Below are 54,409 nucleotides of genomic sequence, written 5' to 3' on the forward strand. Positions count from 1 at the left end.
ACGGAGGCACACACGATGACGACCTTCATCCTCACGATCCCTTCTCTCGCTTCCGAAAATGAAGACAGCGCAGCCGCGTCAAACGTGACACCCCCAGGTGTGAGGACAGGCCCACCACACGGCCGCTCTGATGGGCTGGGGCATGCCGCTGGTGGCGTAATGAAGAGGGGTGCCCGGTGCCGTGGGCGAGGCTGTGCCGGCTGCCCCGCCGTCGCGGCGAAAGAGGTTCCAGTGAATGACGCGACGAAAACGAGCGAGGACCTTCCCGACCTCTGCGACATGTGCGGGGCACGTCGGCCGGGGCCAGATCGGGGTCATCGAGCCGGACCCGGGTGAACAACGTGGAATGATCACGACATGACCGCAACGAGCAGTACGGACGGCCAGGTCCAAACCGAGCTGGTCGTCAACGAGATCGCCCAGGAGCTCCGAACCCTGGACGACGGGGTGGCCTGGTTCTCCGCTCTCTCCCCGGCAAGCCGGCGGGAAGTACTGCACCAAGTCGGCGGCTACGCGATGCAGGCACACATCAGGGCCGCGGACGGCCGCGCGGGCGTGGCACGGTCCGGGGTGAAAGCCACCGCCAACCCCTCGGTGATGATCTGCATGGACCCACCCCGCTACGGGTTCTCCGGCCTCCCCGCCGACGAACACGTCAAAGCATTCCGAGTCCTCGTCTCGGTATTCGCCATCGCCGACACCCGCCGCAGACAGGCCCGCTGCAAAAACGCCTGCGGACACCCATGGCACAACCTGCCATCCGCCAGGAGCAGTCGGCGACCGTCGTAAGCGAGCACGGTCACCCGCTGACAATCAGCGCTGGCACCACGCCACCCATTCACACCAGCTCCTGGACCGTCCTCGACCCCGATACCAAGCGCGCCCTGATCCGCGACGAGAACACCCCCGCCCACATCCCCTCCTCATCACGGCTCTCGGGCGGTCCGCGATGGTCACCCTCGGCCGCTCTTGGCAGCCGCCCCACGGGCCAGGGCCGACCCGTCGGCACCCGCCATCCTGAATCTCAGCAGCGCTTGACGATGACGACGTGGGATCTTGCTCGCATGAACGAGAAAGCCCCGGACCTCGGCACCCCAGCCGACGACGACATCCTGGCCGGCCGCATCCTGCCAGGCATCAAGGCGCTCCGAGCGCACCTCGACTGTTCGCTCCAAGAAGCGTTCCTCGCCGTCCACGCGCGATATGAAGCCCTCCAGCTTGAACGGCCAGACGCCTTCGACAAGCCGCCCAGTGAGTACTGGACAGGCTTCTACTCCTGAGGTGCAAAGCCCGCAGCACACCGGAGGCCGGTGAAGCGGCCTCGGCGACACCTCCTACACGCAGGTCCTTCGACGCCCCCAACGGCCCCACCACCGTGGCCGATGTGCGGAGGACCTTGAAGCCGAGCAGCACGAGCAGGAGCCGGGGTAGGAGGGGCGCGGCGACGAGGACTAGGCCGTGGTCACCGAAGGGGGCCGCCGCGGCCCGTGCCCGGCCGAACCAGGCCGTGAAACGCACACCGGCCGTCCGGCGGTACTCCCCGCCCGTACCCGGCACGCACGCCAGCCGCACATGATCCCTGTACGACGACGGGGCCGACGGCCCGCACCCCGGAAGGTGTGGCCAGTACCCGGACTCAGGACTGCACCGACCCACACGAGTACTCGCGCTGACGCCGCGCTTCATGAAAAGCAGAAGATCGCCGAACTCGTGCGGGCCCGCTGGCAAGCCGCTGATCCGTGCCCGCCGGCGGGCCGAGGCCGAGGGGGGCGGCGGCGTGGTCCGGCATGCGGCATGCGGCATGCCGCGAGGGGCGACAGTGTGTGTGGGCCGCATTAGGGGTACTCCAACGGCAGGCGCTCGGGTGTGAGCGCCGACACCGCAGATCGGTAGCGCCGGGAGGGGGAGCCATGGGGCGTGTGGCTGCTGCCGCCCGGGCGGCGGCCGTGGTCATCGCCACCTGGCTGGCTCTGTGCGTGCTGCTGATCCTGCTGGTACCGCTCCTGCCGGGCCCCCGGCCCCACGGCACCCTCTGGTCCACGGTCCTCACGCTGTGGCTACTCGCACTGCTCCTCGGGCCGCTGATCGCCTGCGCCGCGCTGCGCGGGTGGATCGCCGGCAACCGAGCCGCAAGTCCAGGCGAACCGTTTCCTCTCGGGCCGTACACGCGAGCCCAGCAGGAGATGCCGGGATCCGGCGGACAGACGTGGCGGACGGACACCTCGCCTCCCCCGCCCGACGAGGAGACCCACTCCCATGCCTCGCCTGCCGCGGAGGACCCGGACACCGAGGCCCAGCAACCAGCCCGAGCGGAGGCGGAGCGGAAACAGGCAGCGGCCGAGCACGCCCGCGCACAAGCCGAGCGGGCGCGCAAAGAGGAAGCCCGGCGACGAGCGGCCCGCAACCGCCGACTACGCGAACAGGGCCGACGGTACTGACACCCCGCGATCCGTGACGGTTACGACGACATGGACGACGGCCTCCACCACCGCCCGCGAAGGCGGCCCCTCGCACGCGCCTGCCGGCGACGCCCGCCGCCGTGAAGCGGTCAGCCGGCCGCCACCGTGGACCCCGCCCCGAACGGCGGTACGCCGCCTGCGGTCATGTCCAGGCGGATCGCTGGAACCGCAGCGGGCGAAGGACCGCCAGATATTGCCTGTTCAGGGGCTTGATGACCAGGCCCTCGACCCCGGACACGTCGGTCCAGGTCTCCACGGGGCCGTCAGGGCGTAGTGGGTGAGCAAACTTCTCCGGTTCAGTCCTGCGGTCCCTGTAAGGCCGTCACAGATCTCCTCGCAGCCCTGCTGTAAAGGTCGGAGGCAACGAAGTAGGCGGCCGGCCACCGGGCGGCGAGGGTCGAGGCACCGCGCGCCGGCCGCAGCACGGCGCCGCAACACCGTAGACGACAGCCGGCCCTCCTCGGTGTCCCGGACGACCAGCTCGCCATCGAGGACGCGTTGGCAGGGCGCCCGCTGCTCGGCCGGGGCCGCCACCAGGTCCGGCCACCGGTCCTGGACCAGCACCTCGCGACGGGTCCGGACCACCACCGTGCCGCCCGGGCCGACCGGGGTGAACAGCCCGCGCCCGGTGCCCGTTCAGGTTCTGCTCGTTGGTTGCGTTGTGGGGCGTCCGCGCGGCCGCTACCGGTCGGCGGTGAGCTTGCCCGCGGCCGCCCAGCTGTCGGCGGGGACCTCGTGGATCCAGACCTGGACGGTCTCGGCGGGCAGCTGCCAGGGTGTCCACGAAGGCATCGGTGATCCGCGCGACCAGCTCGCGCTTGAGCTCGATGCTGCGGGGGCCCTGCTGGACGGTGACGATCGGCATGGTCTGCTCCTCAAACTGGCTGCGCCATCCGGCTCCTGATGTCCGGTCCGCGCTCTGGGAACAGTCCACCGCAGAGCCCGGCGGCGAACCAGACGAGCTTCGCTCTGGCAGCGATCACGATTCGTGATCGTGCGCGGCCCGCCCCCGGCAGGCCGCGACCAGCAGCTCCGGGTGCGGCACGCTGCGGCGCACCCCGAGCGCCAGCGGCAGGGCCAGCACCCGGTCCCGCAGCGGCCGGAAGGCGATCCGCGGATGGCTGGTCAGGCGGGCGTTGGCCGCGTAGACCACCGTCCACATCGGGGTGCCGGTGCCGATCGCGGCGAGCGTGTCCTGCAGGGTGCTGGACGCAGGGCCGGGGACGGGCTGGAAGCCGGCCCGGTGGCAGGCGGTGAGCACCAGGTCGACCAGCGCCGGATGGTTGCGGCGCTCGGTGAGCCGCAGCGGCAGCTCGGCGAGGTCCCCAAGGTCGAGCTCGGCACGCTCCGCGAGCGGGTGGCGGGCGGGCAGCGCGACCATCAACTCGTCGGCCGGCAGCGGCAGGAAGCGCACGTCATCGGTGCCTGCGGGAATCTCGCCGCGGACGAAGGCCGCGTCGAGGCAACCGTCCGCGAGCCTGGCGAGCCGATCCTGCACCGGGGCCGAGTGCAGTTCCACGCGGACCTCGGGTGCGTGCCGTTGGTAGGCGTCGAGGATCCGGTCGAGCCGCTCGCCGAGCCCGGTGATGGTTCCGAGCCCGAACGTCCGGGCACCGGGAGCGGCCAGTTCGACGGCCAGCGCCACGGCGGCCCGCTCGGCGGCCAGCACCTCCCGGGCGGCCGGCAGGAACCGTTCGCCGGACGCGGTGAGCCGGACATACCGCGGCGAACGGTCGAACAGCTCCACCTTCAACTCCCGCTCCAGCCGGCGCACCTGCTGGCTCACCGCCGGCTGGCCGAGCATCAACCGGTCGGCGGCCCGTCCGAAGTGCAACTCCTCCGCGACGGCGACGAAGCACCGCAACTGGCGCAGCTCCACGTGATCCCCCGGTTCCGGTTCCTGTCCTGGTCTGCGGCGGCCCGCGAAGGCCCCCGGGCAGCCTACGACCGGGCCGGGCCGCAGCAGCGCGTCACGCACGGGACCCGGCCGGGTTTCCCCGGCGGTGTCCAGGCGAGCGACCATCCCCGCGCGGGCCCCGTCCGTCGCCGCCACCGCGGGCGCGGGGTGGCCGGAGGCGGTCGGCAAGGGGGGATCTGGGCACGGGCAGCTCCTGAGCTGGGCGAAGCGCGAAAGGTTGCGGGGTGGGTCAGGACCAGCCGAGCTCCGTGTACAGACGGCCTGCCCGGATGCCGGCGAGGGCGGCCGCGGTGTAGGGGACCAGTGGCTGTGGAGGGTTGTCGGCCGGCGCCCAGGTCCAGTACACGCAGCGGTCCGGCTCCCGCACGACGGGCGTACCCCGCCAGGTCCGGACGCGGAAGTAGAACCCCACCATCGGCTGGGACCCCGGGGCGTCCACCATGTGCAGGACGTGGACCAGCTCGACGTCCGCAGGGTCGATGAGCAGCCCGGCCTCCTCCTGCGCTTCCCGTACCGCGCAGGCGACCGCCGCCTCCTGCTCGCAGTGCCCGGAGAGCAGCTGGAACGTCGAGGGGGCGAACGCGCAGTCGGGGTGGCGCAGCCCGAACAGGACGGTGCCGTCCTCCCGTTGGAGGAAGAGGTGGACGCCGACCGTGTTCGGGCGGGGCCGGCCGCCCCCGGCCCCCGCAGACCGTTCTTCGGTCTGCGGGGTGGGGACGGGGGTGCTGCGCTGGTGGAGGGCGATGACCTCGGCGGTCCAGGGGCACATCGTCAGCCACCGGGTCTTCGCCGCGTCGAACCAGCGGAACATGATGCCTTCGTGGCACGGCAGGGCGTCGGCGTCACCGTCCCAGGCGCCCAGGTAGACCCGGATCCGCCCGGTGCCGCCGTCGGGGCCGTGGGCGTCGACCACGGTGAACGGTGTGAGCGGGACGGACAGCCCGGTCTCCTCCAGCAGCTCCCGTTCCACGGCCTCTTGGGAGGACTCCTGCCCCTCGCGGTTGCCGCCCGGGATCGACCAGGTCCCTGGGTCGCAGATCCACGGCTTGTTGGCGTCCCTGAGGTGGAGCAGGTACTGCCCGTCCGAGCTGACGAGTAACGCGGCCGTTCCCTGGGGCTCGGTGGAGAGGGTGTCGTGCATCTTGGGCTCCGGGTTCGGTACGGGTGGAGGGGTGTGGTGGTGTGGTGGCCTGGGGGCGGCGGTCACGGGGTCGCCTCACCGGCTTCGGCGGCGTCCGTCCGGTAGCCGCTGGCCTGGAGGGTGAACATCGCGGCGTAGTCACCGTCCAGGCACATCAGCTCGGCGTGGGATCCGGACTCGACGATGCGGCCGCCGTCGAAGACGAGGATCCGGTCGCAGGCGACGACACTGGCCAGCCGGTGGGAGACGAGCACCGTGATCTGGTCCGGGCGCAGCCGGCCGCGGAGCACCGCCTCGTACACGGCGTGCTCGGACGGCGGGTCCATGCTGGCGGTCGGCTCGTCCAGGAGGAGGAGCACCGCCTCCTGGTACAGGCCCCGGGCCACGGCGATCTTCGCCCACTGGCCGCCGGACAGCTGCTGTCCGTCCTTGAACCGCTTCGACAGCACCGCGTCCCACTGCCCCGGCAGCGCGGCGACGACCCGGTCCGCCCCGGCAGCGCGGGCCGCGGCCATCGCCCGCTCGGGGACGACGTCGGTGAGGGTGCCGGCGCCGGCGGTGACGTTCGCCAGCGCGCTGAAGGGGAACCGCACGGGATCCTGCAGCACGCAGGCAACCCGCCGGTGCACGGACTGCGCGTCCATGTCGCGGACGTCGACGCCGTCCCAGCGGACGCTGCCGTGCTGGGCTTCGTACAGGCCCGCCAGGAGTTTGGCGCACGTGGACTTCCCCGAGCCGTTCAGTCCTACGAACGCGACCGTCTCCCCGGCCCGGAGGGTGAAGGAGATCCCGTCCAGGGCGGGGACGTCCTTGCCGGGGTACGTGAAGCGGACGTCCTGGACGGCGATCTCCTCGACCCGCCCCGGCGCCTGCACCGCGGACGTCCGGGACAGCAGGCCGCGGCAGCGTTCCTGGACGGCGAGGAGGTCGTCGACCCACAGGGCGTGCTCGTAGACGAGGTGGCCGACTTCGACGAGCCGGGTGAGCGAGGCGCGGCCCGCCTGGATGGCCAGGACCGCGCCCGCTCCGGCTGCCAGGGGGAGCCAGCCGGCGATCAGCATGGCGGCCAGCGCCGCGTACGTGATGCCGGTGCCGATGCCGCCCACCGTCCGGCCGGCGAGGTCGAGCGCGGCGGAGCCGACACCGAGCCGGGTGTCCTCCTCGGCGATCCTGACGGTCAGGCGGTGGTGCTCGTCCAGCAGCGCGTCCTGGACGGCGTCAGAGCGCAGCTCGGCGGCCGCGTCCACGTCGAGCAGCAGCCAGGAGAACACCCGGACGCGGCGCTGCAGGGCGTTCCAGCGTTTGAAGGACCGGAACCGGGCCCGCGCGTTGCCCACGGCGGCCGCGCCGACCGGCAGGACGGAAAGCAGGAGGAGGGGCAGGAGGGCGGGGTGCAGGACGCTGACGACCCCGGCGCTGCCGATGAGGCCGAGGACGGCGGAGAGGAGCGAGACGACCTGCCCGACGATCATCCGGGCGTAGAAGAGCCCGCGGTCGTTCGCGCGGTACACCTCGTCGTGCCAGTCGGGGTCCTCCACGGCTTCGAGACGCACATGGGCGGTGAGGCGCAGGAACTCGCACTCGAGCTCGGTACGGATCTTGGGCGTGACGCGCGCCTGGGCCACCGCGACGGCCGCTTCGAGCAGGGCGCGAGCGGAGAGGAATCCCGCCACGAGCAGGATCTGAGGAAGAGCCGCGCGTACGCGGTCGGGGGTGGGGCCGGCGGCGAACAGGTGCTGGAGGACGTGCACCGAGGCGACCAGGCCGAAGGCGGCCATGGCCGCCGAGCCCAGCTGGCAGACGACGGCCGTGAGGGTGGAACGGCGGTCCGCCTGCCAGGCGAGCCGCCCGATCAGTAACGTGATCTTGGGCAGACGGGCCAGGACCTGGGGCACCGTGGCGCTCGCGGCGGCGCCGTCGTGCACCGACCAGTACGCCTCCTCCAGCCCCTCGGTCACGTCCGCGTCCTGCGACGCGGTGGGCCCTGCCGCAGGGGGAAGGAGCAGCGGCGCGGGCCGCGGCCCGGGCACGGAGCCCGACGCCGCCTCGGCGGACGCACTCATGCCGTCCACCTGGCTTCCCGTCGTGGCCCGACAGCGGCCAGCCCCTGATCCAGAGGCCGTTCGAATGCGAGGGGAGCGTGCATGGATACAGATCGGTGAAGCATGACGTCCTCCGTTTGGACCTTTGGTTAGCACGGGTGCTCTAGAAACGTCGCGGCTCGACTGCCGTCACGACCCCTGGAAAGATGAATCGATCGAACGTGACTGCGATGGCCGCGCGCGGTGCAACTGCTGCCTGAGATATGCGGTTTGAGCTCCTTCGTTCGAGGGATGGCCGCCGTGGTCCTACCCGAGCGCGGGCTTGCGGGGCCCTCTGCACCTGCTGCGCCCGCGAGACGCGCTGAGGCAGGGGCGAGGCCCTCTCCGAGTGACGCCGCCCGCCCTGTGGCATCTCCGGGCCGGGCCTCCGTATGTGGTGGCCGTGACTCACGGAGTGCGAGCAGGGAAGCGCGATGGCCGTCGTTCGCCTGGGGGTTGCATGACGCGTCGACAGAACCGTCTCCTTCCATGTGGTGTGGCTGTGCTCCGCGGACGGACCCTCGCCCACACCACTGACAGTCCGGGGCCGCCAGCACCGGGATCCGGTCATCCCCGGCCCGCCCTGCCGTCATCTGCCATCCACAACCGGGTGGCCCTGACCTGTGGTGATGCTGAGCGAAACGATTCTTGAACTCCCCCGGCCAGCCCGGAATTCAGCGCCTGGGAGAGTGGCTCGATCTGGTTCGCGGCCGGGTGAAATCCCGGAGCGTCACGCTCCCGGGCAGCTCCGGCGGCTAACATCGACGCGGTCGGCGCACGTCCGGTTGAGGCCGCGTTCCGTCCTGGCGCCGCGACGGCAGACAGGCCGCTGCATTCGAACGCGGGAACACCAACGACCGCACCCAGTTAACCGCCGTGTTGGACGCGATACGGGTGCCCCGAACGGGACCGGGCCGACCGCGCAAGCGGCACGGCCACGTCATCGGCGACAAGGGCTACCGCTCGAAGGCGATCCGGACCCGGATTCGACGCCGGGGCATCGCCCACACCATCCCGGAGCGGCCCGATCAGGTCCGCTACCGGCCCCGGCGCGGCACCCGAGGCGGCCGCCCGCCGGTCTTCGACCAGCAGGTCTACGAGCGCCGCAACGTCCTGGAACGGTGCTTCAACCGCCTCAAGCAATGGCGCGGCATCACCACCGGATACGACACGTTGGTACTCTCACGACGACGATCCGGAGGACCGGCCGAGTCCCGGACCCGCAACGTGCTCTGCCGCTGCGAGCCGGAGGAACTGCGTATGGGCAAGTTGGGCTCCGACGTCTCCGCGCCCGTGAGCGTCGCCGTCACACTCGCCCGTGCCCCGGGTCCACGAAGCGGACCACTCCCTGGCCGGCACCGCCACCCAGCGCCCGAGGTCTACCAGGCCTGCGCCCGGTACATCCCGGACATCACCGTCCTGGCCACGGCCCGTTCGTCCGCAGGTCAGATCACCGGGGGCCGAAGGCGGGGGGCCTCTGATTGTCACCTGGAGTGCCAGCATCGCCGTGCTTCCACTCCGGGTCGTACGCGCAGGGCACGGAGGCACTGCCGGTGAAGTACTCGCGGTCCGGGTACCACGTGAAGGACATCCGCTCGGTGGCGTCGTCCCGCTGGACGAACATCTCCCAGGATCCGCCCTGCTTGCCTTCGCTGTAGGAGGTGACCTCCCAGCCCTTGCTCTTGAGGTACTGGTGTAGTCGGCGGAGGCCGGGGACAGCCTGGTTGGCCGGCACGTGGTCGAGTGCCCAGCTGTGGCTCATGGAGTAGGCGCCGTCGATGGTCTTGTCGTCCAGCCCCAGCAGCCCGCCGTCGTAGCAGTATTCGGAACCGAGTGTGTTCTCCGTGCTGACTCCGGTCTTTTCGACTCCCGGGCTGATGGTGCGGGTGAAGCCCAGAACGGTGTAGGCCTCCTGGGAACGCTGGAGGGCACGGTCCGCCATCTCCTCGGGCGCGACGCGGGGAAAGTCCTTCGACGCTGATGCGCTCCACGCGAGCATGCAGACCACAAGGAGCACACCGATGAGCACGGCCCCGCCGCAGCCAAGAATTCCGGGTGTGCGCGAAGAGGCCTTCGACTTGGGCGCGTCCGAGGTGGCGGTGGGGTGGGGCAGGGTCTCGTCGGGCATGAGCGCACCTTAAGCAGGCACGGGTGCTCGGCGGATGAGTGCGATGACCGGCTTGGCATGAGTACGTCTACTCAGGTGGCATGCGCCCGTATGGGCCGTACGGTCGCCCAAGGACCGGGGCGTCGCAGACTGACCGGCCACTGCAGCGGCTGGTCTCCCGTACGACGTCCTTCAGGGCCACGGCGGCTGCCCAGTGCGGGAGGCGGGGGCCGAATTGCCCCGGCTGTCTGCCCGCCTGTGTGCGAGCGTCTGCCTGCCTCACGGCCGCCCAGCCAGGAGGCGGGCGGCGCCTGCGTCCAGCACGCGCGTTCCTGCGCGGTGTCCGACTGAAGCCGGGTCGGACGTCGGCCGGCGGCCACCGCGCGCAGCGCCGTGCCCCCGTCGGGTCGAGGACGATCGCGTGAACGGACAGATGCCACAGTCGTGCACCCGTCGTGGAGGGCGGCGCGTTCGGCGTCTAGGCGGATGCAGACCGGTGCGTGGCTGAGGGGAGTAGGCCTCCATTGCGGCATCGACGATGTGCGGCCTTTCCGCTGGTCCCGACAGAATCATGTATCAGTCGCGGACGAGCCGTTGGCCGTCGGATCCTCCGGCCGTGCTGGCGGCATGCAGCCGTTCGTCCTCCGCAGCAGCCCGGTCCCGCGCCGCACGGATTCGCCTCAGCAGCTCATCTGCGTCGATCCCAGCCATGTGCGGGACCCTACCGAGCCTTCGCCGCCCCGAACAGGGCGCGTCCAACGACTTCGGGCCGCCAGGTGCGGACCGGGAACCACACGCCCGCCAGGAACGGGTCACCTGCGCTGCATAGCCGCTCAAGCCGCCCCACGACTGCCAGGAGCAGCGCCAGCCCCGCCCAGACCGTGGCCCCCGCCAGGAACACTCGCACGGCCCGGAGGGTGTGCACCTCCGGCGCCGGAGGACGAGGCCTGGGAACTCGCCGTCCCGCTCCCCCGTCCCGTCGAGCCGGCACCCGCAGACGGGGTGCTGTAGCGCATGTGGAGAGTCGTTTCACCAGTGAACCGCCCTGCCCAGTCAGGTGAAACCTCGCCGCCCGTACGCAGACGCGCCTGGCGCTGGGCGGCCCGGTGGTACCGCCCCGGATCGCTCCGAGCACCGGCGCTAGCCCGCACACGCAATATCGGCACGGTCCGAGTCGCCATCACCTGGACCCCGATCACGCTGATGACCCGGCAAATCACCCGCCGGACCGACCAGCCCGCCTCATGCGAAGCCCAGCGGGACTGACCACGGTCACCGGCGCACGACCGCCAACCCCGCCTTCCGGCTCATAGACCCTCGCATGGACCGGAGCGGCCTGTCAGCATCTCATCCCGAGCCGGAGGCCGACGGCGGTACCTCGACGACGAAGAACAGGAAGCAGGGCCTGGTCGAAAGACCATCGAAGTCATCGGGGAACAGCTCACGGGCGGCCGGGTCGGGCTGCGGCTCGCTGATGACAGAGAGGCGGAATCCAGCGGTGGTGAAGGCATCGGTCATGGCGTGCAGCGGCTTGCGCCAGAACCTCATCGGCACGGACTGCCCGTTGAACGGCCAGTCGAAGGTATAGCTGGTGGTCGCGAAGTAGTCCGGCCGAGGGTCCTGGAACGTGTAGGCCACGAAAGGGTGCTCCACCGACGCGAGCAGCCGGCCCCCGGGCCTGAGCACGCGCCGCAACTCGGCAAGCGTCGGCCCCCAGTCCTCCAGGTAGTGCAGCACCAACGACGCGACCACGTCATCGAACGCACCATCGGCGAACGGCAGAGGGTCGCTCAGGTCGGCCACGTGCAGGGCTACGTCATCACCGAGCCGCCGCCGGGCCAGCGCCAGCATCCCGGCGCTGACGTCGATGCCGGTGACGACCGCACCACGGCCGCGCAGTGCGGCGGACAGGGGACCCGAGCCGCAACCGGCGTCCAGGATCCGCCGGCCGGCCACGTCTCCGGCGAGGGCCAACATCGCCGGCCGCTCATAGTACGCGTTCACGAGGCTGTTCTCGTTCTCCGCCGAGTACGCCTCGGCGAAACTGTCGTAGTCGTTCACCTGGGCCAGATGTGCAGACTGGTCGAATCTCTCCGGCACGCCGGTTAAGCGTTTCATCATGTCAGCCTAAAGGGTGTTGCAGAAGGTCGCTGGTCACGGGCCATGGGGCTGTGTTTCCATGCCGCGGTGAAGAGCGAGAGTGTGTCCGGCGCGGACGTACCCCCCAGTGTCCGACAGCGGAATGATCGCGACCTCACTGACTGTGTGCGGGTGCTGGCCGAGGTCCATGAGCAAGACGGCTATCCGGTGAACTGGCCGAGCCTCCCAGGGGCATGGCTCACGCCGCCCTCGCTCATTGCCTCGTGGGTGGCGGAACTGAACGGCCGCATTGCCGGCCATATCGGTCTGTCCCTGAGCAACGCAGGAGACGCGGCACCTGGGCTGTGGAGCGTTCGCGCAGGGGTGAGTATCGACGCGACCGCCGTGGTCAACCGTCTGTTCGTCGCTCCGTGGGCTCGTGGCCACGGGATCGGTGCGCTGCTGGTGGTGCGGGCTGCCACAGAAGCACAGGATCGCGGCTTGCATCCGGTGCTCGATGTGGTGGCTTCCGACACTGCTGCGGCAGCTTTGTACGATCGGCTCGGCTGGCAGTTGCTGGCCACAGTCGAACAGCGGTGGAGCCCGGAGCAGAAGGTGGCGGTCCGGTGTTACGCGGCGGCAACGTGACTGGTCCCCCTGGTCACAGCCACTCGTTGAGCACTGCTGTCAGCACGGTCGCCTCGTAGCGGACGGCGAGCGTGTCGTGCCGCGTGACGACGGCGCGGTGGCGCTTGAGGCGGTTGATACCGCAGTCAACCGCGAGGCGCTCGTGGTAATCGGTCTTGTCGAACTTCGGCGGCCGACCGCCGCGCGCACCGAGCGTCTGCCGGCGTTCCCGAGCTCCTCTTCAGCACCGTGTTGGATCCGGGCGTGAAGTGCCTGCCCGCCGCCGGACTCCGCGAGGTCCGGGCCGGCGCCCCAGCAGATCTCCCGGTAGGCGTCGGCGTCCATCGTGGTGGGGGGCGAGGACCGCCCGGAAGATGGTGAGCGCATGTTCTCCTCAGCTGCTGATGGGAGAGAGAGCCAGGCCGCGGACACGCCGTCGCACCATGGCCCGGTCGGCTCCAGGGGGCGCACTCGGCTTCAGCTCGCAGTGAACCGGCCAGTCGGCGAGGCACCGCCCCGGGGTGCGGGCCCAGGGCGTCGTCGGGGTCGGGTCAGGGGCGGGTGGGGGTACGCCCCCATGGCTTGGGGATCTTGGCGGCGGCAGGCTTGCCGGTATGACGAACCTTGTGAACTCCTGCTCCCCCAAGTCCCGTTGGCTCCCCCTCGCCGCCGCCTGCGCGGCCCTCGCCACCGTCACCGCCGCGGCCCTCCCCGCCTCGGCCGCCACCGGCGGCGACCGGGCCCTGCTCCCGGCGCCGGCCGCCGTCGGCGACCGCTACCCGGTGGACGAGGCCGGGCTGGCGAAGCTGATGGCTCCGGGCCCCGAGGCGAACGGCACGATGGTGCGGGTGACCGGCCCCGGCACGCGGTGGGTGAAGGCGGTGGGGCCCGTCTCCCAGGACCCGGCGGCCTCCTTCCGGATCGGCAGCATGACGAAGATGTTCACGTCCACCGTCGTGCTCCAGCTGGTCGCCGAGGGCCATCTCGGCCTGAACACCCCGATCGCCGAGGTCCTGCCCGACCTCGTTCCGGCGGCCTGGCACCCGATCACCGTCGGACAGCTGCTCAGCCACACCAGCGGGCTGGGCCTGCCCTGCGGGGAGCTGAAGGACGGCATGGGCCTGACCCCGCAGGGGGTGGTGGCGGCCTGGACGAAGGAGGGCTGTCCCGCGCCGGAGTACCCCGTCACACGCCAGCAGTACAACGGCGGCAACTACTTCCTGCTCGGCCTGGCCATCGAGAAGGTCACCGGCCGCTCCTACGCCGACGAGGTCCAGCGCCGCATCGCCCGCCCGCTCGGCCTACACCACACCTATGTCCCCCGGGCCGGGGACGCGTCCATGCCGACCCCGTCGCTGGCCGAGCCAACCCCGCAGGAGCCGTGGGCCTGGGCCGAGGGCGGCATGATCTCCAACGCCCCCGACGTGGAACGGTTCATGAAGGCCCTGCTGGGCGGCCGGCTGCTGCCGCCGGCCCAGCAGGCGCGGCTGACCGAGCTGCCGGAGCTCGCCCGGACCGCCAAGCTGCCGTTCAGCGCGGCCGGCCTGATGACGGCCCGACTGTCGGACGGCACCCGGGTGTGGGGCAAGACCGGCAGCATGGCCCAGTACACCAGCGGGGCCTTCGCCACCGCCGACGGCCGCCGAGTCGTCACGTACTCCTACCTGCCCACGCCGGAACTGACCTCGGACCAGGCCGTCGCCCGCGCCGTCGCGCTCATCGAAGCAGCACTCTGACGAGCCGGCACGCGCCGCCCGGCGGGGTCGGGTCGGGCGCAGACCACGGCTCCGCTGGGGGGAGCGGGTCGCTCGTACACCGGTTGCCTCCGCTCGCGCGGAGAGCACGGCCGGACCCGGTCGGCTTCGACGAGCGCGCACGTGGGGGCGTACAGGTACCAGTCGGCTTGGGCATGGGCACGGTGGATGAGGCGGGAAGCGAGAACGTTGCCCTGGCCGGCTGCGGCCATCGCCGTGTCGTCCGTGACGATGTACACGGTCACGGCGTCACTCACGGGGCGGCGTCCTGGGCCAGGCGCCGGTCCGGCTCGCTGTCGAGATGCTGCTCCTCAGCCGAGGTCGGCGCGTAGCCATTCCACTCCTTCAGCGCCGCCCGGGCCTGCGCGCCTACCTCGCGCGGCTCGCTCCTCTGGGGTGAGCAGGGATTCCGCGAGCCGCGCGAGGGAGGCGCGCAGCGACAGGCCCTCCACAGCCGCCAGGGCGGCAAGCCAGCCGGTCCCGGGTCCAGAGGGGTACGTAACCGTACCCGTACTACGGGTACTACGGTGTCTGAAGGCGACCCGGTGAAAACACGGCATAGGGGTGCCGACGGGGCGACGCACAGACGCAGCCGGCTCTCCGCCTAGGAGTTGTCGTCAAAGTGTCACGCCCACATCAGGAGCGATCCGAGGGTGACGGCTGCTTGGTAGGACTGGGCGGTACCTGGTGGCGATGCCGCGCCACTGCTTGAGCCGGTTGAAACACCGTTCCACCACGTTGCGGTGCTTGTAGACCTCACGGTCGAAAGCCGGCGGGCGGCCACCTCGGCTGCCGCGCCGCGCCCGTTGGCAACCTGGTCGGACCGCTCCGGGATGGTGTGGGCGATGCCCCGGCGTCGGAGCCAGGTCCGGATCGCCTTCGAGCTGTAGCCCTTGTCGCCGATGACGTGGCCGGGTCGCTTGCGCGGCCGGCCCGGTCCTGTGCGAGGCACCCGTATCGCGTCCATCACGGCGGTGAACTGGGTGCAGTCGTTGGTGTTCCCGCCGGTCAGGACGAAGGCCAGCGGCCGGCCCACTCCATCGCAGGCAAGGTGGATCTTGCTGGTCAGCCCACCTCGGGACCGGCCGAGGGCCGGGCCGCGGAGCCCCCTTTTCGGGCCCCGGCCGCGTGCTGGTGGGCACGCACGACGGTGGAGTCGACCGACACGAGCCACTCGATATCGCCCGCGGCATCCGCTCGCGCCTGAGCTGCCTGAAGCATCCGCTCGAAGGTCCCGTCCGCCGCCCACCGGCGGAAACGCGTGTGGAGGCTGGCCCACGACCCGTACCGCTCAGGCACGTCCCGCCAGGCGACCCCGGTCCGGAACTTCCAGACGATCCCGTTCAGGACCGTCCGGTCATCCAGCCGCGGCCGCCCGAAAACAGGCCGGGGCAGCAGCGGCTCCACGAGTTCCCACTCGGCATCGGACAGTTCATGGCGACGTATCACGACACCATGATCCACAACCCAAGATCACTTTGACGACAGACCCTAGGGCCGATCCTCCCAGGGGCGGACCCGCCCGACCACGTGGAGTCGGCGGTCCAGCGGATCACGGAGCGCGGCCAGGACGCCCTCGCTGATCTCCTTGTGGCCGAGCCACCGGGTGTCCGGCGCCTGTCCGGTGAATCCGAGGATGACGCTGCGGTGGCGCTTTCGGCTCAGGGCTTCGGGCGCTCGGGGCGGTGGCGCGGTGGGCGCTGCGGCCCTGCTTCCGAGGACCTCCGCTACGAGCGCGTCGTCTGAGAGCGTGTCGGCGACGGCGGAGTATGCGTGCGGCCGCCCTTCGGCATGCACCCACAGCACGGCCAGCCGGAACGGTCCCGTGCGCGCGGCGGCACCGCGCAGCGCCGCTGCGAATAAATCGGGCTCCGTGTAGTCCGCGGTCACCGGTACCAGGAGACCGCCGTTGACGCCCCGGGTCCCCAGGGTTTCCGGCCCTGGGGGGCCTTCGGGACGCGACCACGGTCGTGTGGCCCTCACGCACCAGCGTGGCCACGGCCGGGGCCAGCATCCCCGTGCCGCCGACCACCAGCACCGGACTCTGCACGGCCAACTCCTTCCGAACTTGTACTGGGGTGGGCTGGCCCGTCCCACGGATGGTCCAGTGAGGGCAGCTCCGTCCTCGACCAGCGCGAACTCCTGGCCGGACGGATCGAGGAACTCCTGGAGGCCCACCCTCTTTCGAAGGTCCTGACCTCGATGCCAGGCATCGTCGTCAGGACCGGAGCCCGGATCCTGATCGAGGTCTGCGACGGCAGCACCTTCCCGACCGCCGGCCACCTCGCCGCCTACGCCGGCCTCGCCCCCGCGACCCGCAGTTCCGGGTCCCCGATACGCGGCGAACAGGCCTCTGGAGAGGTAACAAGCAGCTCAAGAGGGCTTTCTTCCTCTCCGCGTTCGCGGCCCTGGGCGAGACGTCGATGGCCAGGACCAGCCGGCCGTCGGCCGCCCGCTGCAGCGGCACGTCGACCAGGGCCCGGCGTGATCGGGCGACATCCATCCAGCCCGGCGTAGAGCAAGCCGTGACCTCTGCAGTGCCCGGGCGCCAGGGCGAGGTCGACCAGCGACCGCACCGGCCCGCCGGTGCACAGGACGCCGTCGGTCAGCTCGAACGATGCGTCCGGGCGGGCGGTCAGGCAGTCGTAGAAGGCTGACCGGAAGCCGGACAGCACGGACAGATAGTCGACGCGCGCGGCGTCATCAAGTACACGAAACTTCACGGCCTAGGTGATGATCACACTGCCTCAGTAACGCCCGTGATCACGCCCACGGCTGTACTGCAAGACTCGAATCATGCTCGCTCAGCAGGCTCGGGAACAGGCGGCAGCGACCATCCCGGCAGGCGGGCGGCGGGGCCCAGATCACGTCCATCGAGCACTTCGATGTCTGTGACACTCGTCGCAGACGGATCCAAGCTCAGCCAGATGACGTCCTCGCCGTCCCGCTGCAGCTGCGCCATCTGAGACCCCGATGAACCCAAGGGTGCGGTCAGCAGGTTGGTGCAGGCGGGTGTGCACGTGCACGGACCGTAGTACGGCAAGTCACCGATGACCTCGGCCAGGGGATCGGCCTCAGCACGAAGCAGCAGGACGATCTCAGCAACAAGTTCCGGGAAGACATCTGCCAGTCGTGGGTACTTCACTGCGGTCATGGCATCGAACGTACACGTCGCTACTACCTCGCAAACCCAGACGGAGATTGCTGAGGCCTGAGGTCAAACAACAAGTTCAGTGCCTGTTCCGATCTCGGTCCCAGTGAGAGGTGGGGCTCACCTGGTGTTTAGGGTGCGGGCATGGCTGTCCCTGAGATCATCCCTATCGCCCATGAGCCGGACTATCGGACGAGCACCATCGGCCGGTTCAACGGCGGCCAGTTTCTGGCGTCGGTCACCTATGCACTCCCGGATGGGTTCGCGATGGGGGACGGCTGGGAGGAGCAGAAGCGGCTCTTCGTCGTGCTGCACAAGTTCGACCACGACGGGCACCACCAGGAGTCCGACATCTGGTGCGCCGGTACGTGGGCAGAACAGATCAAGCGTCCGTATGACGAGTGTTCCGTGGTTGCCCGCGCGGAAGCCCGGCTGGCCGACGTCCTCGCCGGCCTCGCAGAGCGTGAGTACTGCGACATCGCGATCCAGCCGTTCCAGCTCACCGTTGATGGCGTGGTCTTCGGCCTCATCACGGAGTGCCATGCCGAGGACGAGGACGGCGAGCACGACTGGGCTGAGCTCTATCCGGATCGGTTGGGCTTCTCAGCCCCGTGGAACGGCGAGTACGCCACCTGACAGACCGAACGGTCAGCGCAAGGGCGCGGGCCGAGGCAGCTCCGGCCCCGGTTGCCGCGCCCATGACTGGGACGGTGCAACCCTGGAGGGCCATGCGGCCAGGGGCAGCTCAGTGGAGGACAGGGTCACAACCGCGACAGCGGCGCAGAGGTTGGCGCGGGCATCGGTCGGTGCGGGCATCGGTCGGTGCGGACCGGCTGGATGTCCTCGCCCCCTGAACCTCGTCTTACCCGACGTCGGCCGCGACCTGCTCGATGTACCTCTTCAGCGGCTGGAACCCCCACGCGGCCCGCAATGCCTCGGCCCTCGTCCGGGTTCACAACCGGGGGGAACGAACGTGCCGTCGGCCCCCTGTGTCAGCTGGGTGCCGAAAAAATACGCTCCCGCCCCTGGGCGATCCCTACCCGGTCCTCCAGCAGAGCGCCGTGCTGCGGATCGGCATCTCCCGCAGTCACGGCGGCCGAAAGCAACTCCAGGCACTCCTGTTGGAACTCGGTCTGTCGGTCGGCGTGTTGAGCGATCAGCCAGGCAGCCCCGGCGGCCTGTCGCCCTGTCCGCTCGGCCGCCGGGGCCAGCCGTACGGCTTGGTCTTCCTCCTGGCGCCGCAGCAGCTCCGCGGCCAGGGCCTCGTCGATCGCCGGCTGGGGTCGCATGGCTGCAACGCGGTCGATCATCTCGAACAGCTCGCCAGCCAGCACTCGGGGGTCCTCGGGGAGGTTGAGCCGGTCGAGCGCGTTGCGCTCCACCCAGTGGACCGTGTGTTCGGGCGTCCCCTGCACGGCGAACGGCCGGTCGACGTGAGGGGCGAGAGCGGCTCCTGTACACGCGACCGGTGCCCACGACCACGGCGGATCGGCCGAAGGCCCCCCTGCTGCGGTGGGAGCGGGGCTCCACGGGTCGCCGTCCTCCTGGGCGTGTCCCAGCGGACCGCCCAGCGATGGGTCACCCGCAAACCGGGCAGCCAAGGACGCCCGAGCCCCGCCACGAGCAGAAGATCGCCGAACTCGTACACGCCCGCTGGCAGCCGCTGATCCGTGCCCGCCGGCGTGCCGCGGCCGAGGAGGGCGGCGTGGTCGTCCACCGGGCCCGTGCCGAACCCCTGCCGGAGCTGTTCGTACTCGTCCGGGTGTTTCACCGGCACCTGGTTGCCGTTACCAGTGGTGCAATTTGGAAGCGTGGACTTCGCCGGGGCGGGGAATCCGCTGGTGACAGCCGTGCCGCTATGGGAGACGTTTCATGGACTCAGGCAGGAAGACCCCCGACCACCGGGTGAAGGCACGCGAACGCCTTCCGCGCCACGAACGCCGCGGCGAGCCCCGGCTGCCCGCGGTACTCGCCACACTGGCCGCGATCCTGCTCTACCTCGCCCTGCCAGAACAGCTCCTGTTCGCCCCCCGCTTCATCCTGCCCGCGCTGGAAGCACTGCTGCTCATCCCGCTGATCGCCATCAACCCGCGCCGCATGACCCGGCAGAACCACTTCTCCCGCACCGTGTCACTGACACTGGTCGCCCTGATCGGCATCAGCAACCTGGTCTCACTCGGCCTCCTCGTGCACGCCCTGGTCACCGAGAAGGCCCAGCAGGGCGGCCCCCTGCTGCTCGCCGCACTCCAGGTCTGGGCCACCGGCATCATCGTCTTCGGCCTGGCATTCTGGGAACTCGACCGCGGCGGCCCAGTCGTACGCACCCAGGCGGAACGCTCCGAACTGCCGCTAGCGGACTTCCGGTTCTCCCAGGACGAGAACGACGACGCCATCGAGGAGGTCGCCGACGGCTCCTCCCGCGCCAGCGACTGGGTCCCCACCCTCATGGACTACCTGTACGTCTCGGTAACCAACTCCACCGCCTTCAGCCCCACCGACACCATGCCGCTGTCCACCCGGGCCAAAGCCCTGATGGCCATCGAGAGCATCGCCGCCCTCATCACCTCCCTCCTCGTCATCGCCCACGCCGTCGGCGTCCTCGACAAGTAACCCTCGTCGAGCTCCCCGCCCGCGCCCCTCGTATGCCCCACCCCTGAACGAACCGTCGAAGAACCCCGTCTTCGAAGGTCTGTTCAGGGTGAACAAACCTTGCCTGGGGCGAATAGGTGAAAGAGAGTCCAGGTTCCGGCACCCGGTGGGTTGAGGCATTCGCCGGTGAGGCGGGAGGTGACCAGACGGGTGCGGATGGTGTCACGGTCCTCGAACAGCCGCGCCTGGGGGTAGGAGGCCAGCAGGTCGAGGTTGGGCATTTCGGTGGAGTAGAACCGCACCCGCTCCCACTCGGGCCGGCCCTCACTCTGCAGGGCGTCGAGGGTCTTGGCGACGGCGGGCACCAGAGCGTGGGTGTCCGCCGACTTCAAGTCCAGCAGTACGCCCATGCGCTGCGGGATCCGTCGCAGTGCCTCGCGCAGGGTGGGCAGGGGCGTGGGCCGGGTGCGGTAGAGGTAGCCACCGGAGGCGTCCTTGAACTGGTAGCCGGCGTTCAGTCTGGTCAGTTCGGCGGTCCAGCAGTCGTCCAGGTGGGACTTGTAGTCATCGAGGACCGAGGGGTGGTCCTGCCCCTGGCCGGTGAACAGATCCTCCGGCTTCGAGGCGTCGGCGATCCGTTGGACGGTGTGCCAGGCCATGCCCAGCTGCCACTGGACCGACCGCAGGCTGTGTCCAGGTCCAGCTTTCAGGAGTGCGTGGACGGCGGCATGCCGGGCCCTGGTGCGGTCGGCGAACCGGTCCCCGGTCGACCACGGTGAATCGGACGGTGCTTCTCCCTGGACGGACTCAGGTTCGGGTTCCGGGCGCTCAGGGACAGGGGCGCGCAGGCAGTGGCGGTGCTGGGAAACTGCCCGCTCGGCGGCCTCGCTCAGGTTGTGCCAGAGGTGCCACCGGTCCGCAACCTGGACGGCCTGCGGGGCGGGGCTCGGGTTGGCGCTGGCTGTACGGGATCTGCGCGACTTCAAGGCACCGGTTTCGACTGAGCAAACTGGAGGCGTTCGAAACGCACGTGCTTTCGGCTTCGTGCTGGCGCGGGCCTCGGCAGGACTGGCAGACGGTGGACGGCCCTCGCCTTGCGGCGGCCTCCAGCGGGCGGCCGACGAGTCGGACGACGAGTTCCGGCCCGCGCCCGGCGGGACCGTAGCCGGGCTGCCGGCGGACTACGAGCTGGCGACCGGGGAGACCGACGAGGCCGACGCCGACATCGCCGACCTCGGCCAGGGCGTTCCCGTCCCCTGGGGGTGTGCCGTGGTTTCCCGCCGACGTCGAGGGGTAGGTCGGAGCAGTGGGTGCTGCCGCACCTGATCGAGGAGAGCGCATGCCACGGCGGCCACGCCGACATCATCCACGAGAGCCTGGACGGCGCCACCCTCTGCCCGCTGATGGCCGCCGCCGATCAGTGGCCCGACCCGTGGTTCGAGCCCTGGGTGCCCGCCGCGCCCGCCGGCTGAGGGCTACGGCCGTCGGATGTCGTGCCCCATCGGGCGGGCATGGTCGAGGCGCTCTTGCGGACCGGTCCTACGCTGGAGGCATGGCCACCGATCCCTTGCTGAGACAAGGCCCCGACTCGACGGATCTGGTCCTGCGCGTTGGCCCGGCCGGCCCGACGTGGAACGTGTTGGCCTCGGCGGGGCCGGCGCTGTTCACTCCGCTCGCTCTGGGCGCGCTGACCCTGATCGTCGCCCTCTGGATGGCGCTGGCCGGGGCGCGGGCGTCGACCGTGTTCGTGGTGGTGGGGGTGATCGCCGGGCTGGAGTACCTGCTCGGCTGGCTGGCGCTGTCCTTTGCCCGAGCCCGGGACATCCTGCGGGTGGAGTTCGCGCCTGCCGGGGTGCCCGCGTCTCTGCGGTTGGTCCGGGCCTCCGGGCCGGACGACTGGCTGCCCGTCAAGGCCCTGCGCGAGGTGCAGCTGACCCTCAAGGTGGTGGAGCCGTACCAGGGGGACTACAAGCCGGCCGTCTCCACGCTCGCGGTGGAACTCGTCCTGCGGGGCGGCCGCGAGGAGCTCACGCTCCCGTTCGTCGGCGACCCGCAGCGGCTCGCCGACGCGCTGAAGGCCCTGCTCGGCCCGGCTGGGGTCGTGGTGATGCTGCGCACCGAGCGCAGCACGCGCGATCGGCCGCAGCCCAACTCCGGCTGGACCTCCGGAGGTTCGGCCTCGGCCGGCTCGGGTGGCGGCTGACCCCGGGCTGGCTGTGGCGCTCCCCGGTTGGGCGTATGGAGCCGCCGGATCGGCTCGGCCGCAGCCGGGTCCTCCGGCCACGGTTGGCGGGGGGTAGCGACCGCGAAGCTCGGCCCGCACGGCGCGGTGGCCCTCGCGCCAGAACGACGCGGGTCGCCGGTGACGGCGGCCGGGTGCCCAGCCGGGGAGGGCAGGTGGACGGTCAGCGGGGCCCGCCCGTCGGCCAGCGCGAAGGCGACGGTCGCGTGACTGCCCAGCGGCGGGGTGAACAAGCCCGTTCGGCTCTGGTGGTCCCGCACCAGGGCCAACCCTGAGGACGTCGACCGATGGCGGCAGGCCTTCCTGCGCTGGTTTTACGTGGAGCACACGTTCCGCCTGCTCAAGCAGACGCCCGGCTGGACCCGGCCAAAGCCGCGGGACTCCGCGGCGGCCGACCGCTGGACCTGGCTCGCCCTCGCCGCCCACCCCCCACTTCGGCTCGCCCGGCCACTCGCGCGCGACCTCCGTCGGCCGTGGGAGCGGCCAGCGGAACCGCACAGACTCCCCCGCCCGAGTCCGCCGGGGTTCAGGAACCTCCGCGCGAAGACGGGCACTCCAGCCCGTGCACCGAAACCCACTCGACCGGGCCCCGGCCGCCCACCCGGCTCGAAGAACCGGAGGCCCCCACCCGATACGACGTGGAACGCGTCCTCGCCACAGGCGGGTCATACGCCCGACCCGCACAGCGCAAGAAGGGGACGGACGAAGTCCCGGCGCACGACCAACGAGGGCCGTGATCACGGCACGGAATAAGCCGCTGTCAGCTGATGTCCCAAGAGGCCAGACTTGTGTTGCAGTGCAAGCAGCGGAACAGGTAGGCAGTCGGCTCGCCAGTGCGGTCCAGCCCCCGCAAGAACTGCTCGATATCCGCCGGCGCCCAGCCGTGGCGCCGGCGATCTTCACGGAGCATGGTGAGGGCCTCTGGGTGGGCCTCAAGCTCGCGATACCCGGCAGGGCCGAGAAAGGCTGCGCCATCGCCACAGTGGTACAGCCAGGTCTCCTGTTGCCAACCCGCAAAGCCAGGAGTGCGTCGGGTGATTTCTTCGACGACCGACAGAGGCACGTCGTCGGGGACGTCGACGGCATCGCTGAACATCGCCGCCATGTCGGAGTCGCCATCGCCTCCGCCTGAGACGCTCAGGGCGAGTGACGCTGCCCCGGAGTGAATGCAGTGAAGGCAGAGGGAATCAGGTTGCCGGCCATACACAGGGCCTTGGTAGCGGATCTGTTGACGCACGCCACAGACACTGCAGACATGTTCAGTGGGCACCGCGGACCCGGTAGCCAGTGGGTCAGGGTGGTATCGGAAGGTCGGCTCTGCCACAGGACCATCATCCCAACCAGAAAACGGCACCGCGGAGCCGGTATCCGAATGCCGCAGACCGCAGACCGCAGACCGCGATGCAGCATCCGCTCACGCGAAGATCAGACGTTGATCGGCAAGCTCAGGCATCGGTGTGCGGGTGCGGCAGAGGGCCGAGGATTTCGATGTGGTGGCGGGCGGCGGCGTGGCCGAGGGCTGCGGGCTCGAGTCGCCCCGGCGCAGGGAGTCGGCGCTCGCGGGCCGGGGCCCCGACGTCCCTGGCGAAATCCTCGAATCCGGACGGTGTGGTGACCGGCCGGCAGCGCAGGGGCTCCTCGGAGCCGACGACGCACGTATGGGGCAGGACCAGCGGCAGGAGGACGAAATCGCCGGGCACAGTAAGCGGTCCGTCGCCCGGCAACTCGGCATGGGTCACAGCACCGTCCTGCGGCTCGCCGGCACGGCTACGCCTGAGGCTCTGTTCACCGGACAGTGGCCGAACCGCCGGACCGCCCTGGACCCTTACAAGCCCTATCTCCATGACCGCTGGCAAGACGGCTGCACCAGGCCTGGCGGCTGTGGGAGGAGATCAAGGAACAGGGCTACTCGCATGGTTACGCCAGCGTCCGCGACTACATTCGCTCCGTGCTGCGGGGCAGTCCCCAGCCCATCGGCCCGCGGCCGCCGACGGCCCGCACCGTCGCCCAGTGGATCCTCACCCACCCCGACGCTCTGCGGGAACCAGATCGAATCCAGCTCAAGACTGTCCTGGCCGCGTGCCCCCGAACGTGATGTCCTGGCCGCACACATGCGCTCCTTCGCCCGCATGCTCACCCAGCTGGAAGGTCACCGGCTGCCTGAATGGATCGAAGCCGCCAGCACCGCCGATCTTCCCGCCCTCCAGTCGTTCGCCCGCCACCTCGAACGCGACCTGGACGCCGTCGTCGCCGGACTCTCACAGCCTTGGAACTCCGGAGTCGTCGAAGGCCACGTCAGCCGGATCAAGATGCTAAACGTCAGATGTTCGGCCGAGCGGGATTCGAGCTGCTACGGAAGCGCTCCTGCCGCTGGTCACCCGACAGTTGGCTGAACAGATGGGCGGCTCCTTCCAGCACCTTCACGGCATCGTCCGGATCCATCTGATCGTCTTCGCTTCCCTCGATGAACCACAGGGCACCGACCAAGCCCTCGGCCAGGGCATGGGTCAGGGACGGATATACGGGCACCACAGTGGCCTCCCAGCAGGTCGACGGCAAAGTCCGGCCATACCATCAGACTCCGCTGACATCACTTTCCGTGAGCCTCCACAGAAGGTGGACCAGAGCCACGTCTCACCTGCGCAGCCATCGCGGATATGGCCGACGATGCCGCAGGCGGCCCAGCGGGCCATGAACCCCCCAGACGGTCCGCCAGAGCGGGTAGTCCGCCGGCAGGGCCCGCCATTTGCAGCTGGTGCCGGCCACGTAGCGGAACGCGGCGACGATCTCCGGGCGGTGGTGCTTCTCGGGCCGGCCACCGACTGTGGTCTCGCAGGCCGGAACCGGGAGAAGGGGTTCGAGCAGGGCCCATTCAGCGTCGGTGGGGTCCGAGGGGTGGCGGCGACGGCGCATCGCGGCTGGCCTTCAATCCAGTGCTGCCCACCCGGGCAGCAAGAGGTCAGAAGCTGTTGACGAGGTCGAGGGTGGACTCGATCGAGTTGAGCTGGGCGATGATGTGGCGGACCCACATGTCGCCCGGGTGGGCGGCGGGGTGGGGTGCGACAGTGCCGGTGATGAACCGGCGGAACTCAGCAAGCTTCTCCTTGATCACCTTTCCTTCGTATGCCTGCGGAGCGACCCGTTCGGCTCCGAGCTGGTAGCCGTTAGACCTGCTCCATATCAGCGAGGGGTCAGCCTTGGTCCGCGATGACGTCCCGCAGGGCGGCCAGTCCGGCCCTGACCTGGCTGGGGGTGGGGTCGCTGGCACGGGTGAGCTGGTGGAAGAGCAGTCCGGCGGGGCGTGCTTCGAAGAGCACGGATCGGACCGTGTCGGGTACCGCAGAGCGGCCTCATCCGGCGCCGTGAGGCGCGGGGCATGGCTACTGGCCTCGCAGGAGGGCGGCGGGCACGTCGTCCATGTCGACCTTGCCGGTGTCGACGGCGTTCAAGATCCAGTCGAGGGTGGCTTCTCTGAACTACGCACCCGGCATGGTCCTTGGGACGGCTCTCAGCGCTGCCAGAGGAACGCGGCCTGACGGCAGGGTTGGCAGTTGAAGAGATAACCGCGCCCTCCGCCGCCGAAATTCGCGGAGGTGGCGAAGTCGTGGCCCTCCTCCAGCTCGGCCGTGAAGGTCATGCGGGCTGCGCACGACGGACAGTCGGGGGTCTCGTCACCCTGGATCCAGTCAGGCTCCCCGCCCACCCGTCCGAGAGTCGGCTCCTCCGTGGGGTCGTCAGCGGGATGAAGGCGCAGAGAGGTGACCGCGCCCAAGAGCGTCTCGCCGTCGGCCGGGACAGCGGCCGGGGTGAGCTCACCGGAGAGCAGGTAGGCGCGGTTGGCGCCGGCCGTGGCGTCCCAGTCGTCGCACATCCCAGGATCGTTCTGGCAGAAGAACACCGCGACCACGCCGATGTCGAGGGGGAGATGTGCGAGGAACTGCATGGCCCCGCCGCACTCGCGGCACCTCGGCCAGACGAATTCAGCCGGGACCAGCGGGACTCCGCCAGTGCGCGGCGTGGGCGCATCGGCAGTGGTCTCGCCGTCGTAGATCAGAAGCATGGCCAAAGCCTAAGGTCAGCCTCTTGGGCCAGGGGTCGGGGTCGGGTTTGCAGTGCGGGCGGCGCTCTGGCCGAACGTCGGCATGCCAAGGCTGACCGTGGTGGTTCGGCGGGTTGCTTCGGTATCGAGCCGGGTGAGCTTGTCCTGGGCGCCGGCGAGGCTGACCTGAAGACCATCGCCTTCGCCGAGCCAGCCTTCGCGCTCGGCCTCGGCGATCCGGGCGATGAGGTTGTCGCGGATCTCGACGAGCCGCTCGCGCTGTGCCGGGTCGGGCCTGCGCATCGAGAGCACCGGATGCAGGCATGCTCGTGGACGCATCGCGGTGCCGCGCGCGGGCGCACGTACCGACGGAGAGCTTGCGTTTCTCCAAGTGCGCCAGGAAGGCATTCCACTCCTCGCTGGGCCGCAATGCCCGGCGGCGGGCGATGAACGCCCGGTGAGCCTCAATGGCCTCGGCCGGATAGACCGCGTTGTAGTTCATCGTGGTGGGGATGCTCTCGTGGCCGCAGATCACCTGCGCGATGTGCGGTGGCAGGCCGCTCATGACAGCGTCGGTGACGAAGATTCGGCGGAAGTCATGCGGCTGGTAGTGCGGCGGCTGCTCGGTGGTGTCGGTCATGCCGGAGGCCAGCAGGGTCTTATCCAGCGCCCCGCGGATAGCGGAGACCGGGCTCGGATGCAGCCGGTTAGCATCCGGGCATGATACGAGCCCAACCACCGAGGCCGGTCGCCGTCGGGGACGTCGTCGCCGTGTACTCCGAAGCACTCGGTGCCTGGACCGCCTCGCAGGTCACCGGCCTCGACGCCGCGGCGAAGTCCGCTGCGGTCCTGGAACTGAACTGATCCGGGCCCGCGCCCGCGACCGTGGCCGATCTGGGCGACGTGCAGCCGCTCCGGCTCACGCACCACAGCTGGGCCGGCAGGCTCTCCCACTGCAACCACGGGTGGCTCCTTCCGAAGAGCTTTACGGTGATCGGCTCCCTGCCCCCGCTGGTGACCGTACCCTCGGACTCCTACTCCCCGGCATGGGGGCGGGGCCAACAGCTGGCCAGGCAGCGGCACTGGGACAGCGGCGACCGTGAGGACTGGACTGCCCCATACGCACTGACCTGCACAGCCGACGAACTGGTCGCCGAATACGCCGGCGCAGCCCCGCGGACGGAAGTCGAACACCTCACCGTCCGCGAGATCACCCGGTCCGACTGCGCCCTCCTCGTCTCCGCCTTCCCGGATCTGACCCGCTTGTCACTGTCGGGGAACCTGGGCACGCTCACCTCGGCGGCAGCGCTGAACAAGCTGCCACGTCTGCAGGGGCTCACGATCAGTGAGCTGTTCGGGATGGACGCACTAGATTGTCTGCTGCCGCGCCATGTCCCCGAGGTGGAGGAGATATCGCTGTACGGCATTCCGGCGGGCTAAGCGGACGTGATGCGCAAGACCTGGCGCCCCCACGTGCGACACGGAGTAGAGCTCGACGTCCGCAGTGCGCGCAAGCCGGAATGGGTCGCTGCGAACACCAACAACCCGCTCCGCGACTGGGACGGCCGCGAACACATACCCCGCACCGGATACCGCAAGGCCGTTGCCCAGTACAAGGACACCCGGGAGGCCTTCCTCGCCGAGGTCACCAGCGGCAAGCAGCAGGGCAACATCTCGGAGGTCGGGCGCGCCTTCGGAGCCGCCTTCAACACATTGGACAGACGCTCACGCTTCATCGAGACCGTGGAGCGTGAGGAGCTGTTCGACGCCCTGGACTTCTTGGTGAACGAAGCACAGACTGCTGTCGGGCGCGACCTCACCGCCGCTCGCGCGGCGCTGATCGACGGCGTGAACTCCATCCGCGACTGGTGATCCCCCCATCCGCGCTGCCGCTCGCCTGCTAGGACTGATGCCGTCCAGATCACCCCGCCTTGACCAGTGCAGAGAAGCCGCCGAACCACCACCCGCTACGAAGTCGGCGCCAGACCCTTCTGCGAGACCTGCCGCGAGGAGCGACGGGCGCAGTACGGGACCTGAGATGGACCAGCACTCCCCCGCCCGCCTGGAGCAGCTGCGGTTCCTCGAACGCGTCCAGCTCCAGGATCTGCGGCGTACCCGGGACTGGATAGCCACCGAGGAGCGGCTGATCGCCGCGCAGGCCCGACCGGCGGCCCGCGCCGCCGCCTCTGGAGTGGCTGATCGAGCACGGGGTCGGCCACCGGCCGGCCCCACCGCCTGGACCTCGGACACCGGCCAGGCATGACCGGTACGGGCCACGGCCAGGGAGGACCGGCCCCGCCAGCACACCGGACCGGTCCCGCCGCACAGGCAGGGGGCGGCCGGCAAGGCACGAGATTCCGGGCCATCACCGCGTAGCCGGGCCCGGGGCTCAATGGAAGCCCGGACAACGACGCGGCATGAACCCCGGCCGCCCGCCCGGTCCCACCCCCATCCCGAAGCCAGGTAAGGACCTCTGCCATGTCAATCACGCCCCGCCGCATCGCCCCTCCCCTGATCGCCACCACCGCCGCCACCGCAGGCATCACCCTCACCACCACAACCGCGAACGCCGCCCCCGCCCACACCACCACCGGCGTCACCAACGACAGCGACAACCCCTTCGTCGACGCCCTCCGCAAATCCGCTCACGAAGATCGAAGGCAGCATCTTCTGAACCCCAACCTCGCACCCCACCCAAGCGGCGACTACGGGCCACTGCGCCACGCCCCGGAGACGGACGACGGCCGTCGTGCCGCGCGTTCCCGATCCCTCCTGCCCGCTGAACATCAGCCCGCGCGCGTGGGCTGCCACTCCATGGCCAAGGTTCGGGACCGGCCCTGAAAGTGGGCGCCGTACATCCGCACCAGCTTCGATCGCGGGACGAAGTTGAGCTTGAGGCCGCTGCCCTCCGCTTGGGACGTCAACGCCTCAAGAGCATCGGTGAACCGGGTACGGTCCGCGGCAACCACCCACGCAGCCCTGACAACATCCTCAGGCTGTTGGACCGCTTCCCGGCTGGAGGTGATCCGCACGAAGGCGTCGGCCCACCGCTCCAGGCGACTGCCGGTGATCCCGCACGCGGTCAGGAAGGCGGCACACTGCTGACGGCTGGCCGGAAGCGCCTGCCGGCCCACGATCCGCGCGGCGGAACTGACCGGCAGCAGGTGCCGGCCCCCCGCGAGCTCCTGAAGCCGACGCAGCGAGGGGGCGCCCGCCCGCTCGTAGAAGTACTCCAGCGCCTCGCTCAGGGCCCCGCGCGTGGTGATCAGCTCAGGTGATCCGGGCCGACGCAGCTCGCGCAGCCGCCCTCGCCCGGTGATCCGGGCGTTCTCCCACAGCGCCCGGACGGCGTCCAGGTCGCCGCCGCAGACGCCGGCGAAGGCTTCCACCGTGTCCCAGGACGGCACACTGCGGCCGGAGGCGGCGCGCTTGAGCGTCGCCGGCGACAGTGACGTCTTCACCGCGAGCTCGTCGTACGTCAGCCGGGCGCTCCGGCGCAGCTCCCGAAGGCGGGAGGCCAACAGGCCGCGGTCGGGGCTTGTGGAATCCACGGGAAGTTCAGGACGTCCCACCGCGACCCCCTTACCGGCCACTCTGCAAGACCGCCCGGGCGGCCGCGGCCACGACACCGCGTCCGCCCGCCGTGAGCGTGAAGACGACCACGACACCGATCCCTGCCGCGCCGGCCAGGAGGCGGAACACTTCCGCCGCCGGCAACCCGTACAGCCGCATCACCGCTGCGAGCACGAGCACCACACAGATCACCGCCGCCTGCGGCATCCCCACACCGGCCGCCGGGACCGGCCGGACGCCCGCTCCCCGCCTGCGCCCCTCGGCGTTTTTGATCTCCTGATCCACCTGAATTCCGTTCCGGTAGCACGGACACCCCGGCTCCCTACGAGTACGGCGGGAGGGCACCTGAATGCCCTCCCGTGATGGTGACTTCGCGTCAAATAGCGCTGTCCCGGAGGCGATTGCCGTCGCCGAAACCGGTAGGCCAAGGATGACAGGGGGCGGCGGTCCGGCCTAAGGACTACCACCACCCCAAGGTCCCTAATAGGGGGAAATGCCCGTTCATTCGTTCACGTGTGTCCACGCTGATAACGGGCCAGGCCACCCCGTCATCCAGCCCCCCGAACAGCGAATATGCACAGATGGAGGCCACCGCCGCATAAACAGCACCCCACGAACGCCCCAGGCACACCCACCCAGCAGGACACGACCAGGCCCGTTCGTCCACAACCGTCCAAACCCCGCTTGCCACCCAGCCAGAACACGGGCACCTTAGGGTGCAGCCCGACCGGGAAACCGGCGGACCCCTGAAATTGCTGGTGACTTCGCAGAACAGGGACACAGCAGCACCGCGTTGCCGCGCGCGTGCCGCACCCGCAGGGCCGACCCAGCAGGTCGGCCCTGCGCCATACCCGCCCCTGCGGGCCCCGCCTGGCCGGGCACGGCCATTCTCAACGTATCCCCGCCAGCCGAGCGCCGGTCAGCCGGCGGCCGCCGCGAACCCGGCAACTCACCAAAGTCGGCAGGGTCAGTACAGCCTGCGGCTCATGGCCTTCCCGGCCCACCGCATGACGTCCTGTGCCCGGCTCTCCCACTTGAACCGGGCGAGCACGTCGGCCAGGGGCCCGCTCAGCTCTACCGCTCCTTCCGGGTCTTCCTTCGCGAGCACGTGCCACGCCGCGTGCGCGTTGCGGATCACCTGTGCCGTCTCCGGGCTGTGGCGGATATTTCGTGATGGATCGGCGCAGACGCGCTCTCGGCCCCTGCAGAGGAGAGGGATCGATGAGGGGAAATCCGCTGGTGGCGAGCTGACGTACTGGGTGATGCTGCCGATGTGATCATCGAGCGGAATGACGCGATACGCGTCGTTGAGGAACACCTGGAGCGTGGCCATCAGGCGTGGGTCGCCGCTGGAGCCGAGCAGTTCCGGCGCAACGTGATCGTCAGCGTGGTCGAGCACGAGCTGGTGTGGAAGGTCTATGTCCAATCCGAGGAGTATGCGCGAACGCCCGATGCAGCCGCGATGCTGGTGGGACACGGTCCGTATCTGGTCGATCGCGTCGACGGCGGGCTCCACTCGATCGGAGTCGTCTCCGAGATCAAGGGGGCATGGGAGGACGACTACCGTGGCCGTATCCGAGGGCTGCCGGTACGCACTCCGGTGGATGATCTCCACGACGAGCTACGGACGGCAGCTGAAGCAGCGGGCGGGCGCATGGCCGCCGTCCGTGCCCTTCGCCGGTCGGTGACCGGACTGTCCCCTGCACATGCCCTCGCCTATGTCACCGGGCTTCTCGCGGGCGAAGTGCCGGCACAGCTCCTGGCTGTTGCTCACCCGGCGCTGGTGAAGCCCGTCGATCGTGTACTGGCCGTACGCGTTTACGGCGTCGATGTCGACTTCTGAGTTGCGACGAGCCGAACCCGCCGACGGCATGCTGCTGGCTTCGGTGGCTTCCGGTCCGGGTGAGCGTCGCCGTATCGCAGGTCAGCGTGCCTGCGAAGTCGGGTTGGCGGCATCCCCACCGGTTCGACGGAGGCGGGGCATCACGGCTGCTGGACGAGGACCAGCGTTCGTAGGAGAGCGAAGGACGCTCGCCCGCACGACCGGCGTTGGATCAGCTTGATACGCGTCGCCTGATCCGCTGGATCGGAAGGCCTCCGCGGCTATGTAGCGCTGCCTGCCGTCACGATGTACGGGTGGCTTCCGGGAACCTCAGGGCAGACCTGGCGATCGAGCGCCGCACCGGCCAGCGAGGTTCACAAAACGGCCAACTGCCTCGACAGCCTACTGAAGTCGGCCCAGCCTGCGGCGAAGAAGGCGCTCCAGGGCATTTACAACGCCGAGGAAAAGGAGCAGGCGACCGCCGGAGGCAAGGCGTTCGCCAAGCAGTACAGGGCAAAATTTCCCAAGGCCGTCAAGAAGATCGTCGACGGCGAGGACGAGCTGCTGAAGTTCTATGACTTCCCCGCCGAGCACTGGATCCACCTGCGGACAACCAGCCCCACCGAGTCGACCTTCGCGTCCGTTCCTCTGCGGACCGAGGTCACCAAGAGGGACGGCTCCCGGGCCGCCGCTTTGGCGCTGGTTTTCAGGCTCGTGGGGTCGGCCCAGGCTCGCTGGCGAGCCGTAAACGCACCCCGCCTCGTCGCCCTCGTCCGAGCAGGGGCCCGCTTCGAACGAGCCCAGATCGTCGAGCGGCCTCAGACGACCGCGGCATGCATAGGGTGGCGGATCTGCCTCGAAGTTCGAGATCATCCGGCCATGCTGGATGGCGCGCAAGGACAGGATCTTCCGGTCGGCTTCGGGTTCCGGCCGTATCGCGGCGGCGAAGACCACGGCCCCATGGCTGCGGTGCGGCTGGGGAGTGCGGAACGGGACCGGGTCGACGCCCATTCGGTTGTGGAAGGGCTCCCGACAGCGGCCGAGATCGCCGAAGCCTCTGCCGAGTTGGAGGAGCCGTCCAAGAACCAGATCCTGGTGGTGCGCGATGGGAGCGTCGTCGGCTATTCGACGATCCGGTGGTGGCAAGAGCGGGACGATACATGGCTCTACCTGCACCGCGGCTACCTCTTGCCTGAGCATCGCCACCAGGGCATCGGCTCAGCCATGCTGGGCTGGGCCGAAGAGCGGATCCACCAGCTCGTCGATGAACACGGCACGGCGCGGAAAGCAGTGATCGGCGCGAACGCCATGGCCTCCGAGCGAGACGCCACGGCGCTTCTGCTCGCAGCCGGCTACCGACGTGTCTTCAGCCTGGCCGAGCTGGAGCTGGGCGATCTGCAGCAGTTGCCCGAGCCAGTCAGCGAACTCCCGGCCGGAATACGGACGGGGCCGATCGGGACCAGCCACTACCGTGCGGCCTGGAGGACGGTCGTCGATTCGTATGCGGACACCGGATTCACCCAGAAATGGTCCTTCCAGGACTTTGTCGACACCGCCGACCCGGCATGCTGGAGGGCTGCCTGGAACGGGCAGGACATGCTCGGCGTGGCCCTCTGCTCCGTCCGCCCTCATGACCACACCGTGGGCGAGGTCGAAGAGCTGAGTGTCCGAACGGACCAGCGACGCCTCGGAATCGGCCGGATCCTGCTGCTGGAAGGGCTGCGAAGCCTTCGCGAGCAGGGGGCGGTGACCGCCAGGCTGTACACGGGCACGGCAAATCCGCACCGGTCCTACGATCTTTACGAGAGCGTGGGGTTCCGGAGACGGAATGAGTACGTCCGTTACCGCAAGCCGCTGGCTTGATCGACAGGTTCGTCGGACCGTCCGATCAGTCCACGGAAATTTGGCGATTCCTCTCGAACGACGGTATCGCGCGGGCATGAGGCGCGGACAGTCACTGCTGTCACCACCGAGCCGTGCACAACGCACGGTCCCGCACCGCCCCGGCCGCGAGCCCGACCGGTGGCGCCCGCGAGGAGGTACGGGCCCGTCCGTCCCCTTCTGTTCTGCTTGGCTGGAGTACCGGACCGTGCCCACCTACGACGACCTCGAATACCTGGGGGCCGCCCGGTCCGTTGTCGGAGTCATCACCAGTCGAGCACTGCGTCCAGGGCGAGCTGCCATATCGATTCGGCGCCGGTACCGAACGCCACGGCGAGTGCGTATCCGACGGACGCGTCGAACCCGTCCGGCTGCCCGTCCTTCCAGTCGGCCGTCACCTTGCCGTCCCCGGTGGAGACGAGGACTCCGAGGGGCGTACCGCTTCGGAAGAACCGACTGCTGTCGTACGAGACGGGTACCAGCCTGTACCGGTACGGCGCGTCGCCATGGCCGACGTCGACCTTGTACGACCTACGCGTCAGGAACCCCTTGCCGGGCCTCAGAGGGACCGGTGCGCCACCCAGCAGCATGAACAGGCAGCCCGTGTCGCGCGTTCCGATCGGCACATGGGGAACGACCGCCGTGCCTTCGGCCCGCCGGAGCTCGACACGAGGAGTCCGCTCGCCGTACACGGAGAGAAACCCGGCCTCGTGGTCGAGTTCGACGGTGACGGTTCCGAACAGCGGGTCGTGGACGCGTACGCGCGAAAACGAGGGCATCGACGGGTCCTTCCTCGGAGCATGCGAGTAGGTCCCCATTGCGCCCCGACCGGCGGACCTTCGGCAGGTCCCGGGAATTCGTGGCTTGACGCCCGAGGGGGGACGAGGCGCGGCGGATTCTGGGGCTTCGGCCCGTCCTCTCCGGGGGTCTGGCGGTGATCCCGCCCCGCAGGACCCACGTCAATACGACCCGAGATAGTAGCCCTGAGGCGTTCCGTACGCCCCGCTTTGCGCCACCCACCCTGGGCGAACGGGGTGCGGGGGTGCAGGGCGGCACGGGTGCTTCACCCGCCGGCGTCCCCTCTCCTTCGCATGGGCGGCTCACGCATGTCTCCGGCATGCCCGCGATCGTCCTTGTCGCCTTCGGAAGGTTCTCCGTGTCCAACGTCGGCGTCCGCCTCATTGCCGCCTCGAAGAAGACCCTCGCGGGCACGGTCCTCACACTGGGTGTCGCCGACTCCCTGATGGCCGCCGCTCCGGCACGGGCGGCCCCGCAGAGCATCAAGGCGATGGCCCAGCAGACGATCAAGGACCCGGCACCGTTCGCGGCCTTCGACGAGATCATCCCGCACGAAAGCGGCGGGGACTACACCGCGACCAACCCCTCCTCCGGCTCGTACGGCGTGGCCCGGGCCCTGCCGGGGTCGAAGATCGGCCTCCGCGGGCGCCGACTGGAGGTCCAACCCGGCCGACCACCCAGATCAAGTGGGGCCTGCACTACATGAACGAGCGCCACGGCAGCTCGGCCGACGCCTGGAACTTCTGGGCCGCACCACGGGTACTGAGCCACCGGTCGCAGCAGCACCAGAAGCAGACGCACGACAACGCCCGGCGGAAACTCTCCCGCCGGGCGTCTTCGCGCGTGCGGGCCCCGGTGCGCCGGCCACGTGTGGACCGGCAGCCCGGGGGCATGCGCACGGTATGGCCGTGATCGTCGGCACCTCCGGATGGCAGTACCGCGACTGGTCGGGCGTGTTCTACCCGCCGGACCGGCCGCAGCGGCTGTGGCTGGAGGAGTACGCACGGCATTTCCGCACGGTGGAGAGCAACAACGCCTTCTACCGCCTGCCGTCGCCCGAGACCTTCGCGCAGTGGCGCGAACGCACTCCGCCCGGCTTCGTGATGGCCGTGAAGGCGAGCCGGTTCCTGACCCACATCAAGCGTCTGCGTGACCCGGCCGAACCGGTCCAGCGGCTCATGACGCACGCAGCCTCCCTCGCGGAGCGGCTCGGCCCGGTCCTGCTGCAACTGCCGCCGACGCTCCGGGGCGACCCGGAGGCGCTCGACCGCTGCCTCGCCTGCTTCCCCGCCGGTGTCCGGGTGGCCGTCGAGCCGCGGCACGCGTCCTGGTGGACGCCGGCGGTGCGGTCCGTACTGGCCGAACGTGGCGCCGCCCTGTGCTGGGCGGATCGGGGATCGAGGCCGGTGACCCCGCTGTGGCGCACCGCCGACTGGGGTTACGTCCGCTTCCACGAGGGGCGTGCCCAACCGTGGCCGCGGTACGGCCGAACCGCCCTGCGCAGCTGGGCGGAACGGATCGCCCACACCTGGTCCCGGGACGCGGACGTCTTCGCCTACTTCAACAACGATCCCGGCGGAGCGGCCGTGGTCGACGCCCGGGCGTTCACCCGGCTGGTGGCCGCCGTGCAGCCGGCGCCTCCCCGTTAAACGTCCCGAGGGGGCGGTCAAAAGCCTTGCCTCATCGGCAGTTCAGGTCGGGTCAGGTGTTGTGCAGGACGTGGTTGGCCCGTCGTGGCGGTCGGCGGGCTTCCTCGAACCGGTGGTCGCTGTCGCCCAGGTAACAGAAGGCGTGGCCGCTCTTGGCCGGCAGGTTCACGGTGACCGTGCGGATGCCGTCCGTGTGGGGAACGAGAAGGTACGCGCCGGGCCTCCAGTCGTTGAAGGCGCCCACGAAGGTGACTTCGGCGCGGTCCTTGCGGGCCGTGCGCTGCAGTATGCGCGCAATCTCAGGGGAGAAGGATCGAAGCGAACGTCACCCTGGGCGGCCCCGGCCCCGATGACCACCGGACGCGCACGGACCTGCGGCTTCATACCTGATGGGGGTCCACCCTGGCCCGGTGCCACGCCGCAGCCGGTCCTCAAGCTGGGCGCGGTGGAGGTCTGCGACCCGTAATGACCTACCTGACGCCGGGCGTGGCGCCCTCTCCGACGGGCGACCGCGAGCCGCCGCGGCGTTCCGGACCACGGAGACCACCGGGAGACCACGGAGACCACCGAGATCGACATCGCGCGCGACTAGTTGAAGGCGGCCCACAGAACGCGCTCGCGCCTGAAAACGCCCGCTCTGCGCCGCTCCAGCAGGCGTCCGGCCGGATCCACGCGACGGCGTCCCTCGGACCAGAACAGCCGGCAGCCGGCAGCCAGCAGCCGCCGCAGTGTTTGCCAAAGTCGGCCGGGGCTGAGGCCGCCGAGGCCGTACGGGTCCCGCGTCCGGGGCCGGGAACGCGACGCCGAGATCACGGCGCGCCGCGCGTACGGCCTGATCTCGGCGTTCACCGAGCTCCAGGTCCCGGGCTGCGGCGGCGGCCGAGGAGGTCACGGTGGGCATCGCCCACTGCGGCTGAGCTGCTGGTCGGCGTGGGACCGCTCGTCCGACCCCCCGTCGCCCAACGGCCGATCCTTCGAGTAAGGGCAATTCCAGAACGTATTGCGAGCCAATGGCCGGTTGGCTGAAATTCGGCATTCCCTGATCGATGGGGCAATGCCAACGGAGACCATTGCCTGCTCCGACACATTCCAAACAAGCCATGATCCCACAGCATGCACTGCACCTAAGAATCGCACTAAAACCGCCACCAACCGGTTGATGCTCGAGCTGCCTGACATAGGCGGCTCCTCGTTACAAAAGAGGTATCACGGCCGGGATGGCATGAAAGCGCAGGTCTCCCGCCCGGACCCCAGCGCTGACCTCGGACGCGGCCAGTGGCCAGCAGTCAGCCGAACCGCCGCCGAAGCGCGCATCCGTAACTGCGGAATCCGCTTCTCAGGCTGCGCAAGCGACAGCGAGGACGCAAAGCGAGACGAACACCAATGAAATCCAGGGCATTGGGCAAGGGGCGGCAAAATATTGACCAGTTCATCACCCGCTGTCAGATCCGCCCCGTTGACAAAAGAATCTCCGGGCAATCAAGCTCGAGCCGCTCCCCACCGGAGCAGAAAATCAACGGTTTGGAAAACTGGGGGGAATTTTGAACAAGCCCAAGAGGCAGGCCGCAGTGATGGCCTGTATAGCCGTGGCCGTGACGGCGGGGCTCGCCTTACCCGTCTCCGCGTCGGCGGCAGCGAACCGCGCGGCCCCTTCGAAGGCGAGCGGTGGCGCAGTGCTCTTCGGCAACTCCGCCGCGGACACAGCAGCCATCATGACGAACCAGCCCAAGCTCGACTCCCTGCGCGACCGGATCCGTGCCGTCGGGTCTTCGTCGGGTGAGGAAGCCGGCATCGGCGGGGTCGTCGTCGATCCGCTGGCGAACTCCATGACGCTGTACTGGCACGGCCAAGTCCCGTCGGCCGTCCAGGAAGAGACCCGGCGCGCAGCCACCGGCCAGGGCATCAAGGTCGACACCCTGCGCGCCGCCTACACCGAGTCGGACCTGAACCGGAAGTCCGTCGCGCTCATGCAGGCCGCGGCAGCCGACCCGGCGCTGCTGGGCGGCCGGCACATCGTGTCGGCAGGTCCCCAGCCCGACGGCAGCGGGCTCCACGTCGGGCTCGACGCCTCGACGGCCGTACCCCGTAACGCAGAGAAGCCGTCCGCACCGGCACCCGCGACCCCGTCGGCCGCGGTCGCGTCCGCGGACGTCATCACCACGATCCGCGGCATCATCGGCGACTATCCCGTCACCATCGAGACTGTCTCGGCCAAGCCCACGACCAACTGGACCGGAAGCTCCTCCATCAACCGCAACATCAACGGCCCGGGCCTGTACAACATGGCAGGCGGCCACATCCACTCGGGCTCCGGCGGCGGGTGCTCAACGGGGTTCGCCGCGAGCGACTCCGCCGGTCACGACGTCGTCCTCACCGCCGCCCACTGCGGCTGGGACAACTGGTACCGCGGCGACAACTCGTCCGTCGGACGCACCACGCAGATCAGTTACACCTACGACGGACAAGCGGTCTCGGGCTATTCCTACGGTGACGTCTGGCTCGGCCCGGACTACTACAACTGGAACGGAGCCGGCCAGTACACGGCCGAGGTCACCGGTACGCAGTCGACCGGAAACGGCGACTGGATGTGCGTGTCCGGTTCCGTGACGGGTTACACCTGCAACATGCAGGTGTACCGGACGGGCACCCACCACACCTACGACGGGCACACCTGGTACAGCCAGAACGACGTCCGCGACAAGAGCCCCAACTTCCGCCAGATCAACGCCAACGGCGACTCCGGCGGGCCCGTGTTCTTCCCGACGACGGGAAGCACGGTCCTCGCGAAGGGGCTCATCTCCGCAGGCCTCGTCGAATCCGGAGTCGGCGGTACGACCACGTGCACCAGCCCGGCGGCGATCGGTGACCGCGTCACGTGCTGGGACATCATGTCGTACACCGACATCGGCGCCATCACCTCCACGCTCGGCGTCACCATCAAGCACTGGTAGCCCGCGCATCCGATACCGAGTTACGCCAACGGAACAACCGTGGGGGCGTCCCCGTCCGATGAACCTCGGAGGGGGACGCCCCCCTCGTCTGGCCGACGGCGGCTGCAGCGCACCGACGGCATGACAGGGTTCGCGGTCCTCCCCAGACGCTGGGTGGCAGAGCGCGCGTTCGCGTGGCTGTTGAACTCCCGCCGCCCGGCCACGGAGTACGAGACGCCGCCGGCCAGCAGCGAGGCGGTGATCCCGTCGTCGGTGGTCAGGCGGATGAACCGGCGTCTGGCCCGGCCGCGAGCCGTCGGCCGACACTGAACCTCCCCGACGCCGCCAGCAGGGGCCACCCGCGTTCCGCCAGACGCCTGGCCTTCGGCCACGCCCCCTGGACCTTCCCCCCCTCGCCGCCCCAAGGCCCAGATCCGCCGCGATCTCCCTGGCTGCGGGGGGGGAGGCGAGGACCACGAGCCGGACGCCGTCCACGACGGGGATGTCCGCCGGTTTGCCTTCGTTCCGGATCCGCTGGCCGTCGGCGCCTACGCCCCCGTCCGGCTCAACGGGCACCTCTGTCTCGCATCCCACCCGGCCTTGGCCTGGCGGAACCTGGGCGAGGAGATCCGGTCGGTACGCATGTCGCCGAGTAGCTCGACTACGGATCTCGCGGCGGCCGACGGCGGGCTCGCCGGGACGAGGACACCGCCTGGGCTCTGGCCGGCGACCTCGCACCCAGATCGAAGAGCCGCACGGTCGACTGCGGGAAGCCGAGACCAGCCTCGAACGCCTGTCGATTACCCGGGAGACCTTCACCGCCCTCGTCGACCGGCTCCCGGCCGCCCGTCCGGACCTGGCCGAGCACCCTGAGTACCCGCGCGTCCTCGCTGCCTTCATCGTCACCGAAGGTGCCGTGACCACGGCGCGCCCCTGCAGAGAGCACGATGGGCGCCCAGTTGGTTTTGTCTCCGTACCCGCCAAATTCCAGACAGTGTGAAGCCCCATAGTCAGAGTTAGTTGTCACCAGTGAGCGCCGACCGGGACTGCGCGGATCCGGAATCCACCCGGTGCACGGCCCCGGAAGAAAGCCGACAAACCTGCGAGTCCCCCGGCGGCAGACCGTCAGCGGGCCCGTCCGCGGGGATCCGGTCCCGGACCTGCAGCGCCCGCCAGGCCGCAAGCCATCGCGTTCCCACTGGGCGCACACGGCACGCAGAACACAGAAACCCGGCACACCACGAACACCACCACGCGACAAGCGCACCTAGATTCATCTGCGGATGAAGACGCCGGTCCCCTGCCCGAACAGGGGGCCGGCGACTCCTCATCACCTGGACAATCGACGACGGCATCATCAAGGGGGAGACAACTCGTGGCTGGAAAGTTCGGCAAAATCGCGGCCGTGGCCGCTGCGGCGACGGCGGTCATGACGCTGGCGGGGACGCCCGCGAGTGCGGCGGACACGGCTTACAACACACGCAGCGTCTGGGTGGACGGCCGACCGACGTGGGATCAGGACCCCGCGTGCACGACCCGGAGCATATACCTGGCCTCCGGTACCTACACGTGGACGCAGATCCTCGACCAGTACCGCTACCCGACCCGCGACCTCTACCTGGCCGCGGGCACGTACACCTGGACGGACTGCCTCAGCCCCCGGGGCGGCTACTACAAGCAGACGTCCAGCCTGTCCAAGCCCGGTTCGGCGACCGCGTACCTCAACGACCCGGCCGAACTGGGACTGACGCAGGGCACCTACACCTTCGGCTCGCTGCTCACCCCGCACTTCTGACCGACCCACCGGGCGTCGCCGGTGATCCGCCCAGGATCACCGGCGACGCCGGCCCACGCCGTCCGGGACCACGGCCACTCCGGCCGACAAGCCCGAACTGCCTGTCCCGATCGCGCCAAGACGTTGCAGTCAACGCAGTTCATCCCATTTCTGATCTCGCTCCAGCCCAGGTATCCGGGGCGACCGAGGGACGACCGGCAACGGCTCCTACTGCGAACTCGCACCACACCACGCTCAACCGGCCTGCCAGGCAGGCACCTCGTACGCCCTGGAGTCGAAGCGACGCAGGGAGGTCGGGCGGGAGGAGTCGTTCGCCCGCGCGGTCGGCGCCAGGCCTCGCACTTGTGGCGGGGCGGTGCTCTCGTTGACCTTCCAAGCGTTCGAGATCGAGTGGCCGACCGCTTGCATCGGCTTGCAGGCTGGCAGCGAGGCGTCGGTCTCCGTATCGGGTCCAAGCTGCCGCTTGATGTCTGGCGACAGAACCGAGGACACGCCCCCGGGACCCGCTAGCTCTGCGTGAAAAGAAGGACCCGCCCCCGGCCCGGCAGCTACGCCCGGCTACCACGACGGCTTTAAACTCGGCGGGGGGTGGTGACGTGGAGAACTGGCGTGTCGATCCGACGTTCGCGATGTGCCGGGCGCTGGCGGACGGGGCGGAGCTGGCCTCCTTCGTCGGCGGACCGTTCGACGTGCGGGCGGTGGTGGCCAGCGTCCGGCCCGAGGTCAAGGACGGGTTCCTGCTCGACGAAGTCCCCTGGGAGCACTTCCCGGAGGGGGACCGTGTCAGGGAGGCCGTTCACCGTCTGTATACCGGTGACTCCCCCGATCTCATCGAACCGGGGGTGGTGACCTGGCACTGCGCCGACGACATGCGGGCCGCTGCCGTACTCGCCGTGCCCTTCCTGATCCGGATCGCCGCCGACGCCGGCCACCCGCGCCGTGCCATCACGCTCGCCGAGGTCTCCGCCCCGGCCCGCGCCCGCTATTTCGGCGTCGCCTCCCGGGAAGGGCTGCTGCTCCACCGCGACACCCGGTCCGCCGGCTACGACCCGTACGACGACTACGGCATCGAGGTGAGCGGCTACCCCGCCGGGTGGTCGGTGGCCCCTGCCCGGGCCGCGATCACCGCAGACGCCACCCTCCTGCGGTCCCTTCTCGACGACCCCGACCCCGACCCCGCGATCCGGATCCGCGCCGCCTATGCCCTCGCCACGGCCGCCGACCCCGACCGCACGGTCCGGGCCGCCCTCGGTGCCCGGCTCACCGCCGAGCAGGATCCGATCGTCCGCGCCGCCCTGGTCCTCGCCACCGCCGAAGTCACCCGTGCCCACCCCCATCCGCCGACCACCGCGTGGATGCGGGAGCGGTGGCGGGACGGGGCACAGGCGCCCGAGGTCCGGCTGGCCGCCGCGATCGGCTGGCTCTGCCTCACCGCCGAGGCCGCCCCCGACGACCTGCGGGCCACGGTCGACGACCTCGCCACCGACGAGCTGTCCCACACCATGGAGGCCCTGCCCTGGATGACCGCCGCCGGCGGATCCGGCGAAACGGGACTCAGAAGCTGCATACGCGAGATGCTCCACCCGGAGCAGGCCGGCCCCACGGACGACCCGTGGGCGCCGCCGCGCTGACCACACCGGTCGGCCTCGTGCGCGTGACCAGGGCGGCCTCGTCGAACCAGTGGCGGCGGGTACGCCTCACGCGACCATGCGGGCATCTGCGGCCTTTCCGGAGAACCTGTCGAGGAGACGTCGGGGCCTCGTGGTGCGGTAGCCGTCTGGTCGGCGCGTCAACTACGTGAGGTGTACGGATGGTTGAGGGGCTGAGACGTGGTGGCTGACCGCACGCGACGGAAGCACTGCCCGTTCAGGATCCGGCGGGCAGGAGCTGGACCAGGCCGACCCGGTTCTCGGCGTCCGCCTCGGTCTGCGTGGCGCGGACCCTCCAGCGGCCGGCGGGCAGCGGAACCGATGCCTCGGCGGGCATCCCCCCGTCGGGGTACTCGGTACCCGAGTCGGAACCGGCTCCGGCGGAGTCCATGAGCACCGCCGGTCCGTCCGAAACCCAGGTGCCACACTCCTCCCACACTGTGGCTGGGTCTACGAGGACGGCCTCTGCCGCGGCGCGCAGTCCGGCCTCGGTCTCGGCGGCGAGCCACCGCAGGAACGCTCGGTGCCGGGGCAGATAGCAGCTGGTCGCCGGCTCGTCCGCCAGCACCAGGGCCTGCGTACCGTTCTCGTCGATGGGGATCACACCGGCCAGCGTGTCCACGGCGCAGGCCCGGTCGTAGTCGTCCGGGGCGGTGGCGTCTGCCGCCATGAGGCCACTCTCCGTGCACCCGCCCCAGGAGGGCAGGGCGGAGACGGGGACGACGATCAGCGGACCGCCCATCGACTCCACCCAGACCGGGGAGGGGCGGGAGGCATCAGCTGCGGTGGAGGAAGAGGTGATCATGTAGTGAGTGTGCCCGCGTACTCGCTCCGTCGGCAGTGCCCAATGAACTACGCCTGAGCACATCGGCAGACCCCACCTCGAAAAGGGCGGCGTGGGCATGGGCGGCCCTCGACTTCGCCTCCGCCCTGGGGGCACTCCTCGTATGGAGAGAGCGGAGGCAGCGTGATGGTGCGCCGGGACAAGCGAGCGTCAACGCCGACCCGCGGGCTAGAGCCGGGGGGTGGCACTGGGCGCGTACTCGGCGTCAAGCCGCTCGGTCCGGGCCGTAGGCCGAAAGGGCCGGTCCGCGAGGTCTGGCCACGGGCTGGCGATAGTCGAAGGCCACTCCTCCTGTGTACCGGCGCGCAGCACATCGGACGTCCGCCGAGGGCCATCAGCGCCGGGGCGCCGTCGCCGGGGTCAAGCGGGTCTGATCACCTGGCAGTTGGCGTTGTGGAGCGCAAGCGCTTGATCGTCCGCAGGATCTCGGTGCGGTTCCTCGCTGCTTTCAGCCAGCTGGGCAGCCGCTCAACGAGACTCATCGGGGCTCCGGGCGCAAGCTCTCCACGCTCACGCAGTTTGGCCCGCACGTAGGCTTCCAGCAGATCGAGATGGCGCAGGTTGTAGGCCCACAGCACGTTTCCGCAGCAGCTTGCCTGCAGCCAGAGCGGTCGCTGGAAGTCGGGGTCGATGGGGCTGCCAACGACGGCAGAGTCGACCTTCTGATCCTTGAAGAAGCCGCACCCTGTGCACCGTAGCCGCCGACGGAAGGGCCGCCGCCCGGCGCCCACCGCGTTGTCGTCTGCGGGGATCTCGGGGTGGGGCGTGATGGTGGCGCACCCGCCACACCTAGGACACCGGACGAGTACCTCGTCAAGGAAGTCATCTCCGTACTTGCTTTCGCGTCGATCTCGAAACCGGTTGCCGGACTCCTCGTCATTCCCACTCACCTGATCAGCCTGCCAGAGCCCGATCTCACTGCGCGGCAGGCGCCGCCTTCCTCGCCGTAGGCGCCGGCGGACTGCTGCCAACGCGGCAGGGAGCCCTTGGGCTGAAACGGGCCACTGGAGCAGGATCATCTTTCCGGAGCAGGCGGAATCCGCAGTGGAGCAAGTAGGCCGATCGGGCCGAGCATCGCACCGGCCATGGAGCGAGAATATCGACTTATCCGTAGGTCGGATCCAAGGAGAAGGTGTGGCTGAATTTCTATCAAGTACGGCTAAAAATAAGCGCAACGGTCATCGGACCTTCTAACCTCTCGGGGCGCGGAATGGCATTTACGGCTATACATCCGGAGGTTGGCCGCCTCGATGTTTCACAGCCTGACCTCGGTGGCGGGCTGGTGTGGTCCGACATCTATCGAGTCCGGCCCCGGCCAGGGTTGACCTGCCCTGAGTGCGGGTGGGGTGTGCACGCCAAGCACACCCCACGGCCCAGACGTGTTCGCATGTTCGCCCACGACGCGGGGCGGCCTCCGGAATGCACGATGGCCGAGGAGTCCTGGGAACACCACATGCTGAAGCTGGAGTTGGCCTCGGCTGCTCGCGCAGCCGGTTGGCACGCCGAACTGGAGGTCCCGGCCCACGACGGCACGTGGCGCGCGGACGTGCTGGCGACGTCCCCGGACGGTGCGCGACGCGTGGCGTGGGAGGCTCAGCTCTCCCCGATCACCGTGGAGGACATCCAGGCGCGAACGGCCCGTTACAGCGCCTACGGCGTCGACGTCTGCTGGGTGTCGCCCCACCCGCGAGCTCCTGTGTGGATGGGTGAGGTCCCGTCCATACGGGTTCGCCCGCCGCTCGATGACGGTCCCGGACCGTGGGTCGTGGACGACGGGCTCGCCGGCTTCGACGCGGCCGCCGGCCGGTGGGAGTTCCGAGCGGAGCCGCTCCCCCGTTTCGTCATATGGGTCCTTCGCGGCTCCCTCACCTCTCACCGGGCCTTGCCCCGATACCGCCGGGTGTCACGGATGGACGACGGCGAGTACCAGCCCTACGTCCGCGACCTGTGGTGGACCTCCCACGCCTCGGCCCACGCGGAGGTGGAGTACGAGCGGCTGAGGCCTCAGCGGGAGGCCGCGGCGCGGGCCCGCGAGGCCGAGCGGCGGAAGCGGGCAGCTGAAGCCGCCCGCAAGAGGGATGAGCAAGCGGCCAAATACCGTCTCCTCAAGGCGGAGGCGGCCGCGCGGGCGCGGAGGGAGCGTGACGCGCAGGCGGAGCGTGACCGGGTGGTACGGCGAGAGGCGGCTCAACGGCGACGTGCCGAGGAGGAGCAGCGGCGCATCCGCGATGAGGCCGAGCTGGCGCGCCGGGTGGCGTTGGAGCGGGACGCGCCCGGGATCGCGGCCGCATGGTGGGCCCGTCTCTCACCGCCGCAGGTTGAGGAGCTCTTCGCCGCTGTCCGCGAGGAGGCCGAGGAGGACGGCGTAGCGCTGAGCAACCCCGGTGCCCGTGCCGGTGTGCCGGCGTTCGCGTACGGTGTGCCCGTTCACGGTGGTGGACTGTACGGCGTCGTTCGTCCGTGCCCCGCCCTCACGGTCCTTTCGCCGCAGCTGGCGTTCCAGCGGATCTTCGTCCGCAACGCCGATGAGGCGCAGGAGCTGATCGACAGCGGGCTTCCCCCGTGGAGGATCAGGGACCTGGAGCTCCCCGGATCCGGGTCCGGGTCCGGGGCCCGGTAGCCCGGCGTGGTCAGCCTCCGGTGGCGGTGCCGGGGTGCGGGCGGCGGCTGCGGGGAGGGTGGGCGTGCGCGGCGTCCTGAAGGGCGCTGGGCACGTACTACGGGCTCATTCTCGGGCGAAGGCCAGCATGTGGGCGGAGGAGTCCGTCAGGGCCGGGTAGGGCTCAGCGACTCGGGCTGCGGCCAGCGCCGCTTCGTACATGGGGGTGCCGATCAGGTCGATGCCCGCGTACTTCGTGATCGCCTTGACGGCGACCCAGCCCGGCCCTTCGACCCCGTAGACCGTGTGCTCGTGGAAGCCGGCCTCCGTCAGTTCCTGGCGCAGCTCGGCGGAGGTCGGGAAGTAGGCGTGGGTGAAGCCGCGGGCGCCGGAGTAGCGCCCTTCGTCGAGGGTGGTGCGGACACCGTCCTGGATGGCGGGCTCGGCGATGCCGGTCGTCGCCAGGTAGTCGAGGAGGGGGCTGTAGCGGCTGATCACGGCGGCCGTGAGGAGACCTCCGGGCCTCAGCACGCGTCGGGCCTCGCGCAGCGCGACGAGCCGGTCGGACTGTTCGTGCAGGTGGTAGAGCGGGCCCAGGAGCAGGACGACGTCGAAGGAGTCGTCGGCGGCGGTGAGGGCACGGGCGTCGCCGAGTTCGGTGGTGACGCCAGGGATTTCGGCGGCCTGGGCGATGTGTTTGGGGACGGGGTCGACGAGGTGCACGGTGTGGCCGTCGCCGGTGAGCCAGTGGGCATGGGCGCCGGGGCCGCCTCCGACATCGAGGATCCTTGCCGGCGCGGGCGCCAGGTGGCGGCGTAACAGCTCCCGAGTGCGCTCCAGTTCGAGCATGCCGGTGGCCGTGGCGTGCAGGCGGCCGGCCTCATCGGACTCGTCGTAGAAGGCCAGGATCTCCGGACGCACTGGCTGGAAGCGGGACATCGGGACCCCTTCGTCGGTGGGATGGCGAGCAGGCTAGGCCAGGCCACGGAGTGATCGCCTCCCGTTTTCCGCTGTGTCCCTCCCCTCACCACAGAGCCAGGTCGCCGGGGCGGCCAGCCGCACTCGGCAGTTCGAGGTCTCCGACAGAGACGGTGAGCACGACCATCACGTGCGGGTCCATTGCGAGAGCTGAGATACGGACTCGCACCCGACCTGGAGGCCTCACCGTGCTGCCGCCGGCCGAGGCCAGCAGCAGCTCGGTGCGGTCTCGGCGGACGATGTGCTGGAGTTCTGGCCCTGCTGCTCGGTCAGCCTGCGGACCCGGGCCGGTCGCAGCACTAGGCGGTCTGCCACCAGTGGTCGTCGCCGTAGCTGGTGGTGCAGGTGTAGACGCCTACGCGAAGGTCGTTCGTGCCGTCGGCCAGGCCCGCGACGTCCAGGCACACCGGGGCGCCCGCGTTGTACGACTTGGCGTTGACCAGCAGGAAGGCATAGCCGGAGGAGTCCCATAGCCGGTACCACAGCTGGTTGTCCGCGGTGGTGTTCTGGCAGGGGTAGAAGCCGACCAGCGAGTTGCCGGGAACGCCGGTGCCGGGGAGGTCCAGGCACAGGCCGGGGTTCTTGGTGTTCTGGATCAGGTAGCCGTCGACGCCGTCCGCGAGGTTCCACATCTGGTTGTCGCCCGGGCCCCGGATGCAGTCGTGCTGCTGCACGATGCTCCCCATGTTCGGGGCGCCGGTGTCGGGGACGTCCAGGCACTTGTGCGTGGTGTAGTTGAACAGGAGGGTGTTGGACACCGCGTCCGCTCGGGCCTGCGAGGGGCCCGCGGTCAGCAGGTTGAGGGCGAGCGCGGACAGGGTCGCGGCGATCGCGGCCGCGGCCCGTAAGCGGTTGCGACGGGTGGGCTGGTGCATGTGGTTCCTCTCCAGGGTCAGGAGCGGCGGGACCGCCCGGGGCGGGGGGCACCGTGCCACGATTCGGTTGCCGAGGTTCCGTCAAGCAGATACGGCGATCCTGGGCGGCGGGGAGTGTCCGCACCGCTCGGGATGGAGAATTATTCGCTGCCCGGGGATGAAGGTGGGGGACGCGTGAGGAACAGTCAAGATTGCTTGACAGATTCATGGCAGGTTGGCGGAGAATAGTTCTCCATGGACCAGATCGTTGACCGAATCCGTGCCGTGAAGAGCGAGCTGCCCGAGGCGCAGCGGGCCCTCGCCTCCTTCATCCTCGCCGATCCCGCCGCCGCGGCCGCTCGGACGATCCTCGAACTGTCCGAGGCCGTCGGGGTGTCCACCGGGAGCATCACCCGGCTGAGCCGCGCCCTGGGCCTGGCCGGCTACTCACAGCTGCGCCTCGCGCTCGCCGCGGACCAGGGCGCCCGCGACGCCCGGGGCACGTGGCGGGACGACATCGGTGCCGACATCGGCGAACGCGACTCACTCGAACAGGTGGCCGCGGCGGTGGCGGGTACGGTCGCCGGCGTCGTCACCCGCACCGTCGAGGGCCTCGACCTGGCCGTGGCGGAGGAGGCCGCCCGGCGCATCGCCGACGCGGGCCGGGTCGAGCTGTTCGGTGTCGGGGGCAGCGCCACCATGGCCGTCGAGTTCCAGCAGCGGCTGTACCGGATCGGTCTGCCGGTCTGGTCCTGGAGCGATACGCACGTGGCCCTCACGGGCGCCGCCCTCCTGGGGCGCGGCGACGTGGCCCTCGTGCTGTCGCACAGCGGTGGTACGCGCGAGGCGCGCGAGGTGCTGGCGGAGGCGGCTTCCCGGGGCGCCACCACCATCGCCGTGACCAACGACCCCGCGTCTCCGTGCACCGAGCACGCCGAACTCGTCCTGCTCACCTGTGTTCGCTCCGCCGGCCTCAGAGCCGAGGCGGTGCTGGCCCGGCACGCGCAGATGACCGTCCTCGACATGCTGTACATCGCTGTGGCGCAGCGCACCTACGCCCGTACCACCGAGGCCATGGCGGCCACGGAGCAGGCGGTCCGGCCGTACCGGACCCAGGGCTGAGCGGGGGGGGACGGGATGAGCCTGGTGCTGGGAATCGACGGTGGCGGCTCACGTCTGCGGGTGGCGGTCGCGGAGGCGGGCGGCGGTCCACCGCTGGCCACGGCGTCGGCCGGGGCCGGCAACGCCCGGTCGGTACCGGAGGGCTTGTTGGAGGAACGGCTGGCGGATGCCGTCGGGCGCGTACTGCCCGAGGGGCGGGCGGCGGAGGTGCGCTGCGTCGTCGCGGGGTTCGCGGGGGCGGGAGTGCCGGGGCGGGGGGAGGACGCCGGGCAGGGCCTGGCCGTCCGGGCGCTCGGTGCGGCGCTGGCCCGGCTGGGTGTGACCGGGGCCCGGGTCCAGGTCGTCGCGGACATCGAGGTCGCCTTCGCCGGCGCCCCCGGCGCCCCGCCGAACGGCCTCGCGGTGATCGCCGGCACCGGCGCCGCCGCGGGCCGTCTGCGCGGCCGTCGCCTGGCCGCCACCGCGGACGGCTGCGGCTGGCTCACCGGCGACGACGGCAGCGGTTTCTGGATCGCCCGCGAGGGCGTACGCCGCGCCCTGCGCGCCGCGGACGGGCGCGGGCCGAAGACCCTGCTCGTCAGCCGGCTGGCCGATGCCTTCCAGGCGCCCGCCCTGGACCCGTCGTCCGTGCGCTACGCGCTCATCGACGGGGCCCTCACCCCCGCCGACCCTGTCCGGCTGGCCCGCTGGTGCCCGTTGGTCGTGCGCGCCGCGGCCGACGGCGACGCCGTGGCGGCCGGCATCCTCGACGAGGCCGCCGACCTCCTCGCCGAGAGCACTGCGGCACTGGGGCCGCGGCGCGGCGAGCCGCTGGTGACGGTGGGAGGGCTGCTGGGGCCGGACGGGCCGCTGCTGGACCGCTTCGCGGCCCGTGTCCGCGCCTGGGGGTTGGTTCCGTACCCGGTCAGCGACGGACTGCGGGGGGCGGTTGCCTGGGCCCGGTCGGCTGTGTCCGACGTCTGAGCGGGGCGGGTCGGGTCGGGGCCGGTCGGTGTTCAAGGGGCGCCGCGTGGGGCGCGGGAGCCGATCGCCGGACCCGGTGCCCCACGGTCGTGGGTCAGCGGGTGTCGTGGTGGTCCTGGTGCGAGTGAGTCGCGGGGTACGTCGGCCATGTGGGCGGCCGCGCGCATTGTCCGGCCCCGGGTGCTGACCAGCAGGACCGTCTTCCGCTCGGAGCCGGTGCGGTCCTGGGCGGTGGTCACCAGCCAGCTGTTCGCCGCCGCGTCGGCGGTGGGTGGTTCAAGGGCGGCGGGCCGGTCGAACAGGACCAGGGCGTTCGGGACGCGCTCGCCCCCTCGGTCAGCAGGCCCCCACCCCACGCGGGCGTCCGCGCTCACCAGAACCGGTGTGCGCCGGCTGCCACGACCAGTGGGAGCCCCGCTTCCCGGGCGAGCTCGCGGTATTTGCCGACTTTCCGGTCGACCCCCGCGCGCCAGCACACGAACCGGGCGGAGACGGCACCAGCCCGGCCACTCGGCGGGGCAAGGACCGTGCCCGCCCCGGGTGGCCTCATGGCCTGACCTGTACGGTCCGCACCCCGCCCCAGCCATCATCGGATGACGCAGATGTCCGGCAGCGGTGCGTCCCCCTCACCTTCCGCCGTGAGGACTTCTCGCGCCAGCCGCCGGGCACGATCCCAACCCGCATCGGTGGACAGTGCCTCCCTTGTCCACCGATCCACCCCCGCAGCCTTGCCCATCTCGCTGAAGACCTCGTCGATCATCTGCAAACGAGGCAGCACCGCGGGATTGAGCTGCCTGTCCTCGACCAGTTGCCCAGCCAGCCGGAAGGCGTCATCGAAACCGGCGGCGATCTCGTCCGGCGGCACGTCGTCCTTCTCCAGCCAGGCCACCTGAGCCGTCGCGGTTGCCGCGACCACGACGACCGCCTCGATCAGCATGCGACGACGCGCGGAAGGACCGGGAATGTTCACCAGGTCATCGTGACACTGCTCCCCTTGGGCCGACCGGCCACCCCGTCATCCCACGGAGCACGTTCGCCCGTACTTCCTTGAGTACGGCGTGAGTGGCTGGACTGCCTACAGTGAGGACATGCCAAAGGATGGGGGCCGCTTGGCGGCAGAGGCCAGCGTCGAGATACCCACGCCCGCCGAGGGCGAGGTCTGGACGGTCGGAGCGGTCATCCTCAACCGGGACGGCAAGGCCTTCGCTCAGAAGCGCGGCCCCCACAGGCGACTCTTTCCCAACTGCTGGGACATCGTGGGCGGCCACGTCGAGCCGGGCGAGGCGTTGCTGGGCGCCCTCGCCCGCGAAGTCGAAGAGGAGACCGGCTGGCGCCTGCGCCGCGTCCTGCGCCTCCTCGGGATCACCACCTGGACCGGGGACGACGGTGCCGGAATGCGGCACGAGGCCGACTACCTCGTCGAGGTCGACGGCGATCTGGGCCATCCCGCCCTGGAATGGTCCAAGCACACCGCCTACGACTGGTTCGGACCCGGCGACCTTGCCCGCCTCAAGGAGAACCGAGCCCCTGGCGAATACCTCATCCACGACCTGATCGCGAAGGCCCTGCAAGATCGCCCGGACAGAGCCCGACCCTGACGGAGTGTCCGCAGACTTCGCGCCGTGTCGCGATCGCTCCCGAGACGGCGCAACTGGCAACGGCGGTTCCTCGAGCGCGGTCTGGAGGGCATACATATCGACAAGGTCCGCGATGTCGTCGGCCTCTATCTCGACCTGGCGTTGACCAGCAGGAAGGCATAGCCGAGGAGTCCCATAGGCGGCACCACAGCTGGTTGTCCGCGGTGGTGTTCTGGCAGAGGACAAATCGCGGCCAAGGGCTCGCACCTCTGACGCGCCGAGGGCTGGACTCGTGGGTCCAGCCTTCTCATGCCTTCGGTCGCCTCGCCGGCGTACAGGTGAGGGTCCAGAAGGTCGGCGGGCGGTGGCCCTGGACCCCTATCGCTGGCTGAGACGGCCGTGCTCCTTAGGCTATTGCCCGCTGGACACGGTAGCTCCAGCGAGCGAGTGACCTGACGATGGTTTCGGCACCGATGGGGTTGGCGCTGTGAACGAAGACAGCTCCGATCTGAAAGGGCTGTCCGTTGAAGGCGGCTTCTTCCATGAGGGTCACCACCGGCATGATGGTGTCGTCCCCACCGAGATCGTGGTCGAGCCACAGCTCGTCAATGAAGCTGTTGCGGTGCTCTTCCAGAAGCTGGATACCCTCGCGGCTGGTGCGGGCAATCCGCGTAGCCCGGGGAAGGGGGCGGAGGTCGTCTATGCCGAGGATGACGGGTATCGGCGAGGCGGGGGTTTCTTTCACTGGGTGATTATCGCGGTAGGCGGGCGGGATGACCACGGAGTACTGAGGCTCTGCTGGGCGGGCGGTGCCCACATCAACGAGTTTGTCAGTTCGGGGCAGGCAAGAAGGATTCCTGGGGGGCCTGTTATCGGTAGGACTCGCGAAGCAAGCGGGCGCATCTGTGGCGGTCTCGTTCAGGAGCTCGGCGACGTCCCCTCTCGCACAGCCACTCACGAAGATGGCCCCCGCCCATGGCCGCAACCGCCTTGGCTCGCTCGGACAGCGGCGGGGCCGGCTCCGGCCACTGATCGATCCAGCCGCCCATGCCGAGCACCAGCACACCCGACGGCGCGTTGACGGTTCCCAGGTCGACGAAGGTCTCAGGCATACGCCGGTTGCGCCTCCCCCGTACCCGCCCGATCGACTCGTGCCCGACTTCAACCGGCACGAGGAGGCCCGTATCGTCACTGGCTCCGGATACAGTCCCGGCGGTCACTGCGGCGGGCGCGCAGGGCTGCCTCGCCGGGGCGTGTGTTCCCGGGCGCCGGGAGCTTCAGGGCCAAGGTGGCGCAGGGCTGCGGGCGTGGTGCCGTACCAGCGGTGTACCGCGCGGCGCAGGGCGCGGGCGTCGGCGTATCCGCTGCGGGCGGCTATGGCGTCGACGCTGAGGTCGGTGTTGTGGAGCAGCCCGGTGATGTGGGCGCGGCGTACGGCTTCGGTCTCGTGGCTCCACGTGGTGCCGTGTTCGTCGAGGCGGCGCTGGAGGGTTCGGGGGCTGACGGCCATGCGTCGGGCGATGGTGGACAGGGTCGGTGCGGCCGCCTCGGCGTGGACGGAGGTCAGTGCGGTGCGGAAGAGGTCCAGCCAGTCGCGCAACGGGAAGGCGGCGGCGAGTGTCTGCTCCGCGTGTCTTCGGAGCACGGCGGACAGACCGGGCTGGTTGTGTGGCGCCGGGGTCTTCAGGTCGCGGGTGAGGAAGGTGATCGAGCTGTCCGGGGCCTCGAAGTCGATGCTCCGGGTGCCGTAGAGGTCGGCCAGGGCGTCGTAGCGGCGCGGTGCCTCGGCTTCCAGGGTGACGCGTACGGGGATGAGCCGACGCTGGGCGGCCTCACCGGCGCGCCGGGTGTAGAGGCCGAGTGCGTAGGCGCGGATGGCGCAGGCCGCCTCGTGGGACAGGTCGGCCTGGTTGACGTGGCTGATCGTGATCTGTTCGCCGTCCTCGGTGATCCGCATGCTCTCCGCGTCGGTGTCGGCGACGGCGGCGAAGTAGGCCGCAGCGTCCCGGAGACCTTCGAGGGGGGTGGGCGCGGAGGTGATCAGGTAGTCCCAGACCCCGAGGGCGCCGATGTCCGAATGCTGCGCCAGCACCACGGCGAGCTCGCTCCAGGAGGCCTGAACGGTGGACAGTTCCGCGATGCGGATGACCGTGGCCGCGGGGATGCGGCAGAGGTCGTCCTCAAGGTGCTCGGGAGCGGTCCCCAGAAGGTGCGCGTATCCATGTGCGGGTACGCCCAGTTGCCGAGCGGCACCGACGCCCAGACGAGTCACTGCGGAGGAGGTCGTTCCCGGATGCGTGTGCGATACCACGGGCGTTGAGCATAGGGCAGAGCGGACTGCCGGCCCATGACCGGTGTACGACACCTGGAGTCCCTGTTGTGGCGTGGCGGGTCCCCTCGTGGCGCGCACGGTCCCCTGGCTGGCGTCTGCTGTCCGGTCTCGGGTCCCTCTTGCGGCTATAGCGTGGTGCCCGTTCTCACACGGCGCGGATCACCGGAGAACGAGGAACAGAGCCCCTACGGGGGTAGGGCCGTGGCCCGGTACGCGACTGCGGTGAACGAGGCGTGCGTCGCGATGCCGAAGGCCGGGCCCTTGTGTTCACGGACCCTTCCCTGTCCTGTCCGTGAGCTGGATCTCTCTGGCCGCGGGGCCGCCACCGCACCGCCGACGACCTGACCGTGCGCTCGCACGCGGCGTCGCATGCCGCAGTGCCGTCCGGCAGAGCCGGGTGCTTGGGCTCCGCCGACCGCCGAGGAGCCGACGCCGCCACGTCCGCTGCCGGAAGTAAGGACGGATGGGCGGACGGGCGGACGGGCGGACGGGTGACTGCGTGCGGGAGTTGCTCTGGCCCTGAGCCGTGTGTCCCGGCCCCGGGCCCGCCGGTGCGGGTGACGGGCCGGAGTCCTGTCAGATCGATGTGTGGGGGGGATCACATGGGAACGCTGGTTGCGCCGGGCGCCATCGGGGAGCGCGAGGGCAGGTTCGGCTGGTTCTACGAGACCGTCTCGAGCCATGTGACGCCCGTCCAGCCCCGCAGCCGATACGCGGCCGATTCCCCGGTGGGCATCACGCAGCTGGACCTCGGCGTGGTGCGCCTGTCCGGTGTGACCGGCCCACCCGGGCGCTCACGTCGCGCCCTGAGTCATGTCCGTGTCCGGCAGGGCGACGTTCCGGGGCACCTGGAGTT

General features: G+C 70.1%; 53 protein-coding genes and 14 pseudogenes (1 of these 67 cut by a window edge). 31 read left to right on the top strand and 36 right to left on the bottom strand.

Annotation, left to right across the window (positions count from 1 at the left end):
• Nucleotides 1-357: 357 nt before the first annotated feature.
• The 3 genes from ABT403_RS11905 (at nucleotide 358) to ABT403_RS11915 (ending at nucleotide 2,438) form a co-directional block, all read left to right on the top strand.
• Complete coding sequence (locus tag ABT403_RS11905) at nucleotides 358-789, top strand: DUF5958 family protein (protein WP_344162424.1); 432 nt, start codon at nucleotides 358-360, stop codon at nucleotides 787-789.
• A gap of 275 nt (nucleotides 790-1,064) precedes the next feature.
• Nucleotides 1,065-1,280, top strand: coding sequence for a hypothetical protein (locus ABT403_RS11910; protein WP_344162421.1), 216 nt, complete (start codon nucleotides 1,065-1,067; stop codon nucleotides 1,278-1,280).
• Nucleotides 1,281-1,919: 639 nt separating this feature from the next.
• Nucleotides 1,920-2,438, top strand: coding sequence for a hypothetical protein (locus tag ABT403_RS11915; protein ID WP_344162418.1), 519 nt, complete (start codon nucleotides 1,920-1,922; stop codon nucleotides 2,436-2,438).
• 702 nt (nucleotides 2,439-3,140) lie between these two features.
• Here the strand turns inward: ABT403_RS11915 and ABT403_RS11920 are convergent.
• The 4 genes from ABT403_RS11920 to ABT403_RS11935 form a co-directional block, all read right to left on the bottom strand.
• Complete coding sequence (locus ABT403_RS11920; RefSeq protein WP_344162415.1) at nucleotides 3,141-3,251, bottom strand: tautomerase family protein; 111 nt, start codon at nucleotides 3,249-3,251, stop codon at nucleotides 3,141-3,143.
• Nucleotides 3,252-3,438: 187 nt separating this feature from the next.
• The gene (locus ABT403_RS11925) at nucleotides 3,439-4,338 is read right to left on the bottom strand and encodes a LysR family transcriptional regulator (RefSeq protein WP_425580232.1); all 900 of its coding nucleotides are present in this window, start codon (nucleotides 4,336-4,338) and stop codon (nucleotides 3,439-3,441) included.
• A gap of 268 nt (nucleotides 4,339-4,606) precedes the next feature.
• A complete protein-coding gene (locus ABT403_RS11930; RefSeq protein WP_344162409.1) occupies nucleotides 4,607-5,518 on the bottom strand; it encodes an NUDIX hydrolase in 912 nt (303 codons plus the stop codon).
• Nucleotides 5,519-5,580: 62 nt separating this feature from the next.
• Complete coding sequence (locus tag ABT403_RS11935; protein WP_344162406.1) at nucleotides 5,581-7,581, bottom strand: ATP-binding cassette domain-containing protein; 2,001 nt, start codon at nucleotides 7,579-7,581, stop codon at nucleotides 5,581-5,583.
• 864 nt (nucleotides 7,582-8,445) lie between these two features.
• Here ABT403_RS11935 and ABT403_RS11940 point away from each other — a divergent pair.
• A pseudogene (locus ABT403_RS11940) lies at nucleotides 8,446-9,156 on the top strand (transposase); the annotation flags it as partial.
• On the opposite strand, the gene ABT403_RS11945 reads toward ABT403_RS11940, so the two are convergent.
• Together ABT403_RS11945 and ABT403_RS11950 are read right to left on the bottom strand one after the other, a co-directional pair.
• Entirely contained in the window at nucleotides 9,050-9,727 is a 678-nt protein-coding gene (locus tag ABT403_RS11945; RefSeq protein ID WP_344162403.1) for a hypothetical protein, read from the bottom strand. The pseudogene ABT403_RS11940 and the gene ABT403_RS11945 sit on opposite strands and share 107 nt — an antisense overlap.
• 1,326 nt (nucleotides 9,728-11,053) lie before the next feature.
• Nucleotides 11,054-11,824, bottom strand: a complete 771-nt coding sequence (locus ABT403_RS11950) for a class I SAM-dependent methyltransferase (RefSeq protein ID WP_344162400.1) — start codon at nucleotides 11,822-11,824, stop codon at nucleotides 11,054-11,056.
• A 153-nt stretch (nucleotides 11,825-11,977) separates the two neighbouring features.
• Between ABT403_RS11950 and ABT403_RS11955 the strand changes: the two genes are divergently transcribed.
• Nucleotides 11,978-12,433: a GNAT family N-acetyltransferase gene (locus ABT403_RS11955; RefSeq protein ID WP_344162397.1), complete on the top strand. Its 456-nt coding sequence runs from the start codon at nucleotides 11,978-11,980 to the stop codon at nucleotides 12,431-12,433.
• 13 nt (nucleotides 12,434-12,446) lie between these two features.
• Here ABT403_RS11955 and ABT403_RS39020 read toward each other — a convergent pair.
• Nucleotides 12,447-12,635, bottom strand: a pseudogene (locus tag ABT403_RS39020) (IS5 family transposase); the annotation flags it as partial.
• A 391-nt stretch (nucleotides 12,636-13,026) separates the two neighbouring features.
• Here ABT403_RS39020 and ABT403_RS11960 point away from each other — a divergent pair.
• Complete coding sequence (locus ABT403_RS11960) at nucleotides 13,027-14,148, top strand: serine hydrolase domain-containing protein (RefSeq protein WP_344162393.1); 1,122 nt, start codon at nucleotides 13,027-13,029, stop codon at nucleotides 14,146-14,148.
• Between the two features lie 271 nt (nucleotides 14,149-14,419).
• Here ABT403_RS11960 and ABT403_RS11965 read toward each other — a convergent pair.
• From ABT403_RS11965 to ABT403_RS11975, 3 genes and pseudogenes are all read right to left on the bottom strand, one after another.
• Nucleotides 14,420-14,726: pseudogene (locus ABT403_RS11965) on the bottom strand (hypothetical protein).
• 65 nt (nucleotides 14,727-14,791) lie between these two features.
• Nucleotides 14,792-15,612 (bottom strand): annotated as a pseudogene (locus ABT403_RS11970) (IS5 family transposase).
• A 45-nt stretch (nucleotides 15,613-15,657) separates the two neighbouring features.
• Nucleotides 15,658-16,056, bottom strand: a complete 399-nt coding sequence (locus ABT403_RS11975) for a Rossmann-fold NAD(P)-binding domain-containing protein (RefSeq protein ID WP_344158894.1) — start codon at nucleotides 16,054-16,056, stop codon at nucleotides 15,658-15,660.
• A 240-nt stretch (nucleotides 16,057-16,296) separates the two neighbouring features.
• Between ABT403_RS11975 and ABT403_RS11980 the strand changes: the two are divergent.
• A pseudogene (locus tag ABT403_RS11980) lies at nucleotides 16,297-16,577 on the top strand (IS110 family transposase); the annotation flags it as partial.
• Between the two features lie 2 nt (nucleotides 16,578-16,579).
• On the opposite strand, the pseudogene ABT403_RS11985 reads toward ABT403_RS11980, so the two are convergent.
• Both ABT403_RS11985 and ABT403_RS11990 read right to left on the bottom strand, forming a co-directional pair.
• A pseudogene (locus tag ABT403_RS11985) lies at nucleotides 16,580-16,847 on the bottom strand (transposase); the annotation flags it as partial.
• Between the two features lie 113 nt (nucleotides 16,848-16,960).
• Nucleotides 16,961-17,320 (bottom strand): hypothetical protein, encoded by a 360-nt coding sequence (locus tag ABT403_RS11990; protein WP_344158892.1) that lies wholly within the window; start codon nucleotides 17,318-17,320, stop codon nucleotides 16,961-16,963.
• Nucleotides 17,321-17,461: 141 nt separating this feature from the next.
• On the opposite strand from ABT403_RS11990, the gene ABT403_RS11995 reads away from it, so the two are divergent.
• On the top strand, nucleotides 17,462-17,953 hold the full coding sequence (locus ABT403_RS11995) for a hypothetical protein (protein ID WP_344158890.1): 492 nt from the start codon (nucleotides 17,462-17,464) through the stop codon (nucleotides 17,951-17,953).
• Between the two features lie 356 nt (nucleotides 17,954-18,309).
• Here the strand turns inward: ABT403_RS11995 and ABT403_RS12000 are convergent, their stop codons facing one another.
• Nucleotides 18,310-18,699: a hypothetical protein gene (locus ABT403_RS12000; protein ID WP_344158888.1), complete on the bottom strand. Its 390-nt coding sequence runs from the start codon at nucleotides 18,697-18,699 to the stop codon at nucleotides 18,310-18,312.
• A 490-nt stretch (nucleotides 18,700-19,189) separates the two neighbouring features.
• Between ABT403_RS12000 and ABT403_RS12005 the strand changes: the two genes are divergently transcribed.
• Nucleotides 19,190-19,927: a hypothetical protein gene (locus tag ABT403_RS12005; RefSeq protein ID WP_344158886.1), complete on the top strand. Its 738-nt coding sequence runs from the start codon at nucleotides 19,190-19,192 to the stop codon at nucleotides 19,925-19,927.
• 83 nt (nucleotides 19,928-20,010) lie between these two features.
• On the opposite strand, the gene ABT403_RS12010 is transcribed toward ABT403_RS12005, so the two are convergent.
• Nucleotides 20,011-20,565 (bottom strand): PI-PLC domain-containing protein, encoded by a 555-nt coding sequence (locus ABT403_RS12010; RefSeq protein WP_344158884.1) that lies wholly within the window; start codon nucleotides 20,563-20,565, stop codon nucleotides 20,011-20,013.
• A 651-nt stretch (nucleotides 20,566-21,216) separates the two neighbouring features.
• Between ABT403_RS12010 and ABT403_RS12015 the strand changes: the two genes are divergently transcribed.
• Together ABT403_RS12015 and ABT403_RS12020 are read left to right on the top strand one after the other, a co-directional pair.
• Entirely contained in the window at nucleotides 21,217-21,378 is a 162-nt protein-coding gene (locus ABT403_RS12015; protein WP_344158882.1) for a hypothetical protein, read from the top strand.
• An 80-nt stretch (nucleotides 21,379-21,458) separates the two neighbouring features.
• Nucleotides 21,459-22,109 carry a hypothetical protein gene (locus tag ABT403_RS12020; protein ID WP_344158880.1) on the top strand — a complete coding sequence of 217 codons (651 nt, stop codon included), beginning with the start codon at nucleotides 21,459-21,461 and terminating at the stop codon, nucleotides 22,107-22,109.
• A 23-nt stretch (nucleotides 22,110-22,132) separates the two neighbouring features.
• Here ABT403_RS12020 and ABT403_RS12025 read toward each other — a convergent pair.
• Nucleotides 22,133-22,336 (bottom strand): annotated as a pseudogene (locus tag ABT403_RS12025) (ATP-dependent helicase C-terminal domain-containing protein); the annotation flags it as partial.
• 22 nt (nucleotides 22,337-22,358) lie between these two features.
• On the opposite strand from ABT403_RS12025, the pseudogene ABT403_RS12030 reads away from it, so the two are divergent.
• A pseudogene (locus ABT403_RS12030) lies at nucleotides 22,359-22,885 on the top strand (NF041680 family putative transposase); the annotation flags it as partial.
• A 23-nt stretch (nucleotides 22,886-22,908) separates the two neighbouring features.
• On the opposite strand, the gene ABT403_RS12035 reads toward ABT403_RS12030, so the two are convergent.
• Both ABT403_RS12035 and ABT403_RS12040 read right to left on the bottom strand, forming a co-directional pair.
• A complete protein-coding gene (locus tag ABT403_RS12035; RefSeq protein ID WP_351648801.1) occupies nucleotides 22,909-23,502 on the bottom strand; it encodes a CbrC family protein in 594 nt (197 codons plus the stop codon).
• A gap of 91 nt (nucleotides 23,503-23,593) precedes the next feature.
• Entirely contained in the window at nucleotides 23,594-23,887 is a 294-nt protein-coding gene (locus tag ABT403_RS12040; protein WP_344158876.1) for a cupin domain-containing protein, read from the bottom strand.
• Between the two features lie 390 nt (nucleotides 23,888-24,277).
• Between ABT403_RS12040 and ABT403_RS12045 the strand changes: the two genes are divergently transcribed.
• Nucleotides 24,278-24,541, top strand: coding sequence for a transposase (locus ABT403_RS12045; protein ID WP_344158874.1), 264 nt, complete (start codon nucleotides 24,278-24,280; stop codon nucleotides 24,539-24,541).
• A 246-nt stretch (nucleotides 24,542-24,787) separates the two neighbouring features.
• Here ABT403_RS12045 and ABT403_RS12050 read toward each other — a convergent pair.
• The 6 genes and pseudogenes from ABT403_RS12050 to ABT403_RS12075 form a co-directional block, all read right to left on the bottom strand.
• Nucleotides 24,788-25,061 (bottom strand): annotated as a pseudogene (locus ABT403_RS12050) (transposase); the annotation flags it as partial.
• A 46-nt stretch (nucleotides 25,062-25,107) separates the two neighbouring features.
• Nucleotides 25,108-25,526: pseudogene (locus tag ABT403_RS12055) on the bottom strand (RacP protein).
• 2 nt (nucleotides 25,527-25,528) lie between these two features.
• Nucleotides 25,529-25,603, bottom strand: a pseudogene (locus ABT403_RS12060) (hypothetical protein); the annotation flags it as partial.
• Nucleotides 25,604-25,656: 53 nt separating this feature from the next.
• The gene (locus ABT403_RS12065) at nucleotides 25,657-26,208 is read right to left on the bottom strand and encodes a YwqG family protein (RefSeq protein ID WP_344158872.1); all 552 of its coding nucleotides are present in this window, start codon (nucleotides 26,206-26,208) and stop codon (nucleotides 25,657-25,659) included.
• A 15-nt stretch (nucleotides 26,209-26,223) separates the two neighbouring features.
• Nucleotides 26,224-26,490 (bottom strand): hypothetical protein, encoded by a 267-nt coding sequence (locus ABT403_RS12070; RefSeq protein WP_344158870.1) that lies wholly within the window; start codon nucleotides 26,488-26,490, stop codon nucleotides 26,224-26,226.
• A 235-nt stretch (nucleotides 26,491-26,725) separates the two neighbouring features.
• Nucleotides 26,726-26,827, bottom strand: a pseudogene (locus ABT403_RS12075) (hypothetical protein); the annotation flags it as partial.
• Nucleotides 26,828-26,907: 80 nt separating this feature from the next.
• Here ABT403_RS12075 and ABT403_RS12080 point away from each other — a divergent pair.
• The 5 genes from ABT403_RS12080 (at nucleotide 26,908) to ABT403_RS12100 (ending at nucleotide 29,028) form a co-directional block, all read left to right on the top strand.
• Nucleotides 26,908-27,051 (top strand): hypothetical protein, encoded by a 144-nt coding sequence (locus tag ABT403_RS12080; protein WP_344158868.1) that lies wholly within the window; start codon nucleotides 26,908-26,910, stop codon nucleotides 27,049-27,051.
• A 21-nt stretch (nucleotides 27,052-27,072) separates the two neighbouring features.
• Nucleotides 27,073-27,627, top strand: coding sequence for a hypothetical protein (locus ABT403_RS12085; protein ID WP_344158866.1), 555 nt, complete (start codon nucleotides 27,073-27,075; stop codon nucleotides 27,625-27,627).
• A 9-nt stretch (nucleotides 27,628-27,636) separates the two neighbouring features.
• Complete coding sequence (locus ABT403_RS12090; RefSeq protein ID WP_344158864.1) at nucleotides 27,637-28,059, top strand: hypothetical protein; 423 nt, start codon at nucleotides 27,637-27,639, stop codon at nucleotides 28,057-28,059.
• A 166-nt stretch (nucleotides 28,060-28,225) separates the two neighbouring features.
• The gene (locus ABT403_RS12095) at nucleotides 28,226-28,450 is read left to right on the top strand and encodes a hypothetical protein (RefSeq protein WP_344158862.1); all 225 of its coding nucleotides are present in this window, start codon (nucleotides 28,226-28,228) and stop codon (nucleotides 28,448-28,450) included.
• A 215-nt stretch (nucleotides 28,451-28,665) separates the two neighbouring features.
• Complete coding sequence (locus ABT403_RS12100; RefSeq protein WP_344158860.1) at nucleotides 28,666-29,028, top strand: hypothetical protein; 363 nt, start codon at nucleotides 28,666-28,668, stop codon at nucleotides 29,026-29,028.
• Here the strand turns inward: ABT403_RS12100 and ABT403_RS12105 are convergent.
• From ABT403_RS12105 to ABT403_RS12115, 3 genes are all read right to left on the bottom strand, one after another.
• The gene (locus ABT403_RS12105) at nucleotides 28,974-29,759 is read right to left on the bottom strand and encodes a helix-turn-helix domain-containing protein (protein ID WP_344158858.1); all 786 of its coding nucleotides are present in this window, start codon (nucleotides 29,757-29,759) and stop codon (nucleotides 28,974-28,976) included. The two genes, ABT403_RS12100 and ABT403_RS12105, sit on opposite strands and share 55 nt — an antisense overlap.
• Nucleotides 29,760-29,769: 10 nt before the next feature.
• Nucleotides 29,770-30,045, bottom strand: a complete 276-nt coding sequence (locus ABT403_RS12110) for a hypothetical protein (RefSeq protein ID WP_344158856.1) — start codon at nucleotides 30,043-30,045, stop codon at nucleotides 29,770-29,772.
• Nucleotides 30,046-30,727: 682 nt separating this feature from the next.
• Nucleotides 30,728-31,159, bottom strand: coding sequence for a hypothetical protein (locus tag ABT403_RS12115; RefSeq protein ID WP_344159014.1), 432 nt, complete (start codon nucleotides 31,157-31,159; stop codon nucleotides 30,728-30,730).
• Here ABT403_RS12115 and ABT403_RS12120 point away from each other — a divergent pair.
• The 3 genes and pseudogenes from ABT403_RS12120 to ABT403_RS12130 all read left to right on the top strand — a co-directional run bounded on the left by ABT403_RS12120 (nucleotide 31,079) and on the right by ABT403_RS12130 (nucleotide 33,445).
• Nucleotides 31,079-31,603: a YrhB domain-containing protein gene (locus ABT403_RS12120; RefSeq protein ID WP_351648871.1), complete on the top strand. Its 525-nt coding sequence runs from the start codon at nucleotides 31,079-31,081 to the stop codon at nucleotides 31,601-31,603. The genes ABT403_RS12115 and ABT403_RS12120 overlap by 81 nt on opposite strands.
• Nucleotides 31,604-31,957: 354 nt before the next feature.
• Nucleotides 31,958-32,401 (top strand): annotated as a pseudogene (locus tag ABT403_RS12125) (transposase); the annotation flags it as partial.
• A 60-nt stretch (nucleotides 32,402-32,461) separates the two neighbouring features.
• Complete coding sequence (locus ABT403_RS12130; protein WP_344159004.1) at nucleotides 32,462-33,445, top strand: GNAT family N-acetyltransferase; 984 nt, start codon at nucleotides 32,462-32,464, stop codon at nucleotides 33,443-33,445.
• A 284-nt stretch (nucleotides 33,446-33,729) separates the two neighbouring features.
• On the opposite strand, the gene ABT403_RS12135 is transcribed toward ABT403_RS12130, so the two are convergent.
• Nucleotides 33,730-34,242: a hypothetical protein gene (locus tag ABT403_RS12135; protein WP_344158854.1), complete on the bottom strand. Its 513-nt coding sequence runs from the start codon at nucleotides 34,240-34,242 to the stop codon at nucleotides 33,730-33,732.
• 338 nt (nucleotides 34,243-34,580) lie between these two features.
• Between ABT403_RS12135 and ABT403_RS12140 the strand changes: the two are divergent.
• Nucleotides 34,581-35,014: pseudogene (locus ABT403_RS12140) on the top strand (aggregation-promoting factor C-terminal-like domain-containing protein); the annotation flags it as partial.
• 149 nt (nucleotides 35,015-35,163) lie between these two features.
• Nucleotides 35,164-35,910 carry a DUF72 domain-containing protein gene (locus ABT403_RS12145; RefSeq protein WP_344158851.1) on the top strand — a complete coding sequence of 249 codons (747 nt, stop codon included), beginning with the start codon at nucleotides 35,164-35,166 and terminating at the stop codon, nucleotides 35,908-35,910.
• A gap of 52 nt (nucleotides 35,911-35,962) precedes the next feature.
• On the opposite strand, the gene ABT403_RS12150 is transcribed toward ABT403_RS12145, so the two are convergent.
• Nucleotides 35,963-36,154: an early set domain-containing protein gene (locus tag ABT403_RS12150; RefSeq protein WP_344158850.1), complete on the bottom strand. Its 192-nt coding sequence runs from the start codon at nucleotides 36,152-36,154 to the stop codon at nucleotides 35,963-35,965.
• A gap of 1,468 nt (nucleotides 36,155-37,622) precedes the next feature.
• On the opposite strand from ABT403_RS12150, the gene ABT403_RS12155 reads away from it, so the two are divergent.
• The 3 genes from ABT403_RS12155 to ABT403_RS12165 all read left to right on the top strand — a co-directional run bounded on the left by ABT403_RS12155 (nucleotide 37,623) and on the right by ABT403_RS12165 (nucleotide 42,266).
• A complete protein-coding gene (locus ABT403_RS12155; protein ID WP_344158848.1) occupies nucleotides 37,623-38,861 on the top strand; it encodes a chymotrypsin family serine protease in 1,239 nt (412 codons plus the stop codon).
• Nucleotides 38,862-40,215: 1,354 nt separating this feature from the next.
• Nucleotides 40,216-40,635: a hypothetical protein gene (locus ABT403_RS12160; protein ID WP_344158846.1), complete on the top strand. Its 420-nt coding sequence runs from the start codon at nucleotides 40,216-40,218 to the stop codon at nucleotides 40,633-40,635.
• A gap of 596 nt (nucleotides 40,636-41,231) precedes the next feature.
• The gene (locus tag ABT403_RS12165; RefSeq protein ID WP_344158844.1) at nucleotides 41,232-42,266 is read left to right on the top strand and encodes a hypothetical protein; all 1,035 of its coding nucleotides are present in this window, start codon (nucleotides 41,232-41,234) and stop codon (nucleotides 42,264-42,266) included.
• A 235-nt stretch (nucleotides 42,267-42,501) separates the two neighbouring features.
• On the opposite strand, the gene ABT403_RS12170 is transcribed toward ABT403_RS12165, so the two are convergent.
• Complete coding sequence (locus ABT403_RS12170) at nucleotides 42,502-43,089, bottom strand: Imm21 family immunity protein (protein WP_344158842.1); 588 nt, start codon at nucleotides 43,087-43,089, stop codon at nucleotides 42,502-42,504.
• Nucleotides 43,090-43,502: 413 nt separating this feature from the next.
• Nucleotides 43,503-44,018 (bottom strand): hypothetical protein, encoded by a 516-nt coding sequence (locus ABT403_RS12175; RefSeq protein ID WP_344158840.1) that lies wholly within the window; start codon nucleotides 44,016-44,018, stop codon nucleotides 43,503-43,505.
• A gap of 320 nt (nucleotides 44,019-44,338) precedes the next feature.
• Here ABT403_RS12175 and ABT403_RS12180 point away from each other — a divergent pair, with 320 nt between their 5' ends.
• Nucleotides 44,339-45,748 carry a competence protein CoiA family protein gene (locus ABT403_RS12180; RefSeq protein ID WP_344158838.1) on the top strand — a complete coding sequence of 470 codons (1,410 nt, stop codon included), beginning with the start codon at nucleotides 44,339-44,341 and terminating at the stop codon, nucleotides 45,746-45,748.
• Between the two features lie 105 nt (nucleotides 45,749-45,853).
• On the opposite strand, the gene ABT403_RS12185 is transcribed toward ABT403_RS12180, so the two are convergent.
• Together ABT403_RS12185 and ABT403_RS12190 are read right to left on the bottom strand one after the other, a co-directional pair.
• Nucleotides 45,854-46,666 carry a class I SAM-dependent methyltransferase gene (locus ABT403_RS12185; RefSeq protein WP_344158836.1) on the bottom strand — a complete coding sequence of 271 codons (813 nt, stop codon included), beginning with the start codon at nucleotides 46,664-46,666 and terminating at the stop codon, nucleotides 45,854-45,856.
• Nucleotides 46,667-47,004: 338 nt separating this feature from the next.
• Nucleotides 47,005-47,580: an RICIN domain-containing protein gene (locus tag ABT403_RS12190; RefSeq protein WP_344158834.1), complete on the bottom strand. Its 576-nt coding sequence runs from the start codon at nucleotides 47,578-47,580 to the stop codon at nucleotides 47,005-47,007.
• Nucleotides 47,581-47,814: 234 nt separating this feature from the next.
• Between ABT403_RS12190 and ABT403_RS12195 the strand changes: the two genes are divergently transcribed.
• Nucleotides 47,815-48,681, top strand: a complete 867-nt coding sequence (locus tag ABT403_RS12195; RefSeq protein WP_344158832.1) for a MurR/RpiR family transcriptional regulator — start codon at nucleotides 47,815-47,817, stop codon at nucleotides 48,679-48,681.
• 15 nt (nucleotides 48,682-48,696) lie between these two features.
• Nucleotides 48,697-49,644: an N-acetylglucosamine kinase gene (locus tag ABT403_RS12200; RefSeq protein WP_344158830.1), complete on the top strand. Its 948-nt coding sequence runs from the start codon at nucleotides 48,697-48,699 to the stop codon at nucleotides 49,642-49,644.
• A 32-nt stretch (nucleotides 49,645-49,676) separates the two neighbouring features.
• Here the strand turns inward: ABT403_RS12200 and ABT403_RS12205 are convergent, their stop codons facing one another.
• Nucleotides 49,677-50,018 (bottom strand): hypothetical protein, encoded by a 342-nt coding sequence (locus ABT403_RS12205; protein WP_344158828.1) that lies wholly within the window; start codon nucleotides 50,016-50,018, stop codon nucleotides 49,677-49,679.
• Nucleotides 50,019-50,230: 212 nt separating this feature from the next.
• On the bottom strand, nucleotides 50,231-50,614 hold the full coding sequence (locus ABT403_RS12210; protein WP_344158826.1) for a hypothetical protein: 384 nt from the start codon (nucleotides 50,612-50,614) through the stop codon (nucleotides 50,231-50,233).
• Nucleotides 50,615-50,753: 139 nt separating this feature from the next.
• Here ABT403_RS12210 and ABT403_RS12215 point away from each other — a divergent pair, with 139 nt between their 5' ends.
• Nucleotides 50,754-51,242, top strand: a complete 489-nt coding sequence (locus ABT403_RS12215) for an NUDIX hydrolase (protein ID WP_344158824.1) — start codon at nucleotides 50,754-50,756, stop codon at nucleotides 51,240-51,242.
• 385 nt (nucleotides 51,243-51,627) lie between these two features.
• Here the strand turns inward: ABT403_RS12215 and ABT403_RS12220 are convergent, their stop codons facing one another.
• Both ABT403_RS12220 and ABT403_RS12225 read right to left on the bottom strand, forming a co-directional pair.
• Nucleotides 51,628-52,038, bottom strand: coding sequence for a cyclic-phosphate processing receiver domain-containing protein (locus ABT403_RS12220; RefSeq protein WP_344158822.1), 411 nt, complete (start codon nucleotides 52,036-52,038; stop codon nucleotides 51,628-51,630).
• A 399-nt stretch (nucleotides 52,039-52,437) separates the two neighbouring features.
• Nucleotides 52,438-53,493 (bottom strand): AraC family transcriptional regulator, encoded by a 1,056-nt coding sequence (locus ABT403_RS12225; RefSeq protein WP_344158820.1) that lies wholly within the window; start codon nucleotides 53,491-53,493, stop codon nucleotides 52,438-52,440.
• Between the two features lie 662 nt (nucleotides 53,494-54,155).
• On the opposite strand from ABT403_RS12225, the gene ABT403_RS12230 reads away from it, so the two are divergent.
• Nucleotides 54,156-54,409, top strand: partial view of a helix-turn-helix domain-containing protein gene (locus ABT403_RS12230; RefSeq protein WP_344158817.1) — the 5' portion only. Its footprint extends 760 nt past the window's final position; 254 of the gene's 1,014 nt are visible here — the first part of the coding sequence; it begins with the start codon at nucleotides 54,156-54,158; its stop codon lies beyond the right edge, outside the window.

It is taken from the genome of Streptomyces sp. NPDC000075, assembly GCF_040301925.1.
GTDB classification, from domain to species: Bacteria; Actinomycetota; Actinomycetes; order Streptomycetales; family Streptomycetaceae; genus Streptomyces; species Streptomyces polychromogenes.

What these genes read in the sequence shown, in the direction of transcription:
- ABT403_RS12100 (WP_344158860.1), top strand. Translation starts at nt 28,666, where the DNA reads ATGTCAATCACGCCCCGCCGCATCGCCCCTCCCCTGATCGCCACCACC.
- ABT403_RS11990 (WP_344158892.1), bottom strand. Translation starts at nt 17,320, where the DNA reads ATGACCGCAGTGAAGTACCCACGACTGGCAGATGTCTTCCCGGAACTT.
- ABT403_RS12155 (WP_344158848.1), top strand. Translation starts at nt 37,623, where the DNA reads ATGACGAACCAGCCCAAGCTCGACTCCCTGCGCGACCGGATCCGTGCC.
- ABT403_RS11930 (WP_344162409.1), bottom strand. Translation starts at nt 5,518, where the DNA reads ATGCACGACACCCTCTCCACCGAGCCCCAGGGAACGGCCGCGTTACTC.
- ABT403_RS11935 (WP_344162406.1), bottom strand. Translation starts at nt 7,581, where the DNA reads ATGAGTGCGTCCGCCGAGGCGGCGTCGGGCTCCGTGCCCGGGCCGCGG.
- ABT403_RS11945 (WP_344162403.1), bottom strand. Translation starts at nt 9,727, where the DNA reads ATGCCCGACGAGACCCTGCCCCACCCCACCGCCACCTCGGACGCGCCC.
- ABT403_RS12190 (WP_344158834.1), bottom strand. Translation starts at nt 47,580, where the DNA reads ATGCACCAGCCCACCCGTCGCAACCGCTTACGGGCCGCGGCCGCGATC.
- ABT403_RS12090 (WP_344158864.1), top strand. Translation starts at nt 27,637, where the DNA reads ATGCGCAAGACCTGGCGCCCCCACGTGCGACACGGAGTAGAGCTCGAC.
- ABT403_RS11905 (WP_344162424.1), top strand. Translation starts at nt 358, where the DNA reads ATGACCGCAACGAGCAGTACGGACGGCCAGGTCCAAACCGAGCTGGTC.
- ABT403_RS11950 (WP_344162400.1), bottom strand. Translation starts at nt 11,824, where the DNA reads ATGAAACGCTTAACCGGCGTGCCGGAGAGATTCGACCAGTCTGCACAT.
- ABT403_RS12070 (WP_344158870.1), bottom strand. Translation starts at nt 26,490, where the DNA reads ATGCGCAGGCCCGACCCGGCACAGCGCGAGCGGCTCGTCGAGATCCGC.
- ABT403_RS11995 (WP_344158890.1), top strand. Translation starts at nt 17,462, where the DNA reads ATGGCTGTCCCTGAGATCATCCCTATCGCCCATGAGCCGGACTATCGG.
- ABT403_RS12200 (WP_344158830.1), top strand. Translation starts at nt 48,697, where the DNA reads ATGAGCCTGGTGCTGGGAATCGACGGTGGCGGCTCACGTCTGCGGGTG.
- ABT403_RS12020 (WP_344158880.1), top strand. Translation starts at nt 21,459, where the DNA reads ATGGCCACCGATCCCTTGCTGAGACAAGGCCCCGACTCGACGGATCTG.
- ABT403_RS11910 (WP_344162421.1), top strand. Translation starts at nt 1,065, where the DNA reads ATGAACGAGAAAGCCCCGGACCTCGGCACCCCAGCCGACGACGACATC.
- ABT403_RS12145 (WP_344158851.1), top strand. Translation starts at nt 35,164, where the DNA reads ATGGCCGTGATCGTCGGCACCTCCGGATGGCAGTACCGCGACTGGTCG.
- ABT403_RS12045 (WP_344158874.1), top strand. Translation starts at nt 24,278, where the DNA reads ATGCTCACCCAGCTGGAAGGTCACCGGCTGCCTGAATGGATCGAAGCC.
- ABT403_RS12080 (WP_344158868.1), top strand. Translation starts at nt 26,908, where the DNA reads ATGATACGAGCCCAACCACCGAGGCCGGTCGCCGTCGGGGACGTCGTC.
- ABT403_RS12065 (WP_344158872.1), bottom strand. Translation starts at nt 26,208, where the DNA reads ATGCTTCTGATCTACGACGGCGAGACCACTGCCGATGCGCCCACGCCG.
- ABT403_RS11920 (WP_344162415.1), bottom strand. Translation starts at nt 3,251, where the DNA reads ATGCCTTCGTGGACACCCTGGCAGCTGCCCGCCGAGACCGTCCAGGTC.
- ABT403_RS12130 (WP_344159004.1), top strand. Translation starts at nt 32,462, where the DNA reads ATGCTGGATGGCGCGCAAGGACAGGATCTTCCGGTCGGCTTCGGGTTC.
- ABT403_RS12195 (WP_344158832.1), top strand. Translation starts at nt 47,815, where the DNA reads ATGGACCAGATCGTTGACCGAATCCGTGCCGTGAAGAGCGAGCTGCCC.
- ABT403_RS12185 (WP_344158836.1), bottom strand. Translation starts at nt 46,666, where the DNA reads ATGTCCCGCTTCCAGCCAGTGCGTCCGGAGATCCTGGCCTTCTACGAC.
- ABT403_RS12095 (WP_344158862.1), top strand. Translation starts at nt 28,226, where the DNA reads ATGGACCAGCACTCCCCCGCCCGCCTGGAGCAGCTGCGGTTCCTCGAA.
- ABT403_RS12005 (WP_344158886.1), top strand. Translation starts at nt 19,190, where the DNA reads ATGGACTCAGGCAGGAAGACCCCCGACCACCGGGTGAAGGCACGCGAA.
- ABT403_RS12010 (WP_344158884.1), bottom strand. Translation starts at nt 20,565, where the DNA reads ATGGCCTGGCACACCGTCCAACGGATCGCCGACGCCTCGAAGCCGGAG.
- ABT403_RS11960 (WP_344162393.1), top strand. Translation starts at nt 13,027, where the DNA reads ATGACGAACCTTGTGAACTCCTGCTCCCCCAAGTCCCGTTGGCTCCCC.
- ABT403_RS12180 (WP_344158838.1), top strand. Translation starts at nt 44,339, where the DNA reads ATGGCATTTACGGCTATACATCCGGAGGTTGGCCGCCTCGATGTTTCA.
- ABT403_RS12135 (WP_344158854.1), bottom strand. Translation starts at nt 34,242, where the DNA reads ATGCCCTCGTTTTCGCGCGTACGCGTCCACGACCCGCTGTTCGGAACC.
- ABT403_RS12170 (WP_344158842.1), bottom strand. Translation starts at nt 43,089, where the DNA reads ATGATCACCTCTTCCTCCACCGCAGCTGATGCCTCCCGCCCCTCCCCG.